General features: G+C 57.1%; 53 protein-coding genes and 2 tRNA genes (1 of these 55 cut by a window edge). 27 read left to right on the top strand and 28 right to left on the bottom strand.

What is annotated here, in order from left to right; translation table 11 throughout:
- Both RUA4292_RS13555 and RUA4292_RS13550 read right to left on the bottom strand, forming a co-directional pair.
- Positions 1-662: the 5' portion of a pyridoxal phosphate-dependent aminotransferase gene (locus RUA4292_RS13555; RefSeq protein ID WP_058278206.1), read on the bottom strand. The gene continues 526 nt to the left of window position 1, outside the view; only the first 662 of its 1,188 coding nucleotides appear in the window; the start codon lies at positions 660-662; the stop codon falls past the left edge of the window.
- A gap of 58 nt (positions 663-720) precedes the next feature.
- The gene (locus RUA4292_RS13550) at positions 721-1,065 is read right to left on the bottom strand and encodes an MmcQ/YjbR family DNA-binding protein (protein WP_058278023.1); all 345 of its coding nucleotides are present in this window, start codon (positions 1,063-1,065) and stop codon (positions 721-723) included.
- Positions 1,066-1,280: 215 nt separating this feature from the next.
- Here RUA4292_RS13550 and cysS point away from each other — a divergent pair, with 215 nt between their 5' ends.
- From cysS to RUA4292_RS13530, 3 genes are read left to right on the top strand one after another with little or no spacing between them, the layout of a single operon-like run.
- Positions 1,281-2,678, top strand: coding sequence for a cysteine--tRNA ligase (gene cysS, locus RUA4292_RS13540; RefSeq protein WP_058278021.1), 1,398 nt, complete (start codon positions 1,281-1,283; stop codon positions 2,676-2,678).
- Positions 2,678-4,312 (top strand): citramalate synthase, encoded by a 1,635-nt coding sequence (gene cimA / locus RUA4292_RS13535; protein ID WP_058278205.1) that lies wholly within the window; start codon positions 2,678-2,680, stop codon positions 4,310-4,312. Before cysS ends, cimA begins: the two co-directional genes overlap by 1 nt.
- Positions 4,309-5,091, top strand: a complete 783-nt coding sequence (locus tag RUA4292_RS13530; RefSeq protein ID WP_058278020.1) for a squalene/phytoene synthase family protein — start codon at positions 4,309-4,311, stop codon at positions 5,089-5,091. The genes cimA and RUA4292_RS13530 overlap by 4 nt, the downstream gene beginning before the upstream one ends.
- On the opposite strand, the gene RUA4292_RS13525 is transcribed toward RUA4292_RS13530, so the two are convergent.
- Positions 5,092-5,682 (bottom strand): YceI family protein, encoded by a 591-nt coding sequence (locus RUA4292_RS13525; RefSeq protein ID WP_058278019.1) that lies wholly within the window; start codon positions 5,680-5,682, stop codon positions 5,092-5,094.
- A 91-nt stretch (positions 5,683-5,773) separates the two neighbouring features.
- On the opposite strand from RUA4292_RS13525, the gene RUA4292_RS13520 reads away from it, so the two are divergent.
- Positions 5,774-6,190: a MarR family winged helix-turn-helix transcriptional regulator gene (locus RUA4292_RS13520; protein WP_058278018.1), complete on the top strand. Its 417-nt coding sequence runs from the start codon at positions 5,774-5,776 to the stop codon at positions 6,188-6,190.
- Here the strand turns inward: RUA4292_RS13520 and RUA4292_RS13515 are convergent.
- Positions 6,187-7,404, bottom strand: coding sequence for an MFS transporter (locus RUA4292_RS13515; RefSeq protein ID WP_058278017.1), 1,218 nt, complete (start codon positions 7,402-7,404; stop codon positions 6,187-6,189). The two genes, RUA4292_RS13520 and RUA4292_RS13515, sit on opposite strands and share 4 nt — an antisense overlap.
- A gap of 97 nt (positions 7,405-7,501) precedes the next feature.
- Here RUA4292_RS13515 and RUA4292_RS13510 point away from each other — a divergent pair, with 97 nt between their 5' ends.
- Genes RUA4292_RS13510 through RUA4292_RS13495 form a run of 4 tightly spaced genes read left to right on the top strand, consistent with a single transcriptional unit; the run spans position 7,502 to position 9,598 of the window.
- Entirely contained in the window at positions 7,502-8,134 is a 633-nt protein-coding gene (locus RUA4292_RS13510; RefSeq protein ID WP_058278204.1) for a DNA-3-methyladenine glycosylase family protein, read from the top strand.
- Complete coding sequence (locus RUA4292_RS13505) at positions 8,131-8,796, top strand: alpha/beta hydrolase (RefSeq protein WP_058271726.1); 666 nt, start codon at positions 8,131-8,133, stop codon at positions 8,794-8,796. Before RUA4292_RS13510 ends, RUA4292_RS13505 begins: the two co-directional genes overlap by 4 nt.
- Before the next feature lie 23 nt (positions 8,797-8,819).
- Positions 8,820-9,302 (top strand): GNAT family N-acetyltransferase, encoded by a 483-nt coding sequence (locus RUA4292_RS13500; RefSeq protein WP_233493434.1) that lies wholly within the window; start codon positions 8,820-8,822, stop codon positions 9,300-9,302.
- On the top strand, positions 9,296-9,598 hold the full coding sequence (locus RUA4292_RS13495; protein ID WP_058278015.1) for a putative quinol monooxygenase: 303 nt from the start codon (positions 9,296-9,298) through the stop codon (positions 9,596-9,598). The genes RUA4292_RS13500 and RUA4292_RS13495 overlap by 7 nt, the downstream gene beginning before the upstream one ends.
- A 4-nt stretch (positions 9,599-9,602) precedes the next feature.
- On the opposite strand, the gene RUA4292_RS13490 is transcribed toward RUA4292_RS13495, so the two are convergent.
- Both RUA4292_RS13490 and RUA4292_RS13485 read right to left on the bottom strand, forming a co-directional pair.
- Positions 9,603-10,028 carry a VOC family protein gene (locus RUA4292_RS13490; RefSeq protein WP_058278014.1) on the bottom strand — a complete coding sequence of 142 codons (426 nt, stop codon included), beginning with the start codon at positions 10,026-10,028 and terminating at the stop codon, positions 9,603-9,605.
- Between the two features lie 31 nt (positions 10,029-10,059).
- Positions 10,060-10,665, bottom strand: a complete 606-nt coding sequence (locus RUA4292_RS13485) for an rRNA large subunit pseudouridine synthase E (RefSeq protein ID WP_058278013.1) — start codon at positions 10,663-10,665, stop codon at positions 10,060-10,062.
- Between the two features lie 213 nt (positions 10,666-10,878).
- Between RUA4292_RS13485 and RUA4292_RS13480 the strand changes: the two genes are divergently transcribed.
- Complete coding sequence (locus tag RUA4292_RS13480; RefSeq protein ID WP_058278012.1) at positions 10,879-11,463, top strand: HNH endonuclease; 585 nt, start codon at positions 10,879-10,881, stop codon at positions 11,461-11,463.
- Positions 11,464-11,469: 6 nt separating this feature from the next.
- Here RUA4292_RS13480 and RUA4292_RS13475 read toward each other — a convergent pair whose 3' ends face one another.
- The gene (locus RUA4292_RS13475; protein WP_058278011.1) at positions 11,470-11,934 is read right to left on the bottom strand and encodes a disulfide bond formation protein B; all 465 of its coding nucleotides are present in this window, start codon (positions 11,932-11,934) and stop codon (positions 11,470-11,472) included.
- Positions 11,931-12,509, bottom strand: a complete 579-nt coding sequence (locus RUA4292_RS13470) for a YqaA family protein (protein ID WP_058278010.1) — start codon at positions 12,507-12,509, stop codon at positions 11,931-11,933. Before RUA4292_RS13470 ends, RUA4292_RS13475 begins: the two co-directional genes overlap by 4 nt.
- 146 nt (positions 12,510-12,655) lie before the next feature.
- Here RUA4292_RS13470 and RUA4292_RS13465 point away from each other — a divergent pair.
- Positions 12,656-12,741: transfer RNA gene (locus RUA4292_RS13465), tRNA-Leu, on the top strand.
- A 335-nt stretch (positions 12,742-13,076) separates the two neighbouring features.
- On the opposite strand, the gene RUA4292_RS13460 is transcribed toward RUA4292_RS13465, so the two are convergent.
- Positions 13,077-14,570, bottom strand: coding sequence for a BCCT family transporter (locus RUA4292_RS13460; RefSeq protein WP_233493433.1), 1,494 nt, complete (start codon positions 14,568-14,570; stop codon positions 13,077-13,079).
- A gap of 389 nt (positions 14,571-14,959) precedes the next feature.
- Between RUA4292_RS13460 and RUA4292_RS13455 the strand changes: the two genes are divergently transcribed.
- The 3 genes from RUA4292_RS13455 to RUA4292_RS13445 all read left to right on the top strand — a co-directional run bounded on the left by RUA4292_RS13455 (position 14,960) and on the right by RUA4292_RS13445 (position 19,068).
- Positions 14,960-15,928 (top strand): TAXI family TRAP transporter solute-binding subunit, encoded by a 969-nt coding sequence (locus RUA4292_RS13455; protein WP_058271718.1) that lies wholly within the window; start codon positions 14,960-14,962, stop codon positions 15,926-15,928.
- 102 nt (positions 15,929-16,030) lie between these two features.
- A complete protein-coding gene (locus RUA4292_RS13450) occupies positions 16,031-18,640 on the top strand; it encodes a TRAP transporter permease (RefSeq protein WP_058278009.1) in 2,610 nt (869 codons plus the stop codon).
- Complete coding sequence (locus tag RUA4292_RS13445) at positions 18,637-19,068, top strand: universal stress protein (protein ID WP_058271716.1); 432 nt, start codon at positions 18,637-18,639, stop codon at positions 19,066-19,068. Before RUA4292_RS13450 ends, RUA4292_RS13445 begins: the two co-directional genes overlap by 4 nt.
- Before the next feature lie 14 nt (positions 19,069-19,082).
- Here RUA4292_RS13445 and RUA4292_RS13440 read toward each other — a convergent pair whose 3' ends face one another.
- Genes RUA4292_RS13440 through RUA4292_RS13430 form a run of 3 tightly spaced genes read right to left on the bottom strand, consistent with a single transcriptional unit; the run spans position 19,083 to position 23,171 of the window.
- Positions 19,083-20,123 (bottom strand): lipocalin-like domain-containing protein, encoded by a 1,041-nt coding sequence (locus RUA4292_RS13440; RefSeq protein ID WP_058278008.1) that lies wholly within the window; start codon positions 20,121-20,123, stop codon positions 19,083-19,085.
- On the bottom strand, positions 20,113-22,527 hold the full coding sequence (locus RUA4292_RS13435; protein ID WP_058278007.1) for an FtsX-like permease family protein: 2,415 nt from the start codon (positions 22,525-22,527) through the stop codon (positions 20,113-20,115). Before RUA4292_RS13435 ends, RUA4292_RS13440 begins: the two co-directional genes overlap by 11 nt.
- The gene (locus tag RUA4292_RS13430) at positions 22,524-23,171 is read right to left on the bottom strand and encodes an ABC transporter ATP-binding protein (RefSeq protein WP_058278006.1); all 648 of its coding nucleotides are present in this window, start codon (positions 23,169-23,171) and stop codon (positions 22,524-22,526) included. The genes RUA4292_RS13435 and RUA4292_RS13430 overlap by 4 nt, the downstream gene beginning before the upstream one ends.
- 170 nt (positions 23,172-23,341) lie before the next feature.
- Between RUA4292_RS13430 and RUA4292_RS13425 the strand changes: the two genes are divergently transcribed.
- Positions 23,342-23,776: an ion channel gene (locus RUA4292_RS13425; protein ID WP_058278005.1), complete on the top strand. Its 435-nt coding sequence runs from the start codon at positions 23,342-23,344 to the stop codon at positions 23,774-23,776.
- Here RUA4292_RS13425 and cls read toward each other — a convergent pair.
- The 3 genes from cls to RUA4292_RS13410 all read right to left on the bottom strand — a co-directional run bounded on the left by cls (position 23,773) and on the right by RUA4292_RS13410 (position 27,903).
- On the bottom strand, positions 23,773-25,185 hold the full coding sequence (gene cls, locus RUA4292_RS13420; protein ID WP_058278004.1) for a cardiolipin synthase: 1,413 nt from the start codon (positions 25,183-25,185) through the stop codon (positions 23,773-23,775). The two genes, RUA4292_RS13425 and cls, sit on opposite strands and share 4 nt — an antisense overlap.
- Positions 25,186-25,209: 24 nt before the next feature.
- Positions 25,210-26,199 (bottom strand): HAD family hydrolase, encoded by a 990-nt coding sequence (locus RUA4292_RS13415; protein WP_058278003.1) that lies wholly within the window; start codon positions 26,197-26,199, stop codon positions 25,210-25,212.
- 102 nt (positions 26,200-26,301) lie between these two features.
- Positions 26,302-27,903 carry an arylsulfatase gene (locus RUA4292_RS13410; protein WP_058278002.1) on the bottom strand — a complete coding sequence of 534 codons (1,602 nt, stop codon included), beginning with the start codon at positions 27,901-27,903 and terminating at the stop codon, positions 26,302-26,304.
- Between the two features lie 221 nt (positions 27,904-28,124).
- On the opposite strand from RUA4292_RS13410, the gene RUA4292_RS13405 reads away from it, so the two are divergent.
- Positions 28,125-28,778: a Crp/Fnr family transcriptional regulator gene (locus RUA4292_RS13405; RefSeq protein WP_233493432.1), complete on the top strand. Its 654-nt coding sequence runs from the start codon at positions 28,125-28,127 to the stop codon at positions 28,776-28,778.
- Positions 28,779-28,780: 2 nt separating this feature from the next.
- On the opposite strand, the gene RUA4292_RS13400 is transcribed toward RUA4292_RS13405, so the two are convergent.
- The 8 genes from RUA4292_RS13400 to RUA4292_RS13365 all read right to left on the bottom strand — a co-directional run bounded on the left by RUA4292_RS13400 (position 28,781) and on the right by RUA4292_RS13365 (position 37,208).
- A complete protein-coding gene (locus RUA4292_RS13400; protein ID WP_058278001.1) occupies positions 28,781-30,004 on the bottom strand; it encodes a BatD family protein in 1,224 nt (407 codons plus the stop codon).
- A complete protein-coding gene (locus tag RUA4292_RS13395) occupies positions 30,001-31,506 on the bottom strand; it encodes a VWA domain-containing protein (protein ID WP_058278000.1) in 1,506 nt (501 codons plus the stop codon). Before RUA4292_RS13395 ends, RUA4292_RS13400 begins: the two co-directional genes overlap by 4 nt.
- The gene (locus RUA4292_RS13390; RefSeq protein ID WP_306346064.1) at positions 31,503-32,432 is read right to left on the bottom strand and encodes a VWA domain-containing protein; all 930 of its coding nucleotides are present in this window, start codon (positions 32,430-32,432) and stop codon (positions 31,503-31,505) included. Before RUA4292_RS13390 ends, RUA4292_RS13395 begins: the two co-directional genes overlap by 4 nt.
- Positions 32,433-32,485: 53 nt before the next feature.
- Positions 32,486-32,959: a DUF4381 domain-containing protein gene (locus RUA4292_RS13385; protein ID WP_058277998.1), complete on the bottom strand. Its 474-nt coding sequence runs from the start codon at positions 32,957-32,959 to the stop codon at positions 32,486-32,488.
- Entirely contained in the window at positions 32,956-33,903 is a 948-nt protein-coding gene (locus RUA4292_RS13380) for a DUF58 domain-containing protein (protein ID WP_082637093.1), read from the bottom strand. Before RUA4292_RS13380 ends, RUA4292_RS13385 begins: the two co-directional genes overlap by 4 nt.
- Positions 33,904-33,920: 17 nt before the next feature.
- Positions 33,921-34,898, bottom strand: a complete 978-nt coding sequence (locus tag RUA4292_RS13375; protein ID WP_058277996.1) for an AAA family ATPase — start codon at positions 34,896-34,898, stop codon at positions 33,921-33,923.
- Positions 34,899-35,006: 108 nt separating this feature from the next.
- Positions 35,007-36,119: an acetoin utilization protein AcuC gene (locus RUA4292_RS13370; protein WP_058277995.1), complete on the bottom strand. Its 1,113-nt coding sequence runs from the start codon at positions 36,117-36,119 to the stop codon at positions 35,007-35,009.
- Between the two features lie 3 nt (positions 36,120-36,122).
- Positions 36,123-37,208: an AI-2E family transporter gene (locus tag RUA4292_RS13365; RefSeq protein WP_058271701.1), complete on the bottom strand. Its 1,086-nt coding sequence runs from the start codon at positions 37,206-37,208 to the stop codon at positions 36,123-36,125.
- A 178-nt stretch (positions 37,209-37,386) separates the two neighbouring features.
- Here RUA4292_RS13365 and RUA4292_RS13360 point away from each other — a divergent pair, with 178 nt between their 5' ends.
- The 3 genes from RUA4292_RS13360 (at position 37,387) to RUA4292_RS13350 (ending at position 40,437) form a co-directional block, all read left to right on the top strand.
- Complete coding sequence (locus tag RUA4292_RS13360) at positions 37,387-38,253, top strand: YihY/virulence factor BrkB family protein (RefSeq protein WP_058277994.1); 867 nt, start codon at positions 37,387-37,389, stop codon at positions 38,251-38,253.
- Positions 38,250-40,151, top strand: coding sequence for a multiheme c-type cytochrome (locus RUA4292_RS13355; protein ID WP_058277993.1), 1,902 nt, complete (start codon positions 38,250-38,252; stop codon positions 40,149-40,151). Before RUA4292_RS13360 ends, RUA4292_RS13355 begins: the two co-directional genes overlap by 4 nt.
- A 97-nt stretch (positions 40,152-40,248) precedes the next feature.
- A complete protein-coding gene (locus RUA4292_RS13350; protein ID WP_058277992.1) occupies positions 40,249-40,437 on the top strand; it encodes a hypothetical protein in 189 nt (62 codons plus the stop codon).
- Position 40,438: 1 nt separating this feature from the next.
- On the opposite strand, the gene RUA4292_RS13345 is transcribed toward RUA4292_RS13350, so the two are convergent.
- Both RUA4292_RS13345 and RUA4292_RS13340 read right to left on the bottom strand, forming a co-directional pair.
- The gene (locus tag RUA4292_RS13345) at positions 40,439-41,155 is read right to left on the bottom strand and encodes an RlmE family RNA methyltransferase (protein WP_058271698.1); all 717 of its coding nucleotides are present in this window, start codon (positions 41,153-41,155) and stop codon (positions 40,439-40,441) included.
- Positions 41,155-42,267 (bottom strand): Ppx/GppA phosphatase family protein, encoded by a 1,113-nt coding sequence (locus RUA4292_RS13340; RefSeq protein ID WP_058277991.1) that lies wholly within the window; start codon positions 42,265-42,267, stop codon positions 41,155-41,157. Before RUA4292_RS13340 ends, RUA4292_RS13345 begins: the two co-directional genes overlap by 1 nt.
- 241 nt (positions 42,268-42,508) lie before the next feature.
- Between RUA4292_RS13340 and RUA4292_RS13335 the strand changes: the two genes are divergently transcribed.
- The 6 genes from RUA4292_RS13335 (at position 42,509) to RUA4292_RS25480 (ending at position 46,879) form a co-directional block, all read left to right on the top strand.
- Entirely contained in the window at positions 42,509-42,805 is a 297-nt protein-coding gene (locus RUA4292_RS13335; RefSeq protein WP_058271696.1) for a virulence factor, read from the top strand.
- 26 nt (positions 42,806-42,831) lie between these two features.
- The gene (locus RUA4292_RS13330) at positions 42,832-43,758 is read left to right on the top strand and encodes a methylenetetrahydrofolate reductase (protein ID WP_058277990.1); all 927 of its coding nucleotides are present in this window, start codon (positions 42,832-42,834) and stop codon (positions 43,756-43,758) included.
- Positions 43,759-43,767: 9 nt separating this feature from the next.
- Positions 43,768-44,829 (top strand): methyltetrahydrofolate cobalamin methyltransferase, encoded by a 1,062-nt coding sequence (locus RUA4292_RS13325; protein WP_058277989.1) that lies wholly within the window; start codon positions 43,768-43,770, stop codon positions 44,827-44,829.
- A 387-nt stretch (positions 44,830-45,216) separates the two neighbouring features.
- Positions 45,217-45,290: transfer RNA gene (locus RUA4292_RS13320), tRNA-Gly, on the top strand.
- Between the two features lie 241 nt (positions 45,291-45,531).
- Positions 45,532-46,494 carry a DUF6492 family protein gene (locus tag RUA4292_RS13315; protein ID WP_145974952.1) on the top strand — a complete coding sequence of 321 codons (963 nt, stop codon included), beginning with the start codon at positions 45,532-45,534 and terminating at the stop codon, positions 46,492-46,494.
- A gap of 256 nt (positions 46,495-46,750) precedes the next feature.
- Positions 46,751-46,879 carry a hypothetical protein gene (locus RUA4292_RS25480; protein ID WP_267885454.1) on the top strand — a complete coding sequence of 43 codons (129 nt, stop codon included), beginning with the start codon at positions 46,751-46,753 and terminating at the stop codon, positions 46,877-46,879.
- A gap of 248 nt (positions 46,880-47,127) precedes the next feature.
- On the opposite strand, the gene RUA4292_RS13305 is transcribed toward RUA4292_RS25480, so the two are convergent.
- Both RUA4292_RS13305 and RUA4292_RS13300 read right to left on the bottom strand, forming a co-directional pair.
- Positions 47,128-47,985: a class I SAM-dependent methyltransferase gene (locus tag RUA4292_RS13305; RefSeq protein WP_058277986.1), complete on the bottom strand. Its 858-nt coding sequence runs from the start codon at positions 47,983-47,985 to the stop codon at positions 47,128-47,130.
- A gap of 25 nt (positions 47,986-48,010) precedes the next feature.
- Positions 48,011-50,053 (bottom strand): ASKHA domain-containing protein, encoded by a 2,043-nt coding sequence (locus tag RUA4292_RS13300; protein ID WP_058278202.1) that lies wholly within the window; start codon positions 50,051-50,053, stop codon positions 48,011-48,013.
- A 217-nt stretch (positions 50,054-50,270) separates the two neighbouring features.
- Between RUA4292_RS13300 and guaB the strand changes: the two genes are divergently transcribed.
- The 3 genes from guaB (at position 50,271) to RUA4292_RS13285 (ending at position 55,359) form a co-directional block, all read left to right on the top strand.
- Positions 50,271-51,719, top strand: a complete 1,449-nt coding sequence (gene guaB, locus RUA4292_RS13295) for an IMP dehydrogenase (RefSeq protein ID WP_058277985.1) — start codon at positions 50,271-50,273, stop codon at positions 51,717-51,719.
- A gap of 83 nt (positions 51,720-51,802) precedes the next feature.
- Positions 51,803-52,960, top strand: a complete 1,158-nt coding sequence (locus RUA4292_RS13290) for an RsmB/NOP family class I SAM-dependent RNA methyltransferase (RefSeq protein WP_058277984.1) — start codon at positions 51,803-51,805, stop codon at positions 52,958-52,960.
- A 104-nt stretch (positions 52,961-53,064) separates the two neighbouring features.
- Entirely contained in the window at positions 53,065-55,359 is a 2,295-nt protein-coding gene (locus tag RUA4292_RS13285) for an ATP-binding protein (RefSeq protein ID WP_058277983.1), read from the top strand.
- Here RUA4292_RS13285 and RUA4292_RS13280 read toward each other — a convergent pair whose 3' ends face one another.
- Complete coding sequence (locus RUA4292_RS13280; RefSeq protein ID WP_058277982.1) at positions 55,360-55,953, bottom strand: sulfotransferase family 2 domain-containing protein; 594 nt, start codon at positions 55,951-55,953, stop codon at positions 55,360-55,362.
- Positions 55,954-56,116 lie beyond the last annotated feature (163 nt).

Here is a 56,116-nt window from a genome sequence, read left to right as displayed (position 1 = left end):
AGGGTACGTGGTGAGATATGCTCACCTTCCCAGACCTGCGTGTCATAAACCTCATCCGAGATCAGCCACAGGTTGCGGGCACGGCAAACATCTGCGATACCGTACAGCGTCTCGCGGGAATATACGACACCAGTGGGGTTGTTCGGGCTGTTGATCAACAGCGAAACCGCACCATCTGCCGCCGCATCGATCTGCTGCGCGCGCGGCTGGAATGCATCCTCGGCGGTGGTCTGGATCGCCCGGGCTGTCACACCGGCGCCCCGGATCGTGCCGGGGTAAGTCGCGTAGTAGGGATCGAGATACAGACCGACATCACCGGGATCGCACACCGCCACGTGTGCAGCGAACAAGGCAGATTGGCCGCCCGGGGTGATCAGCACGTTGTTGCGCGAGGTCTTCTGACCAGTGCGGGCCTGAATGCGCGCCGCAACGGTATCGCGCAGCAAATCCGACCCGGGCACCACAGCGTAGCCGGTGTTTCCCTGACGTGCCGATAGATCCATGGCATCCAGAATGGTCGGATGTGTGCGAATGTCATGCTCACCAATGGTGAGTTCAGTAATGACGTGCCCTTCGCTAATCATTCGGCGCGCACGGTAAAATACATCCCACCCATCACTGCCACCTCCGGTCAGATGAGTGATACGCTGCGACAGTTTCATGGCACGCTCCGATCTTGTCTTCAGCGCAGAATGGGCCAGAGGCATTGGAAAATGTCAATCAGCTTCGTGGGGGCAAAGTGGACTGCACTTTTTTCGTCAGGGAAGACCGCACCAGATCGTAGGATGTGGCCAGCCGATGACGCATCTCATCCTCGTCACAGCCAAACGGCAGGCGGATCCAGCTGCGATGAAAATAGGGCGCTTTGGTACCGACGCCTGCTTCGATCAGCATCTGAGCTGTCGCGATATCAGGCGTTTTGACGGACACGCCATCGTTGGCGGTGCCGATGCAGGCAAACATCTTGCCGCCAACCTTCCAGGCATCATGGCCTCCGCCCCAAGGGTCGGAAAGGTCAGCGCCTGGAAACGTGCGGCGGATGGAATTGACAAATTCTCGGCTCATGGTCGCAAGGGTGCGTCACCTTGAGATTGAACTCAAGTCTTGGCTGAACGCGTTGTCCATGCTAGGGGAAGGAAATGAACCGTATGACCTGCATCATTATCTGCTGCATTACCTGCTGATTTATCAAGCGGGCCGGTTTCTTTCGTTTTCATCCCTGAGACAAGTTGCTAAGCCCGCGCCAAGCGCAAGCATTTGCTGTCTTTAGGAGCCGACCGATGACGACGATCAAACTGCACAACACAGGGACACGGGCGAAAGAAGATTTCGTTCCGATCAGCGCCGATAACGTGCGGATGTATGTCTGCGGACCCACGGTTTATGATCGCGCCCATCTTGGCAATGCGAGGCCCGTGGTGGTGTTTGACGTGCTCTATCGGTTGCTGCGCCATGTCTACGGCGCGGATCACGTGACCTATGTACGCAATTTCACCGACGTGGATGACAAGATCAACGCGACCGCGCTGGCGCGACAGAAAGCGGGCGCTGAGGGCACACTGGAGCAGTTGGTGCAGGAACGATCGGATGAAACCATCGGCTGGTATCTGCATGACATGGGCGCGTTGGGCGCGCTTGAGCCCGACGAGATGCCGCGTGCGACTCAATACATCGCGCAAATGGTTGCAATGATTGAGGATTTGATCGCGAAGGGGCACGCCTACGCAGCCGAAGGGCACGTTCTGTTCGCGGTTGACAGCTGGAAGGAACACTACGGCGCTTTGTCTGGTCGGTCGGTGGATGACATGATCGCCGGTGCCCGGGTTGAGGTTGCGCCATACAAGCGGAACCCGATGGATTTCGTGCTGTGGAAGCCCTCGACCGATGAGTTGCCGGGGTGGGACAGCCCTTGGGGCCGTGGTCGTCCGGGTTGGCACATCGAATGCTCGGCCATGAGCTATGAACTGCTGGGCGAGAGCTTTGATATTCACGGTGGCGGAAACGACCTGATGTTCCCGCACCATGAAAACGAGATCGCGCAGAGCAAATGCGCCCATCCGCACGGTGAGTTCGCGCGGTACTGGTTGCACAATGAGATGTTGCAGGTTGAAGGCAAGAAGATGTCCAAATCACTGGGCAACTTTTTCACGGTGCATGATCTTCTTGAGCAGGGCGTGCCGGGCGAGGTGATCCGGTTTGTCTTCCTGCAGACGCATTATCGCAAGCCGATGGACTGGACTGAGAAAAAGGCCCGTGAGGCTGAGGCGACGCTGCGCAAGTGGCGGGCGCTGACAGCGGGCATCGAGCCCGCCGCCAGCGCTGCACCCGCAGTCGTTTCTGCGCTAAGCGATGACTTGAACACGGCGGGTGCTTTGGCGGAGTTGCACCGTTTGGCGGCGGATGGTGATGCGGCCTCGTTGCTGGCGGGTGCTCAGCTACTTGGTCTGTTGTCGCAAGAAATGGGTGCTTGGGCTGATACGGCTTCGGTGGATCTTTCATCTCATGCAGACAGATTGTCTGATGCGCGGGCGAGTGCAATGCAGAGCAAAGACTTCTCGGAAGTCGATCGCCTAAAGGCAGCTTACCTGGCCGCTGGTCTGGAAGTACGAATGAGCAAGGATGGGGTCGAACTGGTTCCGGGCACAGGGTTCGATGCGGCCAAGCTGGAGGGCGTATGATGACCAAAGAACGCCTCTACCTCTACGACACTACTCTGCGCGATGGGCAGCAGACACAGGGTGTGCAGTTCTCGACCGCTGAGAAGGTGCAGATCGCGCAGGCTCTGGACGAGTTAGGCGTAGACTATATCGAGGGCGGCTGGCCGGGGGCGAACCCGACGGATAGTGCGTTTTTCGATGCAGCTCCCAAAACGTCGGCCTGTTTGACCGCCTTTGGGATGACCAAACGGTCGGGCCGGTCGGCAGAGAATGACGATGTTCTTGCGGCGGTGATGAACGCGGGTACGCGGGCGGTCTGTCTGGTGGGTAAGTCGCACGATTACCACGTGACCCATGCGCTTGGCATCTCATTGGAGGAGAATGTCGAGAACGTGCGCGCTTCGGTTGCGCATATTGTGGCGCAAGGGCGCGAGGCACTGTTTGATGCCGAGCATTTCTTTGATGGCTGCAAGGACAATCCAACCTATGCGATTGAGGTTTGCTGGGCCGCGATGGATGCCGGTGCGCGCTGGGTTGTTCTGTGCGACACCAATGGCGGCGCTTTGCCCGCGGAGGTGTTTCGGATTGTGTCCGAGATGGTCGCGGCGGGCCTGCCGGGGGATCGGCTGGGTATCCATACCCACAACGATACGGAAAACGCGGTGGCCTGTTCATTGGCGGCTGTCGATGCGGGTGCGCGGCAGGTTCAGGGAACTTTGAACGGATTGGGTGAGCGTTGCGGAAATGCGAACCTGACCTCATTGATCCCGACGCTGCTGCTGAAAGAACCTTATGCATCGAGCTTTGACATCGGCGTCAGTTTCGAGGCGCTGGCGGGTCTGACGCGCGTCAGCCGCATGCTGGACGAGATCCTGAACCGGGTGCCCAGCAAACAATCGGCCTATGTCGGGGCGTCGGCTTTTGCGCACAAGGCAGGGCTGCATGCCAGCGCGATCCTCAAGGACCCGACGACCTATGAACATGTGGATCCGGCGTCGGTTGGGAACACACGGATCATTCCGATGTCGAACCAGGCGGGGCAGTCGAACCTGCGCCAGCGTTTGATCGAGGCCGGTTTGTCGGTCGAATCCGGTGACCCGGCCTTGGGCCGTATCCTCGAGCGGATCAAGCTGCGTGAGGCAGAAGGTTATTCCTACGACACTGCGCAGGCCAGCTTTGAGTTGCTGGCGCGGGACGAACTGGGTCAACTGCCTGAATTCTTTGAGGTAAAGCGGTACAAGGTCACCGTTGAACGGCGCAAGAACAAGTACAACAAGATGGTCAGCTTGTCCGAGGCCGTTGTTGTGGTGAAGGTCGACGGCGAAAAGAAGCTGTCGGTCAGCGAGTCTCTGGATGGGTCCGGCGGTGACCGGGGTCCGGTGAATGCGCTGGCCAAGGCGCTGGCCAAGGATTTGGGGCAGTATTCGCGGATTCTGGATGATATGCACCTGGTCGACTTCAAGGTGCGTATCACGCAGGGCGGCACCGAGGCGGTGACCCGCGTCATCATCGACAGCGAAGACGGGCAGGGGCGGCGGTGGTCCACGGTCGGAGTCAGCGCGAACATAGTCGATGCCTCGTTCGAGGCGTTGCTGGACGCGATCCAATGGAAACTGGTGCGTGATTGTGGCCCACAGTCGGCAGTCGCCGAGTGAGTGCTCCATTTGACGATGACGTCAAGGCCTGTGCCGCGCTGTTGCATCGGGTGGATCCCGACCGGTTCATGGCGGCCATGGCGGCCCCGGTTTCCGCACGTGCGGTGTTGTTTCCGATCTATGCGCTGAACATCGAAGTCGCCCGGGCACCTTGGGTCACGCAAGAACCGATGATTGCCGAGATGCGCTTGCAATGGTGGCGTGATGCGTTGCAAGAAATTGCCGAAGGTCCGACTGTTCGCCGGCATGAGATCGTCACGCCGCTGTCGCGTGTCTTGTCCCCTCATCTTGCGTCGATGATGGATGAATATGTGGCCGTAAGGCGTTGGGATATCTATCGCGACCCGTTCGAGGGCGAAGATCATTTCGACGCATACATAAACCACAGCGCGGGCACGCTCACGGTGGTAGCGGCACAAGCGCTGGGGTCGGCGGATGAGGAAGTCGTGCGGGACTTTGGCTATGCCGTTGGGGTCGCGAATTGGTTGCGCGCCATCCCGGACCTTGAAGCGCGCGGGCGAATTCCGCTGCTGGATGGCACGCCTGCGGGTGTTCAGCGTCTGGCCGAAAAAGCGTACGGGCGGTTGAAACGGGCCCGTACTCAGCGACACTCGGTTTCGGCAAAAGCTGCTGCCGCGTTGCATGCCGGTTGGCAAACTGAATTGGTTCTAAAGCAGGTCATTGCGCGCCCGGACAGGGTCGCTGCCGGATCACTCGGTCCGGGTGAAATCCGCCGCCGCCTGTCATTGATGGTGCAGGCGGCGACGAGGCGCTGGTAATTACTCCCAGCCGCCGGCGCGCATTTCGGCCGAGATTTTCAGCTGAACCAAGTCCGACGTTCCCGGGGCAAACATCCCGACGCCATACTCGCTGCGCAAAAGCTGGCCAGCGGCTTCGACGCCAATCCAGTCACCTTTGTAATAATCGAAAAATCCGGCCAGGGGATGTTCACCCATGAAGGTCAGGTCGATCTCAAGCGTTGCGGGCTTGGTCTGATCCTTGATTGTCAAATCTCCGATCATTTGCAGGATGCTTGCACCGGTTTGCACTGCCGAGGTCGAGACGAATTTGATACTTGGGTACGCCTCGACCTCGAAGAAATCACCGCTTTTGAGGTGATCGTTGAGCGGCCCCCAACCGGTTTCAACACTTGAGGCGTCGATTGTGATATCCGCGCTGGTTGCGGTGACATTTTCGGGGTCAAACTCGACGGTGCCGGATACGATGGTCCATTCGCCGGATTGTTCGGTCAGTCCCGCGTGGTTGTAGTAGAAACGGATTTCGGTGTGACTTTGATCAAAGTGATAGGTTTCGGCAAGGACTGGTGTGGCCAGTGCCAAGACGAGGGCAGATGCGGTAAACAGCTTCATGACATTTCTCTGATTTGCAGGGTTGATAATTAACATGTAAATGCATCTAAAATGATGAGCAAAGGAAAACCACAATCCTCGCGGAGGCGTGATGAACGGATTTGAAGAACGAGAGGCGGCTTGGATCGCACTGAACCAGACACGCACCCGGATCTTTTCCCGGGCTGAGCGCGCGCTGGTGGCAGCCGGATATCCACGACTGCACTGGTATGATGTTCTGTGGGAGTTAGAGAGATCGCCGGACGGTCTGCGCCCCAAACAACTAGAGCAGCAATTTCTGTTTGATCAGTCCAGCTTTTCTCGTCAGGTTGCACGGATGGCGGAAGACGGGTTGCTGACACGCCATGCTGCAGCTGGGGACGGGCGGGGGAAGGTTCTTCGCATTACAGACGAAGGCCGCACCCTGAGGCGGCAGATGTGGGATATCTACCGCATGCACATTGATGAGGGGATCGCCGAGGCACAGAAATTAGGTGCCTTTGCACCGATACTGAACCTTAACGATTAGGCCGTTCGGGGCCGCATCGTCAGCCACAAAAGCGCGCCGCCCGCCAAAGTCAGAAGGGGGATCATCGCGACGTTCACCGCGGTCCAACCTTCGATGGGAGAGCCGCCGGAACAGTTCATTAGCCCGCCGGAAGCCAGCGAGGCAAACGTGACGCCACCAAACACCAGCAGGTCGTTCAACCCCTGCATTCGTCCGCGCTCGCTGACGTCGTGCGATTCAGCCAACATGGTGGTTGCGCCGATAAAACCAAAGTTCCAGCCAATGCCCAGCAGGATCAGCGCGACAAAGAAATTACCCAGTTCAACGCCCTGCAAAGCTACCACTCCGGCCGCAGCTAGTATGAGAAGACCCAGTGCCACAATCCGTTCGACCCCAAAGCGGGCAATCAATTGTCCGGTGAAAAAGCTGGGAATGTACATCGCCAACACGTGGCTGGTGACGACATCCGCCGCGTCATTGGCGCTGAACCCGCAGCCCACGACGGCCAGCGGTGTCGACGTCATCACAAGGTTCATCAGCGCGTAGGACACCATGGCGCAGATGATTGCAACCGCAATACGCGGCGTCTTCAGCAGCTCGATCCGGGACCGGCCTTTGGGGGCATCTGCCGCAGGTTTGGGCGGGGTCGGAATGTCGAGAAAAAAGAACAGGGCCGAGCCAATGACGTTCACCGCGATGACAGCGATATACGTGCCGAGAAAAGGGATGACATACGCGGTCGAGGTCAGTTTGACGATCTGAGGCCCGATGATTGCCGCTGCCAGACCGCCCGCCATGACGTAGGAAATCGCCTTGGGACGGAAATCGTCCGATGCGGTGTCAGCGGCGGCAAAGCGATAGAAACCGTGCGCGCTCATGTAGATGCCGGTCAGCAGGCTGCCAGCAAGAAACACTGGGAATGACCCCAGAAACAAGCCATATGCGCCGACAAGCCCGCCGCAAGCCCCTGCCGTTGCCCCCACCAGAAATCCAGCACGGCGACCCCACCGTTGCATAATGGCCGAGATCGGCGTCGCCGCCAGCATTGAGCCGAGGACGATCAATGATATGGGCAGAGTCGCCAGGCAGGGATTGGTTGCCAATGATTGGCCGGCCAGCCCACCGACGATAAAGATCATCGGCATCTGTGCGCCAAGCAAGGCCTGCGCGGCCACCAGAACGGCGACATTCCGTTTGGCCTGACTGTTGTCGGAGGGGGTGGCGGTCATAGTCATGAGCACATGCGTAATGTCGAAAACGATTGTGCACAAGCGGGTTGCATCTGCGGCAAAGCAGCCTAACGTGCAGTCGATCATCGAGGCCGGAGAACACATGTCCGTTGGACGGATAATAGAAACACCCGACTGTGTGGAAGAAGGCGCGACGTGGCTGGCCGAAAGCTGCCCGCGCATGGCCTATGCGATGGAACAGACCGGTCCGTTGCCCTTGCGCCGTCGCCCGGACGGTTTTGCGCAACTGCTTAGCGCCATAGTTAGTCAGCAGGTGAGTGTGGCTTCGGCCAATGCGATCTGGAACCGGTTGAAGGATGCGAAACTGACCGGCCCGCGCAAAATCATGTGGGCTGCCGACGATGATCTGCGTGCAGTTGGGTTGAGCCGGCAAAAAATCCGCTACGCCCGCGCTTTGGCTGAGGCGCGCATTGACTACAAAGCCTTGCGGGACGTTTCAAACGATAACGTGGTGGCGATCCTGACCGAGGTGTCGGGTATTGGCGTCTGGACCGCCGAGATCTACACCATGTTTTCGCTCGGCCGCGCTGACGTGATCGCGCCGGGCGATCTGGCGCTGCAAGAGGCTGCGCGCATTCTCTATGATTTGCCCGATCGGCCGACCGACAAACAGTTGCGCCAGATGGCCGAAGCCTGGTCGCCCTGGCGGTCGGTTGCGGCGCGGGTTTTGTGGGCCTATTACCGGGTGGCAAAAGAACGAGAAGGGATCAGATGACACGGGTTTTGAATGCGCTCCGAAAAGAGCCGGTTTCGGGCGATACACGCTCGGTCGTGGTGTTCGTGCACGGCTATGGCGCCAACGGGGCCGATTTGCTGGGGTTGGCCGATCCGCTGGGGGAACATCTGCCCGACACGTTGTTTGTGTCACCCGATGCGCCGGAACAGATCCCCGGAATGCCCAACGGATATCAGTGGTTTCCGATCCCGTGGATTGACGGGTCGTCCGAAGAAGAAGCACGCCGTGGCATGGAAATGGCCGCCGACGATTTCAACGCTTTCCTTGATGCCCTGATGGTGGATGAAGATGTGCTGCCCGAGCAAGTGGTCCTGTTTGGGTTCTCGCAAGGTACGATGATGAGCCTGTACGTCGCGCCGCGCCGCGAAGACCCGGTGGCTGGGATTGTTGCGTTCTCTGGCCGGTTGTTGGAACCGGACCTGCTGCCCGACGAAACCGTCAGCCGAATGCCGATCCTTTTGGTGCATGGTGATGCCGACGACGTGGTTCCACCACAATCGTTGCCCGAAGCTGCCGAAGCACTGCAGGCTGCAGATTTCAAAGAAGTATATGCGCATGTCATGAAAGGCACCGGCCACGGGATTGCCCCGGACGGTCTTAGCGTCGCGCTGGCCTTTATGCGCGACAAGCTGAGCCTGTAGCGATGATCGCGGTCCGTCCCATGATGCCTGAGGACGTGGCAGTTTCCTGCCAAATACTCAACGAAATCATAGACATCGGCGGGACGACCGCGTTTGAAACACCGTTTTCTGAGGCGCTGTTTGCCCAAGTCTACCTGAATGGCGCAGACAAAATCTGTTGCCACGTTGCCCTTGATGAACAGGGCGAGGTGGCCGGGTTTCAATGGCTTGGCACGAATGAGAACCTGCCGGAAGATTGCGCGGATATAGCGACTTTCACCCGGCGAGAGCCGGTGTTGAAAGGGGCAGGGCGGGCGTTGTTCTCTGAAACCGCGACCTATGCCGCGGCCCTTGGGTTCAGCGCGCTCAACGCGACGATCCGGGCCGACAACCGGCAGGGGCTTAGCTATTACGACAAGATGGGTTTCCGCGACTACTCGGTCACTTATGCTGTTTCTCTGCAAGACGGAACGCCAGTCGACAGGATTTCGAAACGGTTTGAATTGAAGAAGGAAACGACATGCTGATAGTCACCGGAACCGTTGAAGTGTCGCTAGATAGTGTCGACAAAGCCATTGAGGCCGCACAGAAAATGGTCGCCGAGACCGTAAAAGAGTCCGGCTGCCCGATCTATGAATTCAGCCAGATACTCGGGCAATCCAACAAGTTCCGCGTGTATGAAGAATGGCAGGATCAGGCCGCGCTCGAGGCGCATTTCGCAGCCCCGCATATGGCCCAGTTTCAGGCTATTCTGGGCGAAGTGGGCGTTATCTCGAGTGACATCTACCGGATTGTCGGGGGAGAAAAGAAACCGCTGCGCTAAGCGATCAGTTCCACAGGTGACCTTCAGCGAATTCCACCGAGTCTCCGGCGGGGTCCCGAACATACAGCGACCGTGCCCCGCTTGGCCAATCGAACTCGGCGTCTATGGGGATGTTCCACTCCAGCAGATGCTTGCGCATTTCGTCGATCTCTGTCCGCGATAAAGTCATGCAGACGTGACCGGGCCCGCGTGCGCCATGCGGCGGGACGGGCAGGTTCGGATTTTCCGGCGGTTTTGCCGTCTCATCAGCGTTGAACAGCAACAACACCGATCCGCCGACGCGGAAGAACGCATGCCGGTTCGCGACGCGTTGAATACACTCTAACGCCAGTATTTCACCATAGAATCGTTCAGCCGAGTCCAGATCGCCAACATAAAGCGCGGCCTCAAGGATCCCCTCTGGGGATGGTGTGCTTCGGGTGACCTTCATGCCTTAACCCTATCACAAAAGGACGTTTTTGTCACCTGCGCGGTCGGCGGTCCCGTTTGCGCTTCGGAGCGGAATCCAATACAGCAGCTGTCAGGCTGTCCCATTGACCGGGCGCCAACCCCTCTAGCGTATAGTCCCCGATCCGGGCGCGGATCAGGCGCAGGGTGGGATGACCGACCGCTGCCGTCATGCGTCGAACCTGCCGGTTGCGGCCTTCGCGCAAGGTCAGCTCAATCCAGCTGTCCGGTACTGTTTGGCGTACGCGGATAGGTGGGTTTCGTGGCCATAGATCTTCGGGCTCATCCATCAACCGTGCCTTGGCCGGGCGCGTCGGTCCGTCCTTCAGATCAATCCCGTCGCGCAGAGCCTTCAGGGCAGCAGCATCGGGTGAACCTTCCACCTGAACCCAATAGGTCTTGGGCATCTTGTGCTTGGGGTCCGATATTTGCGCCTGCAGCCGGCCGTTGTCAGTCAGCAGCATCAGGCCCTCGCTGTCGCGATCCAGCCGCCCAGCCGGATACACACCGGGCAGGTCGATGAAATCCGACAAAGTGCTGCGCGGCGTCTCTGCATTTGCGCGGTCAGTAAACTGCGGCAACACATCGAAGGGTTTGTTGAATCGTATGAACCAGCTCATGACCTCGCCATAGCCTGCCGGACACAGCGAATGCAACCTGTGGATAACTGTCACGTCTTTGTTACGGAGCAGGCATACTCAATACCCGAGATGTTGTGGAAACTCAGGGCTTGTCAGAGTTTTAACACGATATATAGTTAAGTTAAGGCCGGGGCGGGTGTTCCCCGCTCTGGTGTCAATAACGGGCAGAGCAGAGCGAGGAGCGATTCCGATATGGACGGAGAATTCAGGACCGAATTTGTCAGGGAACCGGGTGCCCTAAAGCACCATCCGGCATTGGTTTTGAACGCCGACTATCGCCCCTTGTCCTATTACCCCTTATCCCTGTGGCCCTGGCAAGAAGCGATCAAGGCGGCCTGGCTGGACAGGGTGGACATCGTGGCCGAATACGACGAGGTCGTCCGAAGCCCAAGTACCGAGATCCGAATACCGTCGGTCGTTGTCCTGAAAGACTATGTAAAACCCAGAAAGCGCGTGGCCTTCACGCGCTTTAATTTATTTTTAAGGGACGAGTTCCGCTGCCAGTATTGTGGAAGCCGGGACAACCTGACCTTTGACCATGTTGTTCCGCGGGCTGCCGGGGGTGTGACCAGTTGGCAGAACGTTGTGGCGGCGTGCAGCCCCTGCAACCTGAGGAAGGGATCGAAGTCGCTGCGGCAGGCGGGCATGTCGCTGCGCAAGCCGCCGCGTCAGCCAGATGCCGAGGCACTGCGAAACATCGGACGCAAGTTCCCCCCGAACCACCTGCATGACAGCTGGATCGACTTTCTGTATTGGGATGCCGAACTGGACGCGTAGTAACGCTTATTTCGCACGGAACGCGGCCAGCCAGACCAAAACCAGACCAGCAGATAGCAGAGCGTTCCAGCCAGCCATCGACAGGCCGAACATCTCCCACGGGATATCATCACAGCGCACAAGTGGCGCGGACATGATCTGATCCATCAGTTCCTCAGCGGACAACCCGCCAATATCACCTGACGTGCAGCTGGTTGGACCTTCCCACCATTTCTGCTCGACACCTGCGTGGTACATGCCAATCCCGGCAGTCACCATCGCAGCAACTGCACCCAAAAGGGGCAGGGGGCGGATGCCCGGAAAGGCGAAGGCCAACACGCCAATCAGAACGGCCGCGCCGTGGGGATAGCGTTGCCAGATGCACATTTTGCAAGGGGCCATACCGCCCAGGTGTTGAAACGCCCATGCGCCTAACAACAGTGCGGCGGAACCGCCTGCCGCAATCAGGATCAACAGTTTTTTGCGTGTCATAGGAACTTCACCGCTAAAAACCCACCGAACAGCAGGATGACAAACAGAGTGAACATAAGCCCCAGACGCTTTTCGATGAAGTTGCGAATGGGTTCACCAAAACCCCAAAGCAGCCCGGCAACAACAAAGAACCTGAGCGCGCGGGCCAAAATCGACGTGGCGATGAATGTGCCCAGCGGCATGCCCGTCCAGCCGGACATGATGGTGATGACCTTGTACGGGAAAGGGGTAATCCCTGCGCCCAACACGGCCCAGAATCCGAAGTCATTGAACTTGGTGTTGAACTCTTCCATGGCATGCGCCTTGCCCATGGATTCGAGGATGGGTTGGCCGATGCTTTCATAGAAGAACGCGCCAATAGCATATCCCAGCATGCCCCCCAGCACCGACGCCACCAGGGCAACTGTCGCGATCAGCCAGGCGCGTGACGGGCGCGCAAGAATCATGGGAATCATCAGAACGTCCGGGGGAATCGGAAAGAACGAGCTTTCGACAAATGCCACAATGGCCAGAGCCCAAAGCGCGTGCGGGTGTTCGGCCAGACGAATGGTCCAGTCATAGAGCGATCGCAACATCAGATGCTAAAATCCCGTTCTCTTGTTGCGTCAGCCAAACCATGCGCCTGATGGGGCGTCAACCGTGCCTGAAGAAAACAAACTGAATATCGGTTGTTTTTTGCCTCTGGACCTTCCCGAATATGAAGGCTAATCCAGTGTTCGTGGCCCAAGTGGCGGAATGGTAGACGCAGGGGATTCAAAATCCCCCGGTAGTGATACCGTGCCGGTTCGAGTCCGGCCTTGGGTACCAAAGTAAAAACAGAGGGTTAGGGGAACCTGCTCTCTGTTTTTTCTTTTCTGACGTTTCGAATGCTCATGTTGCCACTTTTGGCCGGTGTATCGAAAATGTCGGGGTTATGACGGTCCTTGGAAAGCTTGGCGACAATCTGAGTTCCGGATTGTGCGCGCAGTTTCATCGGGCAAGTTTTCTAGCAAACTCAAAAAAAAGCGAACAGACTTGGGCTGTTCAAGCCGAATCCATTCCCAGTTTCTGCGTTCACTTACTGCGTCGCAGGATCAGCCACGCCAGAAACCCAACATAGGCGAAAACGCTTAGGTTCAGTGCGGTGTCGATCAGTTGGCCACTCATGATTGGTCCTCCTGCGCCAGACGTTTGAACAGACAGACAACAAGAATTGGCACGATAAACACGAAGGCGATGGCTGACAGCGCTATGATGGACCTTACAAGAGAGATATCGCCCACCAGAATCATCGCCATCCCTAACGCGCCAAGGATAATGCCCCAAATCGTACGAATTCGGGGGGAGGGGTTGTCGTCGCCTCCGGTCCCTATCATCGCAAGGGTGAATCCGGCGCTTACGACGCTGGTAACCACAAACAGGAACGCGGCCAGGATTGTTGCTATTCTTGTGATGCCGTCCAGCGGGAAGCGCTCAAGCAACGCAAATGTTGTTGCGTCGAGGTTCTCTGCGTTGACGGCTGATAAGGCTCCGTCCTGACGCAAAGCATCGAAAAAACCCAAGCCGCCAAAAACGCCGAACCACAGGATAGAGAACAGTGTAGGGGTGACGACGACTCCGATCAGAAACTCTCGGATCGTGCGTCCGCGGGAAATCCGGGCGATGAAAATGCCCACGAAGGGTGACCAAGCCAGCCACCAGATCATATAGTTCAGCGTCCAGCCGTGGAACCAGTCGACCAACAGGTCGTCGAAGAATTCTGCAGTCGAGAATCCTGCTGGCAGGACACCGAACAGATAGCGTCCGAATCCCGAAACGATGCCATCCATCAGATAAGATGTGGGACCCAGCACCAGAAGATAGACCATCATCCCAACGGCGATCAGCATTGCTGCGTTGGACAGCAGGGCCATTCCGTCTCCCAGATCGCGACGCAACGGTATGATGAATGCAATACAAAGCGCGGCAAAAACGGGCAGCGTCAGCACGCTTGGGGTTTCTATACCCAACAGGCCTGCCAATCCGGTTTGAATCTGAAATACCCCCATTGCCATTGAGCCCGCCAACCCGACGGCAATTGCGACGATCGAGAGCAAGTCGAAAACCCACCCCAGCGCTTTTGTCCATCCTACTTCGCCAAGTGCGTCGGTGACTGGCGCACTCAGTAACAAAGTGCGATTTCGGCGATAGGCAAAATAGGCGATGACCAATCCGACGATTCCGTAAATCGCCCAGGCGTGGAACCCCCAGTTCAAGTAGGTCACGAACATCGCATAACTGGCCGCTTCTGCGTCGCTATTATATTGACGCAGCACTTCGTAGTGGGTCAGCGGCTCGGCTGCGCCATAGAACAGTAGACCGACACCCATTCCTGCGGCGAATAACATCGCGATCCATGCGGTCGTTGAAAACTCTGGTTCGGCTGTGTCAGGGCCAAGGCGGATATCTCCAAATCGTGACAGGGCCAGAAAGAGGACCACAAACAAAAGCCCGCTGACCTCAAGCATGATGAACCAGCCGCGGCTGTTGAATTGCGTCTCAACCGCCGATGCAGCAATGCGACCCAGGCCTTGCGGGTCAGCAATGCCCCAGATTGCGATGGCCGCACTAAGGGCTAGGGCGATCACAAGCATCGGACTGGGTGATTTGCCGTCCACTGTCCAGAACCCTTCCGCGTAAATTCATAAAACATCGGGTCGTTTGGCCAAGCCTAGGTTGCGGAATCCAAACTTTCAAAGTTTTTTTGGATATTTAGCTGGCGCGGTTTCTCATGATCTGGCCCAGTGATGCCGATCTGTGCCAATCGGCCCCTTTAAAGGGGGAAACTTTCGGAAATCTCCTCACATCTGCGGATCGGGGCCTTCATACCCCGCGCAGGGGTTGACAAGCGGAGTGTCTGAATGAAACGTCAAAGGCGTTGGGAGACTTTTAAATTTCAGATGCTTGACCCGTTGCAAGACGGGTTCGCTTGCCGTACCGGCAAGGTCCCTGGATGGGGGCCGCTGAACTGTCTCTCATCCACAATAAGAGTTGGGAGTTCTCAAAAATGAAAAATAGCAGCAAGCTTAGCCTGGGCGCGGTCGTTACCGCAGCTCTTATGGCTCCGGCCGCTTATGCAGAAGAGTTTATCACTATTGGTACCGGCGGTGTGACCGGCGTGTACTATCCGACTGGTGGCGCGATCTGCCGTCTGGTGAACAAAGGCCGTAAAGAGCACGGCGTGCGTTGCTCGGTCGAGTCGACTGGTGGTTCTGTCTACAACATCAACACCATTCGCGAAGGCGAGTTGGAGTTTGGTGTCGCCCAGTCCGACTGGCAGTACCACGCCTATAACGGCAGCTCGAAATTCGAAGAGGCTGGCCCCTTCGAAAACCTGCGCGCCGTCTTCTCGGTACACCCCGAACCATTCACCGTTGTTGCACGTGCCGATTCCGGCATCACCAACTTCGAAGACCTGAAGGGCAAGCGCGTCAACATCGGCAACCCCGGTTCCGGTCAGCGCGGCACGATGGAAGTCCTGCTGGGCGAAATGGGTTGGACCACCGACGATTTCGAGCTGGCGACCGAGCTGAAAGCGGCTGAACAGTCGGCGGCTCTGTGTGACAACCAGATCGACGCTATGGTTTACACCGTCGGTCACCCGTCGGGCTCGATCCAGGAAGCGACTACAGCCTGTGACTCGGTTCTGGTGAACGTCAGCGGCGACGCCGTCAGCAAGCTGGTAGACGACAACTCGTTCTACCGTACCGCAACAATCCCCGGTGGCATGTACCGTGGTTCGGATGGCGACACCTCGACCTTTGGTGTGGGCGCGACGTTCGTGACCTCGGCAGACGTGTCAGATGACGCGGTTTATGCGGTTGTCAGCTCGGTCTTCGAGAACTTCGACGATTTCAAAAAGCTGCACCCTGCATTTGCCAACCTCAAGCCCGAAGAGATGATTGCAGATGGGCTGTCGGCTCCACTGCATCCGGGTGCTGAGAAGTACTATAAAGAAAAAGGCTGGGTTCAGTAAGCCAGACCTAAAGCAGGGTGCCCAACGGGCGCCCTGCGACCCAAACCCGAACTAATCGGGTGGATCAGAAGGCCAAAAATGGCCGCGACGGGGAGACATTTCATGAGTTCCGACACACAATCCAATCGTCCGCTATCCGAAGAAGAGCTACAGGATCTTGTGGCCTCATCCGATGCGGGTGGACGTAATCCGGTCGGTAATGTCGGGATTTTCCTGGCTGTGGTGGCCGCGATCTGGTCGATCTTTCAGGTCGTTCTGGCCTCGCCACTTGCGAACTATGTGCTGCCCGGCAGCGTTGTGAACAACGCGCGGCAGTTTCACCTGGCCTTTGCGTTGTTTCTGGCCTTCGCAGCCTATCCGGCGCTGAAATCAAGCCCGCGCAACTATATCCCGGTTCAGGATTGGATCATGGGGCTGCTGGGCGCGTTTGTCGCGCTGTATGGCTATTTCTTTTACAACAAGATCGTCGATGCAGGCGGTCTTGCGGATGACACCGACAAATGGGTCGCCCTGGTTGGTCTGCTGTTGTTGTTCGAGGCCGCGCGTCGTGCGCTTGGCCCCGCAATGGCGATCATTGCGACGATCTTTCTGGTATATGTGTTTTTCGGATCCTCTGATTGGGTTCCCGAGGTTATTCGCTGGAAAGGCGCAAGCCTGAAAAAGGCCATGAGCCATATGTGGATCACGTCCGAGGGCGTGTTTGGTATCGCGCTTGGGGTTTCGACCAAATTCGTTTTCCTGTTCGTTCTGTTCGGGGCCTTGCTGGATAAGGCCGGGGCAGGGAACTACTTTATCAAGATGGCCTTCGGTGCCTTGGGGCACCTGCGTGGTGGTCCTGCCAAGGCGGCCGTCGTGGGTTCGGCCGCGACCGGCCTGATTTCGGGTTCGTCCATCGCCAACGTTGTGACAACCGGTACATTCACCATACCGCTGATGAAGCGCGTGGGCTTTAGCAGCGAACAAGCTGGATCGGTCGAGGTTGCCTCATCCGTGAACGGACAGATCATGCCGCCGGTGATGGGGGCTGCGGCCTTCTTGATGGTGGAATATGTCGGCATTTCTTATGTCGAGGTGATCACCCACGCCTTCCTGCCTGCCGCGATTTCATACATCGCGCTGGTCTACATCGTGCACCTTGAGGCCGTGAAGCGGAACATGCCCACGCTGGGCGACCGCGACGTAAAGCTGGCGCGCACAGTTGTCGGTATGTTGTCCTTCTTCCTGGTCTTTGCCGGGCTGTGCTACGGTTCTCAATTCCCGGTCGAAGCGGTGACAAACTGGGTGCCGTCATCGGCTGGGCTGGTCCTCAGCCTGATCATCTGTGCCATCTATGTGGCACTGCTGTATCTGGCCGCTCAGGTGCCGGATCTTGAGCCGGACGATCCAAACGCCAAAGAAGTGACCTTGCCGGTCATTGCCGACATCTACAAAGCTGGGCTACACTACCTGTTGCCGATCATCGTGCTGGTCTACTTCCTGATGATCGAGCAGAAGTCACCGGGTCTGTCGGCCTTCTGGGCCACGACGCTGCTGTTCGTGATCCTGCTAACGCAGAAGCCGCTCAAGGCGATATTCCGCGGGCAAAGCAACGTCTACAACACGTTCATTGATGGTGTAGCAGACCTTTGGCAGGGCATGATCGACGGCGCGCGGAACATGATTGGTATCGCGCTGGCAACGGCAACAGCTGGCGTCATCGTGGGCACTGTGACGCTGACTGGTGTCGGACAAGTAATGGCTGACCTGGTTGAGTTCCTGTCAGGTGGCAACCTGATCCTGATGCTGATTATGGTCGGCCTGCTGAGCCTGATCCTGGGCATGGGCCTGCCGACCACCGCAAACTATATTGTGGTCAGTTCGCTGATGGCGGGTGTGGTTGTTGAGCTGGGTGCGCAAAGCGGACTTATCGTGCCGTTGATCGCGGTGCACCTGTTCGTCTTCTACTTTGGGATCATGGCAGACGTGACCCCGCCGGTTGGTTTGGCAAGCTTTGCGGCCGCCGCAGTATCCGGCGGTGACGCTATCAAGACCGGTTTCATCGCGTTCTTTTACAGCCTGCGCACCGTGGCCTTGCCGTTCGTGTTCATCTTCAACACGGACCTGCTGCTGATCGATGTGACGTGGGTCGAGGGGATAACGGTGGCGATATTTGCGACAATCGCCATCCTCGTCTTTACGGCCGGGACAATGGGGTACTTCCTGACCCGCAGCCGGATCTATGAAAGCATCGCACTGATCCTGGTGGCGTTCGCGTTGTTCAGGCCCGACTTCTTCATGAACCGCATTGCTCCACCGTTTACCTCGGTTGAGCCTGCTGCTTTTGTGGAAACCATCGGCGAAACCCCTCCGGGTACCGAGGTGCGCATGGTCATCAATGGGCCGGACTTTGACACGCTTGAGATGACGGACACGACGGTTGTTGTGCCCGTTGGCAGCGAAGAAGGAGGCCAAGCGCGAGTTGACGCGATGGGCTTGCTGCTGCTTGAAGAAGACGGGCTGGTTAAACTGGAAGAGCCGCTGTTCGGAACTCCGGTCGCGGATGATCTGGATATCTTCGACTACTATGGGGATGAGGCGGTTCGCCTGACCTCGGTCAGCTTGCCCGCCAGTCAGCCACCGAAACAGTTGATCTACATTCCGGCAATGCTATTGCTGGGACTGATCGCTTTCCTTCAGCGCGGCCGCGCCGCCAGACAAGAGGTGACCGCATGACAAACGCTGTTCTCTGTGCCGTCGATATCAGCAACGGCGATCTTGATACGCATGTCCTAAAGAAAGCTGCGAAGCTGGCCGATCAGGAAGGTGCTCAACTGGATGTGGTGACGGTCCTGCCGGATTTCGGAGAAAGTTGGGTGTCTGGCTTTTTCGAAAGTGATTTTCACGACAAGGCGCTGGAAGAGGCACATACCAAACTGGCCGAGATGTGTGTGTCTACCCTGGGGGCGGATCGGAATGAAAAGATCCGCCACGTGGTCGCGACGGGTACTGCCTATCAGGAAATCCTGAAAACTGCGGACAGTGCTGGTAGCGATCTGATCGTGATCGGTGCGCACAAACCAGACTTGAAAGACTATCTGCTTGGCCCGAATGCTGCACGGGTCGTGCGGCATTCAGACGTCTCCGTCTACGTGGTGCGCTAAGAAGACCGGGCGGATCAGTACCCGGTCATTTCAAGATACCCCCGTCCGGAATGGCTGCCGCTGATCTGGACGGGACCTTCCCAGTATTCAAGCCGGGTGGCCATCCACGCGTCGGGTGTCAGTGCTGAGACCTCAATGTCGAGATCGCGGGTGGGCAAGGTGACACGCCATTGGACAGGTACATCGCGGCCGGCGACGGGCGCGGTCGTCAGCGGCTCGAACGCTACAGAGCCGTTGGGGATTGCGGTTGTCGTACCATCCGCGGCGATCCACGTGGCCGCGGTGAAATCGCTACGTTCGCCCCGTAGACGAAAGGCCATCATCTTGTCACCATCGTCAAAGCTGAGCGAGAACCAGTCCCAGCCGCTTTGATCTGCGGCCAATGGTTGTGAGGACCATTCACGATCCAACCAGCCTTGTCCGGTGACTGCCACGTCGCCATCTGGCAGCCGCAAAACGCCTTGGACCTCGTAAAACGGCTGGGAATAGTAATAGCTGGCTTGCCCGTCGCCGGACTTCACCGAATATCCGTTCTCGCCATGAAAAACAAACGGCCCGTTGGCTTGGAGCTTTAGGTCATAGCCGAAATCCGCACCGTTCGCAGAAAGGCTGACCGTGTTTGGGTCTGACCCGCGCATGTGCCATTCGTCGATCCACGCCTCGAATGGCGTGGCCGTAACCCCAGCCTGACCGATGCCACCGCGCGACAGGCGCTCCGCGAAATAGTGTTTGTCGGGCGTGGTCACCGCAGAATGGCCCATCCAGATTTGCGGACTTTGCCACCCCTCGACCTCATGCGGTTTCAGTGCCGATCGAAACAGGGTCCACTGGATACCGTAGTCGCGCCCATCTTCACTTTTTAGGTTTGCCGTCAGATACCACCATTCGATCCGGTAATCCGGGTGGGGACCATGATCTTGCGGGAATTGAAACGTGTAATCCGGTTGCGGAACAGTAAACCCTTCGGCAGAACCACCCAGGCCTGCGTATCCTTGCGCGCGGGCAATGCCCGGCACGGCCAAAAGCAAGATGAGCAGCCAGATTCTAACGTTCATTGGCAAACACCTTCAGTAGATCCGCAGGCGGCAGGCGCAGCAAACGGGCGGCGGGCAGGGCCGCTGCGACGGTGGCTGCAAGAAGCGTGAGCCCCAACAGATAGACCCAGTCGACAGGAAACAGGTACATCGGAAGTCTCCAGCCGAATGCTTCGACATTGATGACGGCCAGCAACGCCCAAGCCAGGGCCAACCCCAGCGGCAGCGCCAGAAGCGCTGTCAAAACAGCCAGCAACACACTGCGCAAAACTTCTAGCTTTGCCAGTTCGGAACGTGTCAGCCCGAGCGCCCAGACGGGCGCAATCTGCGGCAGGCGCTGCGTCCACAACGTCAGCAGGCTGGTCAGAATGGCGAACCCTGCAACCCCCAGCGTCAGGATGTTCAAGGCCGAGGTCACAACGAATGTCTTTTCGAACACCTGCATGGATTGCGCCTTCATTGCGGCTTGCTGGACGACTGCTCGGCGGGGCAGGTCGAACTCGTCGCGCAGGGCCTGGGCCAGATCCGTGGCGCGATCAGGCGCGACACGAACGCCAAACCGGCGCGCCTCAGCGCCGGGCGCGATCTGATCAAGTTGCGACATTGAAACGATGGCCTGACCGGTTGGGTTGCCATAGTCCGAATAGACACCTGCGATGGTCAAAGTGTCAGCGGGTGTGATCGCCAGAATATCTCCGGGCCACAGGTTTTCCCGGCGGGCAAGTTGTTCGTTGATCAGCACGGCGGTTCCGTCATGGAACCTGTCCCAAACACGTTCCGAGGAGCTGATCAGCGGCCATTTCTCACGATAAGTCTTATCGTCAATGATGCCATAGAGAAACAAGGGGCCCGACGAATGTGCCAGTTCAACGTTTCGGATCGGCAGGATGGCATCTACCTGCGGGTTCAGCCATTGTGCGATGTCCTGACCCTGCTGATCGGAGGCAGCGGTGACGTAGAGCTCGGATGTCAGGCGCTGGTCCAGCCAGCCGGTAAAGGTCAGCCGAAAGCTGGAAACCATCGTGCCCACGCCGATATTCGCGGCAAGCGCCAGCAACAAGGCCATCAGCGCCAGGGACAGGCCCGGCAGTTGGGCGCGCATGTCCGACCAGACCCATTGGGCTATTGGCCCTTTCGCCGAGCGCTGAAACAGGATCAGAACGCGCGACAGGGCATAAGGCAAAACCAAAGCAGAGCCGACCAGCAACCCGGCGACCATGACGAAACCGGCCACCAACCCTCCGAACAACAACAGGGCCAGAATGCCACCGACAATAGCGACGACACCGGCAAGGGCGACGACCCGGCTACCCGAAGCCGCGCTACGCCAGGCCTGCAAGCCTGCGCTGCTTAGGATCGGCATTCGCGACAGGCGATACAAGGCGTGTCCGCTGGCCAGAAAAGTGCCACCCAAGGCCATCGCCAACCCGGACAGTGCCCATTGTGGTTGCAATGAGATCTGGCCACTGACAGGTGCGCCATAAAGTCCGCGCAAACTTGCGGCCACGTCCGGCAGCAGCGCGCCCGCGAGGAAAAAGCCAAGCACCAAACCGAGTACTCCGCCGACAATCGCCAGCACGGAAAGCTCAGCCATGATCAGCCAAACCAGCCGCCGCATCGAAACGCCCAAAGCGCGCAGGGTCCGGATCATGCCGCGCCGTTGGGCAAAGGCCAGGCCCACGGTTCCGTGCACGATGAACAGTCCCACCGCAAAGGACAGCAGGCCAAAGGCGGAAAGGTTCAGGTGAAAACTGTCGGTCAGTTGTGCGGTATCCAGTTGTTCCTGTGCCGGGACCCGCTCCAGTTCGGGGGCAATAGTCGACAGCGGTGGAATTGAACCGGGCTGATCCGGTAAAATGATCAGGTGCGAAATCTCTCCCGGCTTCTTCAGTAACGTCTCGGCCACACCGATGTCGGTCAGGATCAGATCGGGCGGTAAGGCATCGCTGATCAGGATCGGAGGCAAACCGGTCTGGCCGGCCAATAGCGGCTCTAAAACCGGGGTCGTCAGCAATCGCCCCGGCGAGGTCAACATATCGGCAGGGTCGGGTGGCGTGCCGCTTTGTTCCATCTGCGTGACGGCGGGCAGGGCGGGATAGGCCACCATATCAACGCCAAGGACCCGTAATGCCTGACCCTGAACCCGCAATGGGCCTTCCAGTACCGCAGCAACCTGCCAGCCCGCGCGCCTCAGCTCGACGTAACGCGACAGGGGGATTGGACCGGCGGGGTTGTGCAACTCGTCAAACCGACCTAGCGCCAGTTGATCAGCGGCACGATCATAACTGGCGCGGGCCTCGGCATTGATGGCCTGCACCGCCGACCAAAGACCGGTTGCAAGGGCCAGGCCGATCAGCAGGGTCGCCAGTTGCAGACTGTGCGCCCGCCAATGAGAAGCCAGCGCCTGAATGACGGTCAGCGTCATGCGATAAGCCCGCCAGACAGATGCACACGCCGATCCAAACGGGCCGCAATCTCGTGCGAATGGGTGACCAAAAGCAGCGCGGCCCCGGTATCCGCAACAAGAGCCAACATGAGGTCAAGAACGGTGGCGCTGGCGGTTTCGTCCAGGTTTCCCGTAGGTTCATCCGCCAGTAGCAATTTGGGCCGGGCGGCCATGGCACGACCGATGGCAACGCGCTGTTGTTGTCCGCCCGACAGGTTCTCGGGATATCGATCAAGCAGATCGGAAAGGCCCAGCCGCAGGGCCAGATGGGCGCACCAATCGGGGTCGTGGCACCCGGCCAACCGGGCATGAAACGTCAGGTTTTGACCTGCTGTCAAAGATGGGATCAAGTTAAATTGCTGAAACACCAGCGATAAGGACGTGCGGCGCAGGGCGGCCCGGCCCGGATCATCCAGTTGCGACAGGGCTACGCCGTCCAGTGTGATTTCCCCGCTGTCCACAGTGTCCAATGCGGCAGCGAGGTTCAGCAGGGTGCTTTTACCGCTGCCGCTTTCGCCGGTCAGGGCTAGCGTTTGGCCGCGATCCAGCGACAATGACACGTCGCGCAGGACCGGCCGACCACCGGGATAGGATTTCTGAACCTTGTCAAATGTCACAAGCATGTTCGCCCTCATTTTTACAAGGATTTGCAACAGTTTCGCCAACTGTCCAGCGTTGACGCGCCATAGGTTCCTTTCGCCGCACTATGAACATGGGTGATCGGGTTGTCTCAGCCGGAAGTGCAGGTCATTGTTAGGCCATCCGTCGTCGGTACAATTCAGGATGCGAAAACATGACCTTGTCACAGCAGATCCTTTGGGGCAGCACGTTTCTCGGGCTTTGCTTTCTGGTCGAAATCTTTCTTCTGACTCTGTGCACGCTGGCCATCAACAGGCTGATCGAGCGTTGGGAAGCCAGAGGCGCCATTTTGGCAACGGCCGGTCCAATTGCAACCGCGCTGGCCTTTATCGTCGCGACCCACACCATTCAGGTCTGGATTTGGGCCATCGTCTGGGTTTTCGGCGATGTATTGCCCGACTGGAACACGGCGCTGTATTTCTCGCTGGTCTCATTCACAACGCTTGGCTACGGCGACATCGTCTTGGGCGAAGACCTGCGGATTTTCGGTACTTTTGCTGCAGTTACAGGCCTGTTGGCCTTTGGGTTGTCCACGGCCTATATGGTCGCCCTTATGACCCGGGTGTTTCAGGAAAGGTTCATGGCTTAAAGGATGGGTGAGAATAATCGCGCCAGCGGAGCGCCTAGGCGTATGTGCACTGGTTGCTGTTCCAGATAGCGCGTCAGCTCATAGCTTTTGGCAAAGTCTTTTTGCAGCATCGCATCGACTGCGGCTGTGGTCTGGGGATCAAAGAACAGGGCCATTGCCTCGAAATTTAACCGAAATGATCGATTGTCCAGATTGGTCGTGCCTACTGCGGCCAGTGAGTCATCCACAACGAAGACCTTTTGATGCATGAAGCCGTCTGTGTATCGCAGGACTTGTGCACCACAGGCGCGAACTTCATCAAAATATGCAAAAGCCGCCAGCCACGGCAGGCGGTGATCAATGACATCAGGAACAAGAATGCGCACATCGACACCGCGCAAAGCCGCGTGTTTCAGAGCGGTCATGATATCGATGTCGGGTACGAAATAGGGCGACGCGATCCAGATCCGGTTTCGCGCCTCTGTGATGGCGGCGAAGAACATCATCGACCCGGTTTCTGTTTCATCGCCGGGGCCGGTCGCGACTAGCAATGCGTTGATATCCTGATCCGCCTCGGACCCGGCCCAATCCAACTGGTCGATCAGATCTTCTTCATGCGCCCAATGCCAGTCTTCGATAAAGATCAACTGCAGTTGCCGGACAATGTGGCCGGTCAACCTGACATGGGTGTCGCGCCAATGTCCGAAATGCGGGTCTTGGCCCAGATACTCGACCCCGATGTTGTGACCACCGATGAATCCCGTTTCGCCATCGATAACAACGGTTTTGCGGTGGTTGCGGTAGTTCAACTGGAAACGGAATTTTGGTCCGCGTTGTTCATGTGGATCCGAAACGGCGATGCCGGCCTCGCGCATCTCTTCGATGTAGTCCTTGGGTAGGGCGTAACTGCCGACGGCATCCATCATGAACCGGACACTGACTCGGCGTTTGGCTGCTTCGATCAACTTGTCTTTCAGCTTCTGACCCAGCGCATCGGCCCGAACGATATAGAACTGGATCAGGATGTAAGTCTTGGCAGCATCAATCGCCTCAAAAATCGCATCAAAGGTGGCCTGCCCATCAATCAACAGCTCTGCCCCGTTGCCGCGCGACACGGGCATATGCGCCAGCGCCTCGAACGGTTTGGGATTGATAAGCAATTTGTCGGCATCGGGCGTTGAGTAGTCGGCGAAGGTCTTGATCCCCTGAACCACGCGCTGGCTTTCCTTGCGTGCGATACGGTAACCCCGAAATCTATGGTGTCCCAAAAACAGGTAAAGCGGCACGCCAAACATCGGTGCTGAGATCAGAAAGACCACCCATCCGACCGCGCCCTGAGGTGTCCGCGCGGTTTGGGCCGCGCGCACAGAAAAGAAAACTGCTGTTGTGTAAAGCGCAAAGACGAAGGCGGAAACAAGCAGTGTCCACATAGGGTTATCGGGCTCCGTGGTGGTTCAGTTCGCCCCAGTGTAGATGCGCGACCAGTCTTGCGCCATATCTACAATCACCCAACCCATGTCTGGCCCTTTGTCCAGTCCATCGACCAGTTTGCCGATTGGGCTTTCCCGGTCATAGGCCCATTCACGTTCTGCATCGGTATGGTGAATCAAGACGCCCAACCGTGGCCCATCGCCTGCGGTGGTCCATTCCAACATGGCAAAATCGCCATCCGAATTTCCCCCGGCCAGTATCGGGCGTCTGCCGATCGTGCGCTCGATGTTTATCGGCTTGCCTTCCTTGTCGTCCACGAAAGCGATGCCATCGGCTTTGGTAATGACCGGTCCACCGTCCGCGCTGTCATAAGTGGTGTCCATGTATGTACCCAGAATCTGTTCGGGCGGGATGCCATAGGCGTCTTCGGCGAAGACGCGCATAAAGTGCACCCCACCGCCTGAGACGATGTAGGTCTTGAACCCTTCGTCTCGCAGATACCGCAGTAACTCGACCATCGGCTGATAGGTCATCTGGTCATAGGGCAGTTCGGTTTCCGGGTGCCGGGCGGTTTCCAGCCAGTCGGCGACGATGCTTTGGAATTCGTCGACCGTGACGCCGGAATGAGAGGCATTCAACACCTCGATCAAGGCATCATGGCCACCTTCCGCGACCGTCTTCAGATCGCCTGTCGCAGCGGCCTGCAAAACGGGCGTAGTCAGGATCGAAGGGTCATCCCCGGCCATCTGAGCCAGCCGGTCCATAGCAAAGATCAGTTGAAAATACACAGGCTGTTCGGCCCAAAGCGTGCCGTCATTGTCGAAAACGGCGATCCTTTCTGCTGGCGTCACGTATTCAGGGCGCTGTGGGTCGGTCACGGCAGCGACAAACTCGATGATGCGGTCCCGCGAATCCGATTCCGCCCAAGAGGGCAGCGGGTCCGCTGACGCGGTGAAATTTCCGAAACTGTTCAGAGCGACTGCCACAGCAAGAGCAGAGAGTGTTCGTGTCATGGTTCATTACCTTTGACGCATCTTGCGGCAATAAAAATGCTGCAAACAAATCAAAAAAACCCGCAGTGCCAGATGGGTACTGCGGGTTCTGGTTTTTCGGTTTTACTTCGAGCCGACCTGACTGAAGATCTTGTCCTTGGCATCGCCAATCGTAAAGCTACCGGGCTTCTGCCGCGGTGGGAACTCTTCGAAAGTATCAAGGAACTGGCCTACATATTCAGCCGCTGGCAACAGCAGGTAGACTCGGTCAATGTACCAGTCCCAATAGGTGTTCGAGGTGATATTGGCCCGCTCGTAGGGATCGCGGCGCAGGTTGAACAGCAATGGAATGCGCAGTTCGGTCCAGGGTTCGGCCCAGGCGCGCAGAGTCTGCGGATAGCGGTGCTCGAGGAACACGGCCTTCCAATCGTCATAGCGCAGCGCGGTCAAATCACCATCATCCGAGAAGTAGAAAATCTCGTGCCGTGGGCCTTCTTCGGCCTCACCGGTCAGGTATGGCAGGAAATTGTATCCATCGAGATGCACTTTGTAGTCTCGTCCGCCGCCCACTTCGGCAACGGTGATCCCTTCCAGAAGTTGCTCCTTGATGTCCGGATTTCCGGCGACCGCCAGATAAGTTGGCAACCAATCCATGTGATGCATGATTTCATTGCTGACCGAACCGGCCTCAATGTTACCGGGCCAACGTACCATGGATGGCACGCGCCACCCACCTTCGTAGTTGGTGTTCTTTTCACCCCGGAACGGCGTCATGGCCGCATCTGGCCAAGTGTTCATATGAGGGCCATTGTCGGTGGAATAATGAACGATGGTATTGTCGGCGATCCCCAGTTCATCCAGCAGAGCAAGGAATTGACCGATGTGCATGTCATGCTCGATCATACCCGCTTGGTACTCGTCCATATGCTTGCCGGCAATTTCGTCAGCCTTTGTACGCATTTCGTCTTTGACATGCGTACGGAAATGCATCCGAGTGCCCGACCACCAGACAAACCACGGTACGCCTTCTTCGGTTTTGCGCGTGATGAAGTCGAGCGCGGCGGCAACTGTTTCGTCATCCACGGTTTCCATCCGCTTTTTGGTAAGCGGGCCGGTGTCTTCGATCATGCCATCGGAACTGGATTTGATGACCCCACGCGGACCGAATCGCTCGCGGAATTCAGCGTTTTGGGGATAGTCTTCGTTCTCGGGCTCTTCCTCTGCATTCAAGTGATAGAGATTGCCGAAAAACTCATCGAAACCATGATTGGTCGGAAGCATTTCGTCCCGATCGCCCAGGTGGTTTTTACCAAATTGACCTGTTGCATAGCCGTGAGCTTTCAGCAGACCGGCAATGGTCGGGTCCTCGACCTGCATACCTTCTTTTGCACCCGGCAGACCGACCTTCGACAGGCCCGTACGGAAAACAGACTGGCCCATAATGTAAGATGAACGACCGGCGGTGCAGGATTGTTCACCATAATAGTCGGTAAAGATCATGCCTTCTTTCGCGACACGGTCGATGTTCGGCGTCTGGTATCCCATCAGGCCCATCGTATAGGCCGAGATGTTGGATTGTCCGATGTCGTCGCCCCAGATCACAAGAATATTGGGCTTTTGATCCTGTGCCCAGGCGGGCAGGGCCAGCGCAACCGCGACGGTAGCTACGGCGAATTTGCGCAATGTGCCGCGCCAACTATCTGCAATCAATAGGGGTGGTGACATGGTCTACTCCTGAATTGGCCGGATCTTAATGATCCGTTGATCTAAAAGTAATTGATGGCGGCGATTATCTTTCCCGCCAACAACGTATTGATTCCCGGTAGGAAAAATTCACATTACGTCGAGAATCGAATAGCCTTACCTTAGGCTATGACAATGCTCGGAAACCTATCATATGATGAGATTGATGAATACTAATGTTTGAAAATCCACGTGACCGACAGATGCTGCTTGCCTCAGGGTGGTTCGGGGCGCGAGGCGCAAGCTTTCAATCGGATTTACTTGCATGCGGGGTCGCAAAATCCTTCGATGAGGGTGAGGCGCTGTATAACTACGGAGATCCCGCCAACGGGGTCTTTGCGGTTCTAGAGGGTTCCGTTCAAATCACTGCACCTGCGGATGATGGACAGGACTTCGTTGTCCACAGACAGGGTGGCGGGTTCTGGATCGGTGATCTTGCGTTGTTAGCCGAGTCCAACCGACTGGTAAGTGTTGTTGCGACACAGAAAACGCGAGCATTGTTTTTTCCGTCTCGGCGGCTGGACCGACTTGTTCGTGACAACCCCGAATATGTTCGTGATTTCTATGCGTTATCGCATGAGAACATGCAAACTGCGCTGCGCATCATGGCAAATCTGGCAGTGACTGGGGCGGAAAAACGGTTGGTTCTGCGCCTTTTGCATCTGGATGAAGGGGCCTCAAAATCCGATGGGTGGATCGTCGTGTCACAGGATGAACTGGCCGAAATGGTGGCAGTGTCGTTGCCTACGCTACACCGTAAATTGCACAACTTGGTAGAGCTGGGATTGATCGAGCTTGGGTATGGCCGCGTACGGCTTAAGGATAGGCGCAAGTTGATCGCCGCCTGCCAGTGCTGACCCTACGGGTTAAGCGGCGGTAGCGGGTTCTGAGCGCGGTGTTCAGCTTGTTTCATAACCTTGAGTTCGGACAATGCCGCAGCCCAAGCCTCCGGTATTGAGCCGGTGCGGGATGAGTATCTTGCGGCCCCAATCCTAGCCAGTTGCTCTTCCAGGCCAATTGCTTTTTCGGGGGTATCGCTGCGCAGTTTCCACAACTCCAAGGCAGAATAAGACATTGAGATATCATTAGCTTGCAAGGCTTCCCTCAATGCATCCAGCGCAAAGTCCGGAGATATTCGATATTTGTCGCGCCGCGCCTGTTTCCAACTTGTGACACGCGGACCAAGGAACCGTACAAATGCCCAAAGAACCAGTGTCAAACCGGCTGCCATGGCTAGCAACCTGAAAATCGTATCCGCATCCTGCGGCCGCCACTTCGGTGGAGCAAGCGTTAGATCAACCGCGTCGATATCAATTTTCTCAACCTGATTGGTGTCCAGATTGTACCACCGGATCGTGATAGGCTGCAGTTGGGTCTGGCCACCTTGTTGCGCAAGATAGACGATCTCATCAACGCGCTGGCCAGACAGAACACCCCGGTCTTCGCTTTCGGTAAATCGCGGCTCTTTCGGATAGGCGCTCAGAAGCGGGTCCTGTATACCGGGGATCAATTCCGGCACCAGAAGGGGAGTCGTGCCGACAATTTTGGCAGTCAGGCTTCGAGTGATGGCACCCCCGTTTTCCATTTCGGTTGATCCGTCGATCTGCTGGTCGACCGTGAAACCCGTGGCCAGGATCAGCGGGTCCAGATCGCGAGCGCCCTCTGGTACAACGGCGTTCAAGGTCATTTCGGGCAAAGGAACATTGACCGTCGTTGGAGCATTCGTTTCTGGATCGGCAAAGGTCACCACAACCTCTTGCTCGCCGAATTCAATCGGCCCAGCCTGAAGCGGATACAGACGGTAGCTGCGTTGAACACCGGACCAGGTCTCGCCATCCACAGTTTCGCTGATTGGGCCGGAAGCACGCTCAGGCAGGCGAACAAGAAGGTTTTCTTGTTCGAGGGACGGAAACACCGGCGGGGACGGCATGAATGTGGGGACAAGTACCTTTATCCGTACGATTGCCGGTTGCCCGACAGTAACCGGATCGGTCGGTGCCTCGGCTGTGACCTGCGGTTGAACACCTGTCTGCGCCCCCAGTTGTACCGGGAGAAACAGCATGAGGAATATGAGGTATCTCATTGCTGCTGCTCCTGATTTTCCAACAAAAAGCGATTTCGCAGAAAGTCCTGCATATCTGTGTCGATCGTGCTGATCCATTGATCGGCAGACATAGCCTGCGCACCTTCGGTCGGGGCCTGAATGGTCGTGTCCTCGCCGCGCCCGGCTTCATTGTCAAAGACTGTGTCATCGGCCCCGATGCCCGCTTCTTCGCCTGTGTCTGACTGCTCTCGGGTTGTTTCAACGAAGTCGAGGATCGCTTTGGAAACGTCCAAGTTGTGTTGCGCTTCGAGCCAATTTGGCCGACGCTCCAAAGCCGTTTCAAATGCTGCTATGGCCGGCCTGTACTCGCGGTTTCGAATGCGCGCCATGCCTTCGGAAAAGGCCGCCTCGGGCGTGTCCAGTTCGGTAAAGACTGCCGCGGCTTCGGGGTACTGACCTGCTTTCAGCTGCGCATAGCCCTTGTGATATGGGTCTCCAAACAGCTCTGCCGCCTGAGCGTAGCGTTTCTTGTTCATCGCAATCTGCCCCTGTTGATCCGGGGTCAGGAACCAATCTCGCCAACCATCGGCTTTTGCGGATCCTGACGGAGCCGCAAAAATCACAGACAGCAACAACAAACGGATCACCCAACCGCGCCGGAACCAAAGCAACGACAAAAACGCGGCGGGCCAAGCCAACATCCACCCTCTGTCCTGCCAGTCCAATCGATCATCGTCGTCCAGCGCCGCAGTGTAAGCCGATTGAATTTGACGCTCTAAGCGATTGATATCACGTTCATCGTTAGAGAATGGAACAACCGTCGCGGTCCTCAGGTCGTTTAACTGAGCGATGTTTTGACCGTTCGGCAGCATTGTCAGAAAAAACACGGGCACTGTTGTGTTCTCAAAAGCAGAGAGTTGAGACGGGTCCAGATCGTCCAGAACAAACAAAACTGCGCCGGGTGTATCACTGTCGTTCAGGATCGTTTCGGCAAGGGGCAGTGCGTCTGCGGCTGCATCCCCTTGTTTTGGCATGACTGCTGGCGCGAGGCCCTCCAAAAGCGGGCGCAGGATGTTGGCATCCTCGGTCAGGGGCGCAACGCGGTGTGGGGTTCCGGCGTAGGCAATCAAAGCGGTCTGCGCTCCGACACGCGCATTGATCAGATCTGTCACTTTGAACTTGGCCCGGTCCAGCCGGGATGGTGGCAGGTCCGGTTCCTCCATACTGTCCGTGACCTTCAGTGCTATTACCAGCGGGGCCGTGTCCGCAACCAAAGGGTTCGGGGCCCGTGACCATGTCGGTCCGGCCGCGGCTAAGGTGACAAGGATTGCTGCGATCATCGCGACGTCTATCGGGTACACACGCTTCCCGTTTTCTGCCCCCAGGGTCAGGGCGGCGGCAAGGTGCGGCGCGATGCCGGTTATGGATTGGGAGTGCGAATTGGGTTTGGGCCGCTTCACCCACCAGAGTATCGCAATAGGGATGAGGAACAGCAGCCAAGAGGCTCGCAAAAAATGGAAATCTGCCAACGCGCCGCTCATGCTGCACCTCGGCGCCGCTGGATGACAAGTTGGCCAGCCATGGAGATGAGCATGGTCAGTAATGCCAACGCAAGCGGGTAATGGGCAAGGCTTTCACGTGGTCTGTAGCTTTGCGTTTCCACGACCCGGGGGTTGAGTTCGTCAATGCGTGCGTATGTGTCAGCCAATGCTTCTTCGTCATCTGCAAAGAAGTATTCACCGCCCGTACGGTCTGCGATGTCCTTTAAGGCATCCAGATCCACCCGGTCCTCGCTCGAGGCGTCAGGATCACCAACGCCGATTGTGTAGATGACGACGCCTTTCTCGGCCGCGATTGCTGCGGCGTTTACCGGCGTCATGCGGCTGGACGTATCCGCCCCGTCGCTTAGAACGATCAGCAAGCGCTGGTCGACCTCGCTGGAGTCAAAGGTGCGTATGCCCAGACCAATTGCATCCCCCAGCGCAGTATTGGGACCGGCAATGCCAACTTGAGTTTGGTCCAGGAACCCATTCAAACTGTTCAGATCTTCGGTGAAAGGGGCTTGAACAAAGGCCCGAGTACCAAAGATGATCAAAGCCATCCGGTCGCCTTGGCGTTCGGCAATAAATTGACGCAGCACATCCTTAACTGCGGCCAGCCGTTGTTTTGGAGCGCCATCCGTTGTTGTGAAGTCCCGCTGGTCCATTGACCCTGAAATGTCCAAGGCAAGCACCACGTCGCGCGCTGACTTTTCGATAACCAATGGTTCACCAAGTTTTTCGGGGCGGGCCATGGCTGCTAACAAAAGAAGCCAGATTAATGCGATTGTGGCGTCCTGAAACCGTGCTCGGCGGGGAATGACGGATCCTGACTTGGGTTCAACTCCAGCGGCCTGTGCGACATGGCGAAAGAATGGGATGCGGATCGAGCTGCTTTTTTCGCGATACGGTGGGGCAAGCCGATACACTAAAAATGGCAACGGGAGTAGGAGGAAAACCCAAGGCGCGGCAAAGGAGAACATCAGGCTGTCCTTTCCCGCTTGTGTGATCTAATCCAATTTCGCGCGAGGATTTCCAGATCAGGATCGGCTTTTGCATCTCTGTATGGTGCTTCCACAAGTTGGCGGCCAGCGCCATCAGTAAAGGTAACATTATCAGAGGTTTGGTTTAGAAAGTTGGTCCATTCTTTTCCATGCAATGCAGCGACTTTCCGACGTGGATACGCGACCAGAGCCGTGCGGCGGAGTATCTCGGCTATCTTTGCGGCGTCATTGTCTGACGCGGCCAATTCGACCAACGCTTCACGCCGGTATGCATTCAACTGTCGGTGGCGAAGAAAGGCGTAAACGCCAAGGATGATAAGGCCAGCAAGGATTAAGGCCAAAACGCCCCATCCCCAGGTCTGCGGTATCATGGAAATAGGCTCGGGCACCGGGGCAGGTTCCAGCATGTCCAGCAGGTCAACCAGTGATTTGCCTTCGACATCGACACTCATCTTGGGCCTCCGGGATGACCAAATAGCTTGAGCAACTGGTCGAGCGTCGGTTCCGCCGTGGTCAGCGGTACTACGGGAAATCCATAGCGGCGCGACCACGATTGCAGCTGGACAAGGCGATCTTCCAGCGCTGTTCTTATTCGGTGCGACAAATCGGGGTCCGAGCTGTCGAGTTCAATCTGGCGGTCGCCATCGGACACCGTAAGCCGAAGGTTCGGGGCAAGTTCACGCGAACTGGGATCAGAAATATTGAACAATATCAAATCATTCAAGGCAGAAAGTCTGCTAAGTAGTTTCTCTGATACCTCATTCAGCCCATTGAAATCGGAAAAGACGCACACCAAAGTATTGGTATGCGCGATCCGCGCGGCCTGCTTCAGCACGTCATTCAACGCCACGGTTGGCTCATCCCGCAACGTTGCGCGAAGGTTTGAATTCAGCGCGCCCACGGATGACAGGAACCGCGTCAGGGCAGCGGGTCGGCGTTGGGGTCGGTGTTCGGCCACATCGGAATCGCCAAAGACGATCCCGCCGACCCGGTCGCCTTGCCCCAGCACCCGGTGTGCAGCGATCGCCGCGGCTTCAGCCGCGATGACCGATTTCATGTAGACTTGTGTGCCGAAAAACATCGAAACGCGCTGGTCCACAAGCAAAAGGGCGGGGCGGTCGCGTTCCTCGGTATAGACCCTAACATGGGGTTCTCCGGTGCGCGCGGTCACTTTCCAGTCGATGGTACGGATGTCATCCCCGGGCAAGTAGTTTCGCAGTTCTTCAAAATTCAGACCGCGCCCGCGCAAGCGTGAGGCATGCCGGCCGTTTAGGATCGAACGGGCAGGTTGGCGGGGCAGCAGGCTGATCGCGCGGGACTTTGGACCCAGCTTTAAAAGGTGGTCCGCATCAACGTGTATGCGTGGGTCGACGGGATATGCGGCGGTCTGGGACACGCGGCGTTCCTTTGGTTTCAGGGCAGCGCAACAAGCTGCAGGATTTCCGAAATCACATCATCCGCAGATTTAGCGCTGCCTTGTGCCTCGAAGCTCAGGGTGATGCGGTGGCGGAATACATCATGGGCGATGGCGCGAATATCGGCCGGGTCGACATAATCGCGCTGGTTCATCCAGGCATGCGCGCGACCGCATTTGTCCAAGGCAAGCGAGGCGCGCGGGCTGGCACCGATGTCGATCCAACCGGCCAGTTCTTCATTGAGCGCGCCGGGCGTTCGCGTGGCCTGCACCAGATCGGCCATGTAGCGGTCCATTGCGTCGGATACGTGGATCTGACCGATTTCAGAACGCGCGTCGAATACGGCGTCCTGCGGGATTGTCGGCGGCGCTTCATTGGTTGCGCCTTTACCCGCCGCGATTTCTTCGCCCCGAACCAGACGGATCACCTCAACCTCATCCTCAACCGGGAGGTAAGTGATCTGAACATGCATCAGGAACCGGTCCATTTGCGCTTCGGGCAAGGGATAGGTGCCTTCCTGTTCGATCGGGTTCTGGGTCGCCATCACAATAAACAGCGGTTCCATTTTATGCGTGGTTCCCGAGACGGTTACTTGCCGTTCTTCCATCGCTTCAAGCAACGCAGCCTGAACTTTGGCGGGAGCGCGGTTGATCTCGTCCGCGAGAACGATATTGGCGAAGATAGGTCCTGGTTCGAACCGGAATGTGCCACCGTCATCGGTCTGCTGAAACACCTCGGTCCCCGTGACGTCCGATGGCAGCAGATCCGGAGTGAACTGAATCCGGCTGAAACGTGCATCCAGGTTACGTGCCATTGCCTTGACCGCGCGGGTCTTGGCCAAACCTGGAAGCCCTTCGATCAGCAGGTTTCCGTTGGCCAACATCCCGATCAGCAGGCGGTCGATCACGTCAGTCTGTCCGATAATGGATTGTCTCATTCGGGCTTTGAGATCATTTATCTGATTAAGTGCATTCATTTGGCGGGTCCAATCGGCGTCAATTTTCCAAACTGACTTTGTGATTTTATGCGGTAATTAGAAAATGTGTCGTAACAGCGGTATGTTAGCAGCCTTTATTTCGCCAATCTACTGTGAAATCCGCCCAGTCAGACGGCGCAAACCTTCCTTTAATTCTGGTCGGATAGGTCCGTGATTTGGGGTGTCGCGCAACGTTCGAAGCCAATGAATCGGAGGGTTTCGGCCAGCTGCCCGGTTCCAGGTCAATGCGTCGAGGATGGCTTGCGCGTCCGCCTCCAGCATTTCGGGGATGTCGAAGTCGTTCAAGGTGGCCCAAACACCAGTCCACAAGCGGCCAACTGACCACGGGTTATAACCGCCTCCGCCCAGGACCAGAACGCGGGGCGCAAGACCTTTCAGTGCGGCGACGGCCTTCCAGTGAGAGTTGTTGGACAGCGCCAGGCGCGACAGCGGGTCCTCGGCAACCGCATCGGCGCCGCATTGCAGGACAAGGGCTTGCGGTTTGAAGGCCTCAGCCGCGGGCAGGATCAGCTGGTCGAGAATGGCGCCAAATTCATCATCGTTTAGGTTTCTGGACACCGGAAGGTTAAACGCCGCGCCGCCTGCATCATCATCAAGCCTGCCGGTGAAGGGCCACCGTCGGGCTTCATGAATGGAAATCATCCGAACCGTGTCCGAACCCTGAAAGGCGGCCTCGACCCCGTCGCAGTGATGGGCGTCGATATCGACGTAGACAATCCGGTCCAGGCCCATTCGCAACAGGGTCAGGATCGCCAAAACCGGGTCGTTCAGATAACAAAACCCATTGGCACGGTCGGGCAGGCCGTGATGTGTTCCGCCCGCAGGGTTGTAAACGATGCCGCCATCGCGGATCAGTTCAGCGCCCAGCATTGATCCTCCAGCCGCAGTGGCGGGGCGTCTGTACATCTCTGGGAATACCGGGTTGGACAGCGTGCCCAGCGCATAGGCCGAGCGTACATCATCCGAGACGCTTTGAGCACTTTCCGCGGCCTGCAGCGCATCTATGTAGTCCGGCGTGTGAAAGCGGTGCAGCGCGCCGGGTTTTGCGCGGGGGCTGACCCTGTAATTTTCCGAATTGATCCAGCCCAGCGCGCGGCACAGGTCCATGACGGTGGAGACGCGCGGGATAGCCAGCGGGTGTTTTGAACCATAGGTCGAATGGCGATAGATCTCGGACCCTATGAAGATCGGGTTTTGCACAGATTATTGGGTCCGTGCGGGTGCGTTGTCATCACCAAGGCGGCCATCAAGAGACATCAGAATAGCCACTGGCCTAAGGGCAGGAATGTGGCTGAAGATGATCAGAATGCAGACAGTCAAAGGAACACTCAGGAATGCACCGATCAGCCCCCAAACGGTTGTCCAGAACGTTAGCGCGAGGATCACCAGAAACGTAGACATGTTCAGCGACCGGCCCAGCAAGGCAGGGTCAACAAAATTGCCGATCAGAAACTGGATGGTGCCGCAACCGAACACGATGATCAGGAAAGGCCCGATCGTTTCATATTGAACGAGGGCAATCATGGCCGGAAAGATTACGGCGATGATCGAACCGATAGACGGGATGAAGTTCAGCGCAAAAGTCAGCACGGCCCAAGTTTCGGCGTATTCAAGCCCAAGCGCCTTGAAGACCGAGTAACTGATGCCTGCCGTGACCAGGCTGATGAAGGTTTTTACCCCGACATAGCGCTGCAAGCTGTCGGTGATCGCATCCAGAATTGTGGTGAATTCGGCCCCGGTTTCGGGATTGCCCGCAGCCAGTTGTATCTTTTTGCGAAAAGCAAGACGTTCGGCCATCAGGAAGGCCACGTACAGGCTGATCAGGAAAAACTGGTTCAGTAGCGATGTTGCACTGCTGAGCAACACACGCGCGACATAGGACATGTCGATACTGACCAGATTGTCGCGAATGAAAGTGGTGACGTCATTGCCAACCAGCCCTGTGACCCGGTTCACGGCGCCGTCGAACTGGGTTTCATACGTGCTGATGGATCGGGCGAACTGCGTCGCCTGGCTGCCGAGGATGTACATGATCACGAACAAGCCAGCCAAAACAACTGTGACTGCGGCGATGTTGGCCAGCCAGACGGGCACCCGCGCCATCGAGATTACCCGGTCGCTCAGCGCGATAATCAAAACATTGATTAACAAAGCCATGGTCAGCGGGATCAAGAATGCTGAGCCCGCGTAAAGTCCCAGCACAATCAATGTGGCAACAATTGTCGTGTCCCGGACAACCGATAGCCTCAGTCGCGGGCCGCCCGTGTTCTGATCAGGTTCCAAAGTCATCGCTTAGCCCGCCTGTGATGCCGCGTGGCACGTTACAACGATTGATGGTCGCTCTGGAAACTGATCCTGCACGGCTGAGCGAGATTCTGCAATGTGCCCAAACATTTGGGCGAGATAATTTACGTCCTGAAGGGATTTGCCATTTCAGAGCAAAGCCGAGGCGGGTTAGGCTGAGCGCATGAATGCACGTGTGATTCCCTCAAGTAGCCGGCCCGTTCAGGCGCTGTGGCTGGCCGTAGTGCGGTTCAACAACAAAAATGGGTTCGTGATGAGCAGTCACGTCGCTATGTCCCTGATGCTGGCTTTGTTTCCGTTTGTGTTGTTCACAGTGGCTTTGGCGGGGTCGTTGTCTCAGGGTTATGTCACCGATGAACTGATAGAGCTTGTGTTTGGGGCGTGGCCCAAAGATGTCGCGGGGCCAATCGTTGCCGAATTGCGGGCCGTCCTGCAGGAATCCGGTTCGGGCGTCATAACGCTGGGTGGTCTATTGGCGATTTTCTTCGCCTCGAACGGCGTGATGGCGGTGCGGGCGGCCATGAACCAAGCTTATCACGATAGCGACGTTTGGCCGTTCTGGAAAACCCGGTTGCTGTGCTTGGGGTTGGTGATCGTTGGTGGTGTTGCCATTCTGGCCATTGCCGCGGTCGAAGTTGTTTTGCCCGCCTACACCCAATTGGTAAGCGAGAAGACCGATGTGAACGTCTCGGACTGGTTGTCGGTGGACAGGTTGCGCTGGACCTTCACGGTGGCGGTTCCGGCGGGCACTGTCCTTTTGGCGCATCTGATCCTGCCAACGCGGCGGCACAAGCTGATGCAAATTCTGCCGGGCGTTGTTCTGACGTTGGCCTTGTGGGCGGCCGGCGGGTGGGGGTTCTCGATCTACATCGCGCAATTCGCCAGCTACAGCGCCACTTATGCAGGTTTGGCTGGCGTCATGGCAGCGCTGATCTTTTTGTACCTGTGCGCGGCAATTCTGATCCTTGGCGCCGAATACAACGGCGCTTTGATGGATCTGGAAGACAATCTGGATCGGGGTTCTCAGTGAAATTTCTGGCGTTGTGTGTCGGGCTGTTTGTTCCTGTGGCCGCCTTTGGCCAGGCTCCGGCCTATGTCGGGTCGGATCAATGTGCCGATTGCCACAAGGACGAGGTGGCGGCATGGTCCAATTCCCACCACGCGCTGGCCTGGACCGAGGTTAAAGACGGGGCTGTAGTTGCCGATTTTGACGGAACGCGGTTCGACCATGACGGAATGTCGGTGGAATTCACCGACACCGAAGGCGCGCTGAGCGCAAAAGTCACGGAAAAAGACGGTGTGAGCACCGAATACGGCGTATATTCCGTCGTCGGCATTGAGCCGTTGCAGCAATACTTGTTCGAAACAGAACCCGGCCGGTTACAGAGCTTTGATGTTGTTTGGGATACCGAAAACAAGCAGTGGTTTCACCTCTATCCCGATCAGGGCTTACCCCCTGACGACGGGTTGCACTGGACCGGACCCTACAAGAACTGGAACGCGCGGTGTGCGGAATGTCACGCGACCGGTTTTGAGAAACAGTACAACGCTGAAACCAGAACATACGACTCGGTACAGGCCGAGATCGGGGTCGGGTGCGAAAGCTGCCATGGCCCGGGTTCTGCGCATATCGATTGGGTTGGGGGGCAAAGCCTGCCGCAGGGTCTGGGCGACACCGGGTTCCTGATGGATTGGGGTAAAGGCCAGACCGAGGCCGAGATTCAGCAATGCGCCGGGTGTCATTCCCGTCGTGAGGCGCATGGAGATGGCAACCCACTGCCCGGAACGCCCTATCATGACGCGTATAATCTGGCGGTTTTGCGTCCGGGTTTGTACCATCCGGACGGTCAGATTTTGGATGAAGTCTATGTATACGGCTCATTCCTGCAATCCAAGATGTATGACCGCGGCGTGGGTTGCATGGATTGTCACGAGCCGCATAGCGCGAGTCTGAGGTCAGATGGAAACGGGGTGTGTACGCAGTGTCACTCGCCTGCCGCGAATCCCAAGTTTCCAACCCTGGCTGCCAAAGAGTACGACGTGCCGGAACATCACAATCACCCAGAGAATAGCGAGGGTGCGCAGTGCAAGTCCTGCCATATGATCGAGCGCGTCTATATGGGTGTCGACGGCAGGCGCGATCACAGTTTCCGTGTACCGCGTCCCGATTTGGGGCTTGGGCAAGACGCCTGCACCGATTGCCATTCGGATCAGGATCAGGCATGGGCGGCCCAGCAAATCGAAGGCTGGTTCCCGGACAGCGCGCATCGAAAGCCGCATTTCGGGACGGCCTTTCAGGCGGAAACGTTGGGTCGCGCGGATGGGCCGGAGGAACTTCTGGACATTTCAACCGACCCTAATCAACCCGGCATCGTGCGCGCCACAGCGGCCTATCTACTACAACCTTATGGATCTGCCGACGTGGCGGCCAGAACGGCAGAGTTATTGGCGGACGAAGACGCTCTGGTTCGCGCAACGGCGGCGCCGCTGCAGCGTCAGGCCAGCTTGCCCGATCAAATCCAAAGGCTTGAGCCGCTGCTGTCCGACCCGTTGCGAAACGTCCGCATTTCGGCGGCAAAAGAGTTTCTGAACATTCCGCCGCAGGCTCTGACTGCGGAACAACAGCAATTGTCGGGGCAGGGCATGTCCGAGTGGCAGTCGGCGATTTCCAACCGTCTGGATTTTCCTGAAACGCATCTTGTGCTTGGCGGTATGGCCCTGACGTTCCGCAATGCGCCAGCGGCTGAGCGGGCGTTTCAAGAGGTCGTAGCGCTGGACCCGCAACGCGCCGAAGCATGGCCAATGCTGGTGCAACTGGCGCAGATCAATCGTGGACCTCAGGCCGCACGTGATGTTCTGGAGCAGGGATTAGAGATCATCCCAGAAGACCCGAACCTTTTGCAGTTGAAGCAACAACTGGGCCGCTGAAACGGCACGGCTTAGCCCGGTTTCCGTCATTTTCCCGGCAAATTTCATAGTTACCGATCAAGCTGAGGCAAGAATTGCCCCAGCTTAAAGGTGACATATGTTTCTCAAACCGGTCCACACGTCCAAGCTGAAAAAGCCACTGGCTTTGTCGCAACGGATCGAAGAATTGCGGGCCCGACCACCGGAATACATCAATCACGGCGAAGCGTTGTTGATACAAGGTATTGCCGCCGCTTCACTGCGCGAACAGGTGCTGACCGAGGATCGGATTTCTCTAGACGATTAAGTCAGCCGCGAAACCCGGTTGCGACCACGAACTTCTCGGAACTGTCCGAGCGCGACGCGGGTGGTTTCACATTCGCAACCTTGTCGAATTTCTGCTTCAGCAGCTTTTGCAGATCGCCTTCGGCGCCACCGGCCAGAACCTTCGCAACGAAGGTGCCGCCTTCTTCCAGAACGTCAAAGGCGAAGTAAGCCGCCGTTTCGCACAGAGCCATGATGCGCATGTGGTCGGTTTGCTTGTGCCCAGATGACGACGCGGCCATGTCCGACATCACCACGTCAGCCTTGCCACCCAGCCACTCTTTGACTTTGTCGTCGGCATCGTCTTCCATGAAGTCCAGCACATGTGCCTCGGCACCTGCGACCGGTTCGACCTCTTGCAGGTCGACACCCAGAACTGTGCCTATCCGTTTGCCGGAACGTTCACCCAGCGCATTCACTCGTTTGACCGCGACTTGCAACCATCCACCCGGCGCACAGCCCAGGTCGACGACCCGTGCACCCGGCACGAGGAACCGGTACTTTTCGTCCAGCTCCAATATCTTAAACGCTGCGCGCCCACGGTACCCTTCGACCTGCGCACGTTTCACATAGGGGTCGTTCAGCTGCCGCTCGAGCCAACGGGTCGAGCTGAGCTTGCGCCCGCGTGCAGTCTTTACCTTGACCTTCAGGTCACGCTGCCCGCGCCCCGAGTTGTTTTTGCCACTTGGTGTCTTCGCCATCAGAACGGTCCGTCTTCCAGTACGCCGTCCGCGCTCATCTGCGCATAAAGCAGGCCTTCGCGCAGCCCCCGGTCCGCCACGGAAAGGCGGTCGGTGGGCCAGCATCTTAACAGCGCCTGCAAAATGGCCGAGCCGGACATGATCAGCGCCTGCCGGTCATCCCCAATCCGGGGATCACGTCGGCGACCCTGAGGGCCGAGTTCTAGATACCCTCGTATGACTTTGTCAATCTGATCACTGGTCATGCGCAAACCATCGACCTTGGTCCGGTCGTAGCGCTTGAGCCCAAGGTGAGAAGCCGCAACGGTTGTAACCGTGCCACTGGTACCGACGATCTGGAACCCAAGGCGGGCTTGCTCGTCCTTGTAAGGCGCGAAATCGGCGAGGTTTTCTTCGAAAAACCAACTCATCAGGGCAAAGCGAGCGGAATCATCTTCGACGTCGTTAAACTGGTCGCGCAGGGTTGCAACACCCAGGGGTACGCTGATCCAGTCGACGACTTTTGCCGCAGGGAATGGGCTGTCAGCCGTGTGAAACCCATGGTGCAGCCGCATGATCGCGGCCGGACGGTCCCGGCGCGGTACGGATGAGATGTCGATCCACACCAGTTCGGTCGACCCACCGCCGATATCCACGACCAGCAACTGCTCGGTCTTGGTGGATACCAGCGGTGCACAAGAGATCACGGCCAAGCGCGCCTCTTCCTCAGGCTGGATGATCTCGAGCGTCAGTCCGGTTTCGCGTTTGACCTGCCGGATGAATTCGCGTGAGTTTTTGGCACGCCTGCACGCCTCGGTCGCGACCAGACGCATGCGCCTGACCTTGTTGCGTTTCAGCTTTTGCTGACAGATGCGAAGCGCCTGAATGGTGCGCGCCATCGAAGACCGAGACAGACGTCCGGTCCGTTCCAAACCCGCGCCCAATTGCACGGATTTGGAAAAGCTGTCGACCACATGGAAGCCGCTGCCCTTGGGCTGGGCTATCAACATGCGGCAACTATTGGTTCCCAAATCCAGCGCCGCATATAACGCATCTGGATCGGGTCTTGCCGGCGCGGGGCTTTCGACCGCCTTCGGGAACGCGCCCGCACCTTTGGGACGCTTGGGCGCCATATTAAACGCCCTCCGATTTTCGAGTTACCCCGACCATAGGTCGGGCGTGTGCGTCGTGCAAGACGCTCATTAAAGTGATGAGAATTTTGATATGCGCGTTTGGTTCAGTCTTCGTTACAACCCCGGTATCCCATCGCGGGCAAAAACGTCGCTGGAAATGCTCCGTGTGTCGAAAATCGACCGACTTGCCCCCACATAGACGTTTAGAACCGGTCCATCTGGTTAGGAGGAATCAAACGCAATGCCTGACGTCACCATTGTTTACTGGCGCGATATTCCCGCCCAAGTCATCGTCGGTAAAGGCCGTCGTGGCGCAAAACGGCAATTAGAGGAACGGTTCGAACAAGCCATCGACCGCGCGGCCATGAAGGTGAACGCCAAGGACAGCGATGCCTATCTGGCCGAATGGCGCAAGGCGGCCCCCTTTGCAGTCGACGGCGACCCGTCCGAGATTGCCGAGGCCGAAGCCACGCGTTTGGAAACGGAATACGATCAGGACCGCATCAAAGCCCTGATCGCCAATGACGGTTGGGCATGAGCCCGAGACATCTATGGGAGGCCGCAATGGCTTTGCTGAACTTCAAGAAACGTGATGCGGTCGAAAACGGCCCTGTAAACCCGACCGTCGAAGCCTTTTTGCAAGGCTATTCGATCGAGGTGATGCCGCGCACCGCCGAAAAGGTCGAAGATTTCCGCGCGTTGCTGCCCGAAGGCACACGCGTTTACATCGCCCATATCGAAGGCACTCCGATCGAGGATATGGTCAAGACCGCCAAACGGATTTCTGACGAAGGCTATCCAGTGATGCCGCACTTTCCGGCGCGGATCATCAAGGATCCCGCCACGCTGGAAAACTGGATTTCCATGTATCAGGGCGAAGCGGGCGTTGATCAGGCATTGCTGCTGGCCGGTGGTGTTGCCAACCCACACGGCGATTTCGACAGCTCGATGCAGTTGCTGGAAAGTGGTTTGTTCGACAAGGCGGGCTTCAAGCGCTTGCACGTAGCGGGTCACCCCGAGGGCAACAAGGATATCGACCCCGACGGCTCGACGAAGAATGTCGACGACGCACTGCGCTGGAAGCAGAAATTCAGCGAGACCACGGATGCCGAAATGGCGCTGGCAACACAGTTTGCGTTTGAAGCCAAACCGATCATCGAATGGGCCGACAGTTTGAAAGAAGCTGGTATCGATATTCCAGTCCATATTGGTATCGCCGGTCCGGCCAAGCTGCAGACGCTGATTAAGTTTGCCATCGCCTGCGGTGTTGGCCCGTCGCTGAAGGTCCTGCAAAAGCGTGCGATGGACGTGTCCAAGCTGCTGCTGCCTTATGAGCCGACCGATGTGATCACCGAGCTGGCCAACCACAAAGCGGCCAACCCGGATTTCAACATCACCAATGTACACTTCTTCCCGCTTGGCGGCATCAAGACCAACGCCAACTGGGCCATCAATAACGGCGGCGCTTCGGCAAAGCCTGTAAACTCCTAAGGAACGGACATGACGCGTACAGTCGTAGAATCAAAAACAAAAACTGCCGTTCTGGGCTTTGACGAACCGTTTTGCGTGATCGGTGAGCGGATCAATCCGACGGGCCGTAAGAAACTGGCGGCCGAGCTGGAAGCCGGCGATTTCTCGACTGTCGAGAAAGACGCGCTGGCGCAGGTTGCTGCAGGCGCAACCGTTCTGGATATCAACGCAGGCGTTGTCTACAACTCGAACCCCAACCCGAACGAGACCGAACCGCCACTGATGCGCAAGATCGTCGAGCTGGTGCAGGGTCTGGTTGACGTACCGCTATGTGTCGACTCGTCTGTTCCCGGCGCTCTGGAAGCTGGTCTTGAAGCTGCTGAGGGCCGTCCGTTGCTGAACTCGGTCACCGGCGAAGAAGATCGTCTGGAACTGGTTCTGCCGCTGGTCAAAAAATACAACGTGCCGGTTGTTGCGATCTCGAACGATGACACCGGTATCTCCGAAGATCCCGATGTGCGCTTCGAAGTGGCCAAGAAGATTGTTGAGCGGGCCGCCGATTTCGGTATCCCGGCGCATGATATCGTCGTTGACCCGCTGGTGATGCCCATCGGCGCGATGGCAACCGCTGGTCAGCAGGTCTTTGCGCTGGTCCGTCGCCTGCGCGAAGAACTGGGCGTAAACACCACTTGTGGTGCTTCGAACGTGTCCTTTGGTCTGCCAAACCGCCACGGCATCAACAATGCGTTTCTGCCGATGGCAATGGGCGCAGGTATGACGTCGGCAATCATGAACCCGGTGGCGCTGCCTGTGGGTCCCAAAAAGCTGGCCGAGAAAAAGGCCGAGGTCGAAGCCAAGGGGATCATTCTGCCTGCGGACATGGATGACGAAACCTTCTGTCAGCTGTTCGGTCTGGGCTCGACCAAGCCGCGCGCCGGTAAGGAAATGGAAGCCATCCGTGCCGCCAACCTGCTGACCAATAATGACCCGCATGGTGGCGAGTGGATTCGGTTCAACAAATCCCCGGAAGAGGCCGGCGCAGCGGGCGCTGTCGGTGGCCGTCGTGGTGGCGGGCGTCGTCGTCGCGCCTGATCCAATCACTTGTTCCAGTGAACAAAGGCCGGACCATGTGTCCGGCCTTTTTTCGTATTGGTGCTGATCGCCGCCGGAACCTGACAAGATCGCTAGATTAGTGGCGATATCGCGATACCTGTCACGTACGAAGATGAGTCAACATCGTCGCCCAACACAGGCAGACTCTGACTTAAGCAAGCGTTTGGAAAAAAAGAATACTTCGTGGAGCTGGTCGATCTGCAAGCGCAACTGGTGTTGAGGCAGAAGGAATTTCTTTTTCACGGAACCAGGTGCGTTGCCCTGTTCGAAGGCTGTAGTGCGTCTGGACGGAAAAAGGCGGCGCCGCTTTTTCGATGATGGGTTCTTGAAGTCGATAAGCCTCTGGTGATATCGGTGAAAAACGCGGCGGGTATGATGTAATGGTAGCCTGTCAGCTTCCCAAGCTGAACGCGCGGGTTCGATTCCCGCTACCCGCTCCAATTTTTTCCCTATAGAAACAACTTGCAGTGGAATCGTGTGTTTCAAATCAGCGAATGAGGCAGCCAGATTTGTAGCGGCAATCCGGCGCATGCCTTTCGGTGATAATGGTGGTATCGATGCCTTCACTTTCGTTTCGCTGTGGACCGACATTCAGTTTTCATAGTGTTGGCAATTGAATGCGCCTGTTTCGCAACCAATTATGCACATCAAAGCACGTCGCAAGTATCTGAAGGCCCTGACATGATTACATTTGTTACCGTGGTTCATCACAGGGATTTAGCATTGTTAGCGTTGCAAGCAAAATCTATGGCTCAGTTTGTCGACCGAGAAACCACTTCCAAAATTATAGTTGTAGTCAACGATCAACAAGAACATCATATGAGGTCTGGTTTAGAAGAGATGCTTCCAAACTACGGTCCGCTCTCGGGAATCGTTACTTTTCTTAGTGGCGACGATCTGTTTATGAAAAGTTGGGCAGGATTTTCTGGGTTGAAGTCCCGGTATATCAACCGTTTGCAAGTTCATAGACACAGAGGTTGGCGAGGAAACAACGGTTATCGAATTCAGCAAGCGATAAAGTTGGCGGCGGGAAGGGTATCCCCAACCGAGCAAATTGTGATCCTTGACGCAAAGAACTTGTTTGTCAGCCCTTTAACGAACAGGGATTTTTTTAGCTTTGGAAACAGACCTTTAACCTCCTTCCAGCCCATAGTGGAGGGGATCCATGAAAATTGGTTGGTTGAGAGCCTAAATGTGCTCTCTATGAACAAAAGAACCTCTGATATTCCCGAAACGACTAAATTCGTTACTCCGTTTCCAGTCACCAAAGAAATACTAAGTGCTGTATGTCGAGATGTAGAAGCAAAAAATGGAGCTTTGGAGGTGTTGTTCGCTTCCAGAAAGAGGCCATCGGAGTTTATGCTAATTAACGCGTGGGCGATTGATAACTTTGGGAGTCCAAGAAGCGTTTTCGGCGAAGAAAAACGCCGACACGTAGGGTATTGGCCTGATGGCGGGAAGGTCGGATTTTCAGAAATGATGAGTGCCATTGATGACCCAAACACTCTTACTATCGCCGTACACTACAAGGCGCTGAAACTGCTTTCAAACAGAGAACTTGATAGGCTTGCTCTTGCTCTGGAAAAGAAAAATTTTGGCTCACAGGCCGAAATTCTTTCGTTGTTGAATGATGTTAAGAGTTAAACTGCGCCAAAGGTCAGCTGTTCATCTCCTGCCTACTGATGAGATTATTTCTATCGACATCAAGTAGTTGAAGGACGCGAGCACGGTACCCGTTGGATCGACGCTGGCTTGAAGACAGCAGTGGACCCCAACGTTATGTTTAAGTTCGCGGGCAAGCCGGATCGGCCCATTGTCGACGTCGTGGAGGCGTATCTTGGTTCCATCGAGCAGGCGGAATTCGCAACCTGCGAGTATGTGCCGAGGTCGGAGGTGATCCATGACCGAAAATGTCGTCTATCGTCCGGGCTGTAAGCCACAGAACGAGTCGCAAGAAGCTGTCATCGTGCATCTGGTCATCCAGACCCCGCAGCCACGCCAAAATGCCCTGCTGATGCTGACAGTTTAATTTTGGCTGGTTTCAGCCCAGGGCACGGCTGCTTTGATGATGTTCGGTTCAACATAGTTCAGAAAATCTTGAACAAGTTTTAAACCAATCTTCACCAGCGCAAATGATATTTGGCATATCGCCATGTATCAAATCAGCTCCCTATGCTGAACGCGCGGGTTCGATTCCCGCTACCCGCTCCAGAACTCGATTTGTCATCGGAAAAGCTTAGAAATCAGCGCTTTGAGCGTGGTTGCGTCTGTGGCTATTTACTCCGGGCGACGCGCCTGAAATAGGTTGATATCAGCCGGGATGTGCACCGCACCATTTTTGGCAAAGGGGTGAAACGCTTCGGCGACGGCGTGTTGGATCGCAGTCACGTCATCGGGTTTACCGTCGAAATGGGTAATAACACGGGCGGCGGGGCCAACGCGGGTGCACAGGGCGGCGCAATCCAGCAAAGAGCCTTGAAAGTCCAACGTCAGATCAACAGAATCGGCGCGAATATTGCTTAGACCTGCCTTTTCCAGCAACCCGGTAACACGCTCACGATCATGAAACGCCAAGGGGCCCGGTGCATTCCGGTCGACTTTGGGCGGCGTGTCCAGCCGTTCGGTGGCTGCTATATGGGGTACTCGGAACCATGGGTTACCGGGTAATGGTCCCCAGGCGGCAAAGGTCATCGTGCCGCCGGGCCTTAGCGCGCGGGTCATGTTGGCAAAGGCGGCAACCGTATCCTCAAAGAACATGACCCCAAATCGCGAGATCATGGCGTCTCGGTCCGCTGCTTCAAAGGCGTAGGTCTGGGCGTCGGCGAACTGGAAGGTGATGTTTTGCGACCCGGCATCGGATGCCCGTGCCGATGCGCGGTCCAGAAATGGCTGCGAGACATCTGCAGCCAGAATGTGGCCATCTGGCCCGACGGCATGTGCGGCGGCGATCGCGCTTGCACCCGTTCCGCAGCCGATATCCAGAACACGCATGTCGGGCTTCAATTCGGCGCGTTCCAGCACCAGATCAAGGACCGGCGCCATCAGTTGATCCAGCTGGTCCTCATAGGTCAGCCATTTGGCACCGGACGGGGATTTCCCCCAATATTCAGCCTGTTCCTCGTTTGCGATCTGCATGTCGCCTCCCTTGTGTCAGGGGTGACTATGACCGCCTGCGCCGTCTGCGACCAGAGCCTTCTTCTCCGCCACCGGCATTGAAGGAGGGCGAGGGCAGAGTGACCACCTGCGCCAATTCCGGGAACGGATCCGTCTTGTGCGGGATGGCATTTGCGGCGACGAAATGGTCCTGAAATTTCGGCTCGATGGCCGTTTCGACCTTGGTGATCTCGCGCACCACACGCTCAATCTCGGACCGGGCACCAATGTTGCACAAGGCAATCCGCGCGCCGGTGCCAGCCGCGTTGCCCGCGCTTGAGACCTTGTCCAAAGGCGCATCGGGGATCATACCCAGAACCATCGCGTGCTTGGTTGAGATATGCGCGCCGAACGCCCCGGCCAGCACAACGCGATCCACCGTGTCGACGTTCATTTCATCCATCAGCAGGCGCGCACCGGCATAGAGCGCGGATTTGGCCAGTTGGATGGCGCGGATATCGCCCTGCGTGACCGTTATGCGCGGACCGCCCTCGGCGCTGGCGTCGTGGATCAGATAGGCGTGGGTGCGACCTTCGGGTACACAACGGGGCGTGCCGGTCTGGTCTGCAGACCCGATCAGGCCGCTTTCGTCCAGCAATCCGGCGATGCGCATTTCGGCGACCGCTTCGATAATGCCCGAGCCGCAGATGCCGGTAATACCGCTTGTGGCAATCTCCTGATCAAAGCCTTCCTCGTCGGACCATTTTTCGGAGCCGATCACGCGAAAGCGCGGTTCCTTGGTGACAGGTTCGATTTCGATACGCTCAATAGCGCCGGGCGCGGCACGCTGGCCGGAACTAATCTGCGCGCCTTCGAATGCCGGACCTGTGGGCGAAGAACAGGCCAGAACGCGGCTGGTATTGCCCAGCAGGATTTCGGCGTTGGTGCCCACATCCACGATCAGCACAAGGTCTTCGGACTTTCCCGGTTCCTCTGACAGTGCCACCGCGGCGCAGTCAGCACCGACATGGCCCGCGATGCAGGGCAGGATATAGACCTGCGCGCGCGGGTTCATATTTGTCAGGTCCATTTCTCGCGCGGGCAGGGACATGCTTTCCGAGGTCGCCAAAGCAAAGGGGGCCTGACCCAACTCAACCGGGTCCAGGCCCAGCAGCAGGTGGTGCATCACAGGGTTACACACGAACACCGTTTCCACGATCAGGTCAGAACTAATCCCGGCTTCCTCTGAGATTGAGGTGGTCAGATCGTTGATCGCCTCTCGTACGGCTTTGGTCATCTCTTGATCACCGCCGGGGTTCATCATCGAGTACGACACACGGCTCATAAGGTCTTCGCCAAAGCGGATCTGCGGGTTCATCAGGCCCGAGGACGCTTTGACCTCGCCGGTCTCCAGATCGGTCAGGTGCGCCGCAATTGTGGTCGAGCCGAGGTCGATGGCCAGACCATAAAGCCCATGTTCATGCAATCCGGGCCAGATTTCGACCACGCGCGCCGCTTCATCCTTGTGGCCTTTGTGGAGGGCAACGGTGACCTCCCATTTGCCCTTGCGCAGGGCGGGCTGCAGCTTGGACATCAGCGAAAGATCGGCGGTGATGGCGCCAATGTTCCACTGCTCGCGCAGCGCGCGTTCCAGCCGTTCTAGATCGCCTGTTGGCGAATGCATGTCGGGCTCTTCCACCACCACGAAATACAGCCGGGTTGCCGGGTCCATCGTAATGGCCCGCGCGGTGGCGGCCTTGCGAACAACCTGACGGTGGACCTGGCTTTCGGGTGGGACATCGATCACGATGTCGCCCTGAACTGTCGCCTGACAGCCCAGACGACGACCCGATTTCAAGCCGCGTTTGTCATCATAACGCTGTTCGACCGCGTTCCATTCGCTCAGCGCGTTCTCTGATGCGGTTACACCGTGTTTGGGAAACTCGCCATAGCTGGGCGTGATCTGACATTTCGAACATATCCCACGGCCTCCGCAGACCGAATCCAGATCCACACCCAACTGCCGCGCAGCGGTCAGAACCGGGGTACCCACGGGGAAGTGCCCGCGTTTGCCTGACGGAGTAAAGACAACAAGGGGGTCGGTGGTCATTTTTGGCCTGCCTTTTGTATTCGCACGTATGCCCGGCAAGATATGGGTTTGTGCGCAAAGGGAAAGGCCATTCAGCGGCACGTTTTGAACGTCTTGCGTCGTTTTTTGCCGCGGTATCGGCCAGCGAAGGGAAACTAGTTTAGGTCAGGGGCTTTTCCTTAGGTTAATTCCATGTAATAGGGTCACCGCCAAACGGGCTTTTGCATGGGGTTAACAGATGCAGATTCGTGAGGCACTTACCTTTGACGATGTTTTATTGGTTCCGGCGTCCTCGTCGGTGCTGCCGGCGACGGCGGATACGGCCACGCGTGTGACGCGTGAAATCACGATGAACATCCCGCTGCTCAGCTCGGCTATGGACACGGTGACCGAGGCGCGCATGGCCATCGCAATGGCGCAGGCAGGCGGTATCGGCGTTGTTCACAAGAACCTGACGGTCGAAGAGCAAGCCCGAGAGATTCGGCGCGTGAAGCGATTTGAGTCGGGTATCGTATACAACCCGGTCACACTGAGCGTGAACCAAACGCTGGCGGACGCGAAGGCGTTGGTGCAGCGCTATAACTTTACTGGCTTTCCGGTCGTCGATGAAAGCGGGCGCGTCGTGGGTATCCTGACCAATCGCGACATGCGCTTTGCGACCTCGGACGAGACGCCGGTTCACGTGATGATGACATCGGACAATTTGGCGATGCTGCAGGAACCTGCAGATCTGGAAGAGGCCAAGAGCCTTATGAAAGCCCGCCGGATCGAAAAACTGCTGGTGGTCGATGGTGAGGGCAAGCTGACAGGCCTGCTGACCCTGAAAGATACCGAGCAAGCCGTGCTGAACCCGACCGCCTGTAAGGACCGGCTGGGACGCCTGCGGGTCGCTGCGGCGACTTCTGTTGGTGATTCTGGTTTCGAACGGTCCGAGCAGTTGGTGGATTCGGGCGTTGATATCATCGTGGTCGACACTGCTCATGGGCATTCGCAGGGCGTTCTGGACGCGGTGCGGCGGGTCAAGAAACTCTCGAACGAGGTCCAGATCATTGCGGGCAATGTAGCGACGAGCGAGGCCACCAAGGCGCTTATCGATGTCGGTGCGGATGCAATCAAGGTTGGCATCGGGCCGGGCTCCATCTGCACAACCCGGATGGTTGCAGGCGTCGGCGTACCCCAATTGACAGCGATCATGGACTGCGCGACGGCTGCCGGAGATGTTCCGGTAATCGCAGATGGCGGCATCAAATTCTCGGGCGATTTCGCTAAGGCCATTGCCGCAGGCGCGTCCTGTGCAATGGTTGGCTCGATGATCGCGGGAACGGATGAAAGCCCGGGTGAAGTGATCCTGTACCAGGGCCGTTCGTTCAAATCTTATCGCGGAATGGGCAGCCTTGGCGCCATGGCACGCGGGTCGGCGGATCGCTATTTCCAGAAAGACGCAGCCAGCGACAAGCTGGTTCCCGAAGGGATCGAAGGGCAGGTGCCCTACAAGGGGTCGGCCAGTGCGGTGGTTCACCAGCTGGTTGGCGGCCTGCGCGCAGCGATGGGCTATACCGGCTGTGCCACGGTCGAAGAAATGCGCAAGAACTGTAACTTCGTCAAAATCACCGGCGCTGGCCTGAAAGAAAGCCATGTGCATGACGTTCAGATCACGCGTGAAAGCCCTAACTACCGGGTAATGTGACGCAACAGAGTTTGCAGCACGGCGCCCCAACGCGGGCGCCGTTTTGCGTTTTTTGGGTTTAGCAGAGAAATCGGAAATATCTTATGACCCCAGCAGCGCGCGTTCAGGCTTCGATTGAAATCTTGGATAACATCCTTGCCGGCGCACCGGTTGAAAAGGCTTTGACAGGATGGGCGCGCCGCAGCCGGTTTGCGGGCTCGAAAGACCGGGCCGCCGTGCGCGATCACGTGTTCGAAGCGCTGCGTTGCAAACGGTCCTTCTCGGCCTTGGGCGGGGCAGAAACCGGGCGCGGGTTGATGATCGGTTCGATCCGGTCAACCGGCGGTGATCCAGAGACGCTGTTTACAGGCGAACGATATACGCCAGAGCCGTTAACCGCCGCCGATGCGCCGCGCGCGTTCAGCTCGGGTGCCGAGCGGTTCGACATCCCCGAGTGGCTCTGGCCGCGTTTTCAAACCTCGCTCGGGGATCAAGCAAAAGCGGCGGCACAAGTATTGCAAACCCGTGCACCTGTTCATTTGCGGGCTAACCTTGCCAAAACCGATCGTGCTGGTGCGATTGCTGCTTTGAGTGCTTACGGAATTTGCGCGAAAGACCATTCGGCGTGTGAAACCGCCCTAGAGGTCACTGAAGGGGCCCGAAAAATTGCGCAAAGCCGCGCCTATTCCGAAGGTGTGGTTGAATTGCAGGACGCAGCCAGCCAGGCCGTCGTTGCAGCGCTCGATCTCCAGCCAGGTCTGCGTGTTCTGGATTATTGCGCAGGCGGTGGCGGCAAGTCTCTGGCTCTGGCTGCCCATTCGGGTGTCGAGGTCTTTGCGCATGATGTGAACGCAGGGCGCATGCGCGATCTGCCGATGCGGACCAAACGGGCCGGTGTGCGTGTTACCTGCCTGCAGCCGGAAGATGTAGCCCGTCAGGCTCCGTTCGATATTGTTCTCACGGATGCGCCATGCTCGGGCAGCGGCTCGTGGCGGCGTGCCCCGGCAGGTAAATGGGCACTGTCCGAAGAGGGGTTGCACGCGCTAAATGTACTTCAGTCCGACATCCTGAATTCCGCCGCTCAACTGGTTGGACCGGGTGGAATTCTAGTCTATGCGACTTGCTCCATGTTGGATGATGAAAACGGCAATATTGTCGACGGATTTCTTAAACTGAATCCCGACTGGACCGAAACGATGCGAAAGTCGTGGCTTGTGACACAAGGTGCAGACGGGTTCTTTATGTCGCACTTGACGCGGTAGTGCGCCATTGAATAACAACCTTAGGTAGAAGTTTCCGCTGTCCTTAAGGGGGCGTTAACCAAATTCGGGCTGAGTGTGACAAAGCCTTTTGACCTGAGTTGTTAATGTCCGATACTGCAGAGATCTTTTCTGAGCCGACCTCAAGAAAAACACCGGCCTTCTCGCGCCTTGTGCCACTTGTTGTTTTGGGCGCATTGCTAAGTTTAACACCGTTGACAGAAGTTTTGCCGACCGCCTGGAATATGGGTCTTGTTGTTGCTGGTGTGTCGCTACTGGCCGCCGGCCTACTGGTTGTTTTTCGGGGATTCACGGCCGACCGAACGGCGCGTAATTCGGCAGAAGTGATGGCCGTCTTCACCGAACAGGACTTGTGTCCGACAGTGATCGCCAACGCAAATGGCGATATTCTGAGTGCGAACACACGTGCAAAGGCGCAGTTAAACGCTTTTCCAGGTGCGCGATTGCAGCATTCCCTGAAATCCAGATTCGCAAATCCCGCAGCGATCCTGCTGCGCTTGCAATCCATCGCGGAAATCCACGAACGCGCCCGCGAAGATATCGTGACTGTTGGCTCGACAATCCCGATCTCGGTGTTCAGCGTGGGGCAGGATGTGTTCTGCTGGCGGTTCCTTCTGGATGAAGACGGGCAATGGGATGACGCCCCTGTTCCGGTGCTGACAGAGGGTCGGAACGGGACAATTCTGCGGGTGAATGGAATGGCAGAGGCCATTCTGGGTCACAGGCCCGACGATATGGGTAGGATATTTCCCAAAGACATCCCGCATCCGGGTGAAATCTCGCTTGCTGAAACCTTGGACGGGCAGGTGCCCGTGACCGTGTCCGAGCTGTCCCGCTCGGGCACTGTGCGCGATCTGCTATTGTTGCCGATGAAATCTGCGCGCCCATCTGAGGGCGATGCCCCATTCGCTGAATTGCCCGTGCCGGTGATGTGTTTGTCCCCTGAAGGCGAAATTTTGGATGCGAACCGGATGGCGATTAAGCTGATCGGAGAGATCCAGCCGGGCAAGTCGAACGTGGCCGAAATTATGCACGGGCTTGGCTATCCCATTCTGGATTGGTTGACCCGGATCGCGACCGAAGAGAATGCCGTTCCCCGGTCGGAATTTCTGCGTCTGTCACGACAGGACAAAGAGGTTTTCGTGCAGGTCACGCTGAACCGAGTGACCTGCAAGGGACAGATTTGCCTGATCGCTGTCGTGAATGATGCGACCGAGTTGAAGACACTGGAAGCTCAGTTCGTGCAGGGGCAAAAGATGCAGGCCGTCGGCCAATTGGCGGGAGGCGTGGCGCATGATTTTAACAATCTTCTGACCGCGATTTCGGGGCATTGCGATCTATTGCTGCTGCGGCACGATCAAAATGATCCGAACTATGGTGACCTGGTTCAGATCAACCAGAACGCCAACCGGGCCGCGGCGTTGGTCAGTCAACTTCTGGCCTTCTCGCGCAAGCAAACCCTGCAGCCGGAGGTTTTGGACCTCCGGGATACGATCTCTGATCTGATCCATCTTTTGAATCGCTTGGTCGGCGAAAAGGTTCGCTTGACGTTAAGCCATGATCCCGTGCTGAAGCCTGTGTGCGCAGACAAAAGGCAGCTCGAACAGGTCTTTATGAACCTGGTTGTGAACGCACGGGACGCGATGCCCGAAGGTGGCGAGGTACGTATCGAGACCGAGGTTGTGTCTCTGACCGAACCGCTCCGGCGGGACCGTGCAACAGTACAACCCGGCGAATACGTCACCGTTAAAATGATCGACAGTGGCACCGGTATCCCAGCGGACAAGCTTCAAAAAGTGTTCGAGCCATTCTATACGACCAAGCGCACCGGTGAGGGGACCGGTCTTGGATTGTCGACGGTCTTCGGCATCGTCAAGCAGACCGGAGGGTTCATCTTTGTCGATAGCATTCAGGGCAAGGGAACCGAATTTACCGTGTATCTGCCGGTTTCAACCGCACCGCAGAAAATCGATCAGGATATCGACAGCCTTCCGGAAAACCCAACGTCACGGCAGGGTGAAGGCGTAGTTCTGCTGGTCGAGGATGAGGCCCCGGTTCGGGCCTTTGCCACACGTGCATTGCGATTGAAGGGCTACACCGTGCTCGAATCCGGGTCCGCCGAAGAGGCGCTGCACCTGCTGGAGGATGGGTCGGTGCATGTGGATGCCTTCGTAACAGACGTAGTCATGCCTGGCATGGACGGGCCAACCTGGGTGCGCAAAGCGATGGAGACCCGACCGAATGTGCGGGTGATCTTTATGTCTGGCTATACCGAAGGCGCCTTTGGCGACTCAGGCACCGAGATTGCGAATTCCACCTTTTTGCCCAAGCCGTTCTCTTTGACGCAGTTGACCGAGGCTGTGTTTAATCAACTGAACTGACTAACGCGCCGCGTCGTGGCAGGAAAACTCCTCGGCGTGGTGGTTGCGGAACTTCTTTTCCGTTTCCGGCGACAAGAATAGGTCGCGTTTTGGTGAGACATTCTCGCGCTGCAGGGTGACTTCCATGTTCAACCGGTCCTGAATAAACCTCAGTATCTTATCTTGATTTTCGTACTTAAAAACATGCGTCGCACCGAAACCGTTGTTTCGGGTGCGGAAAAACTGGCTCTGACTGCCGACATCTGCGAATTCCGGGCGGGGGTTTTGCATGTAACCCTGAACAAAATCATCAAAGCTCAGGTCGCGGGTTGAATGCGGGTGCCCAATGCGGTCGTCCCGGCTGCGGTATTTGTACCAACTGCCGAGCCAGTCGATAGGTTCGCGCACGACGGCCATGATTTCCATTTCGGTGTCATACATTTTGCGAAAAATGTTTTGAAAAAACCTGTCATAACGGCGAACAGGCGCATGTTTCAATTCGGGCGGGCCGGTGACGACAAAGTCGGCCCGCGCGCTCAGGGCAGTGTGATAGGCTGTGCTGCCTGTTTTTGGAACTGCCAGAAACGCAAGGCGTTCCTTATAGAAAACAAGCATTTATTCGCCCTTCGCCGCCTAATTTAGTAGTCGCAGATTGGCGTAAACGACTCTTTAACACAATTGCCGAACAGTAAGTATTGTAAGTTTTAGTTGAAATGTTCTCTTTTTGGTCCCATAAGGAACAAGAGGCGAACAAAGCAGTGATTGCCGCCCGATCATG

The organism is Ruegeria atlantica (genome assembly GCF_001458195.1).
Classification (GTDB): domain Bacteria; phylum Pseudomonadota; class Alphaproteobacteria; order Rhodobacterales; family Rhodobacteraceae; genus Ruegeria; species Ruegeria atlantica.
The sequence above is the reverse complement of the archived record's forward strand: the minus strand, read 5'-3'. Positions and strand labels throughout refer to the sequence as shown.

What these genes read in the sequence shown, in the direction of transcription:
- RUA4292_RS13365 (WP_058271701.1), bottom strand. Translation starts at nt 37,208, where the DNA reads ATGACTTTGGAACCTGATCAGAACACGGGCGGCCCGCGACTGAGGCTA.
- RUA4292_RS13475 (WP_058278011.1), bottom strand. Translation starts at nt 11,934, where the DNA reads ATGACACGCAAAAAACTGTTGATCCTGATTGCGGCAGGCGGTTCCGCC.
- RUA4292_RS13525 (WP_058278019.1), bottom strand. Translation starts at nt 5,682, where the DNA reads ATGAAGCTGTTTACCGCATCTGCCCTCGTCTTGGCACTGGCCACACCA.
- RUA4292_RS13285 (WP_058277983.1), top strand. Translation starts at nt 53,065, where the DNA reads ATGTCCGATACTGCAGAGATCTTTTCTGAGCCGACCTCAAGAAAAACA.
- RUA4292_RS13315 (WP_145974952.1), top strand. Translation starts at nt 45,532, where the DNA reads ATGATTACATTTGTTACCGTGGTTCATCACAGGGATTTAGCATTGTTA.
- RUA4292_RS13505 (WP_058271726.1), top strand. Translation starts at nt 8,131, where the DNA reads ATGACACGGGTTTTGAATGCGCTCCGAAAAGAGCCGGTTTCGGGCGAT.
- RUA4292_RS13500 (WP_233493434.1), top strand. Translation starts at nt 8,820, where the DNA reads ATGCCTGAGGACGTGGCAGTTTCCTGCCAAATACTCAACGAAATCATA.
- RUA4292_RS13330 (WP_058277990.1), top strand. Translation starts at nt 42,832, where the DNA reads ATGGCTTTGCTGAACTTCAAGAAACGTGATGCGGTCGAAAACGGCCCT.
- RUA4292_RS13340 (WP_058277991.1), bottom strand. Translation starts at nt 42,267, where the DNA reads ATGGCGCCCAAGCGTCCCAAAGGTGCGGGCGCGTTCCCGAAGGCGGTC.
- RUA4292_RS13405 (WP_233493432.1), top strand. Translation starts at nt 28,125, where the DNA reads ATGCTGCTTGCCTCAGGGTGGTTCGGGGCGCGAGGCGCAAGCTTTCAA.
- RUA4292_RS13495 (WP_058278015.1), top strand. Translation starts at nt 9,296, where the DNA reads ATGCTGATAGTCACCGGAACCGTTGAAGTGTCGCTAGATAGTGTCGAC.
- RUA4292_RS13450 (WP_058278009.1), top strand. Translation starts at nt 16,031, where the DNA reads ATGAGTTCCGACACACAATCCAATCGTCCGCTATCCGAAGAAGAGCTA.
- RUA4292_RS13410 (WP_058278002.1), bottom strand. Translation starts at nt 27,903, where the DNA reads ATGTCACCACCCCTATTGATTGCAGATAGTTGGCGCGGCACATTGCGC.
- cysS (WP_058278021.1), top strand. Translation starts at nt 1,281, where the DNA reads ATGACGACGATCAAACTGCACAACACAGGGACACGGGCGAAAGAAGAT.
- cimA (WP_058278205.1), top strand. Translation starts at nt 2,678, where the DNA reads ATGACCAAAGAACGCCTCTACCTCTACGACACTACTCTGCGCGATGGG.
- RUA4292_RS13435 (WP_058278007.1), bottom strand. Translation starts at nt 22,527, where the DNA reads ATGACGCTGACCGTCATTCAGGCGCTGGCTTCTCATTGGCGGGCGCAC.
- RUA4292_RS13425 (WP_058278005.1), top strand. Translation starts at nt 23,342, where the DNA reads ATGACCTTGTCACAGCAGATCCTTTGGGGCAGCACGTTTCTCGGGCTT.
- RUA4292_RS13520 (WP_058278018.1), top strand. Translation starts at nt 5,774, where the DNA reads ATGAACGGATTTGAAGAACGAGAGGCGGCTTGGATCGCACTGAACCAG.
- RUA4292_RS13430 (WP_058278006.1), bottom strand. Translation starts at nt 23,171, where the DNA reads ATGCTTGTGACATTTGACAAGGTTCAGAAATCCTATCCCGGTGGTCGG.
- RUA4292_RS13445 (WP_058271716.1), top strand. Translation starts at nt 18,637, where the DNA reads ATGACAAACGCTGTTCTCTGTGCCGTCGATATCAGCAACGGCGATCTT.
- cls (WP_058278004.1), bottom strand. Translation starts at nt 25,185, where the DNA reads ATGTGGACACTGCTTGTTTCCGCCTTCGTCTTTGCGCTTTACACAACA.
- RUA4292_RS13335 (WP_058271696.1), top strand. Translation starts at nt 42,509, where the DNA reads ATGCCTGACGTCACCATTGTTTACTGGCGCGATATTCCCGCCCAAGTC.
- RUA4292_RS13510 (WP_058278204.1), top strand. Translation starts at nt 7,502, where the DNA reads ATGTCCGTTGGACGGATAATAGAAACACCCGACTGTGTGGAAGAAGGC.
- RUA4292_RS13440 (WP_058278008.1), bottom strand. Translation starts at nt 20,123, where the DNA reads ATGAACGTTAGAATCTGGCTGCTCATCTTGCTTTTGGCCGTGCCGGGC.
- RUA4292_RS13395 (WP_058278000.1), bottom strand. Translation starts at nt 31,506, where the DNA reads ATGAGCGGCGCGTTGGCAGATTTCCATTTTTTGCGAGCCTCTTGGCTG.
- RUA4292_RS13375 (WP_058277996.1), bottom strand. Translation starts at nt 34,898, where the DNA reads ATGAATGCACTTAATCAGATAAATGATCTCAAAGCCCGAATGAGACAA.
- RUA4292_RS13515 (WP_058278017.1), bottom strand. Translation starts at nt 7,404, where the DNA reads ATGACTATGACCGCCACCCCCTCCGACAACAGTCAGGCCAAACGGAAT.
- RUA4292_RS13415 (WP_058278003.1), bottom strand. Translation starts at nt 26,199, where the DNA reads ATGACACGAACACTCTCTGCTCTTGCTGTGGCAGTCGCTCTGAACAGT.
- RUA4292_RS13280 (WP_058277982.1), bottom strand. Translation starts at nt 55,953, where the DNA reads ATGCTTGTTTTCTATAAGGAACGCCTTGCGTTTCTGGCAGTTCCAAAA.
- RUA4292_RS13480 (WP_058278012.1), top strand. Translation starts at nt 10,879, where the DNA reads ATGGACGGAGAATTCAGGACCGAATTTGTCAGGGAACCGGGTGCCCTA.
- RUA4292_RS13470 (WP_058278010.1), bottom strand. Translation starts at nt 12,509, where the DNA reads ATGTTGCGATCGCTCTATGACTGGACCATTCGTCTGGCCGAACACCCG.
- RUA4292_RS13400 (WP_058278001.1), bottom strand. Translation starts at nt 30,004, where the DNA reads ATGAGATACCTCATATTCCTCATGCTGTTTCTCCCGGTACAACTGGGG.
- RUA4292_RS13490 (WP_058278014.1), bottom strand. Translation starts at nt 10,028, where the DNA reads ATGAAGGTCACCCGAAGCACACCATCCCCAGAGGGGATCCTTGAGGCC.
- RUA4292_RS13485 (WP_058278013.1), bottom strand. Translation starts at nt 10,665, where the DNA reads ATGAGCTGGTTCATACGATTCAACAAACCCTTCGATGTGTTGCCGCAG.
- RUA4292_RS13325 (WP_058277989.1), top strand. Translation starts at nt 43,768, where the DNA reads ATGACGCGTACAGTCGTAGAATCAAAAACAAAAACTGCCGTTCTGGGC.
- RUA4292_RS25480 (WP_267885454.1), top strand. Translation starts at nt 46,751, where the DNA reads ATGACCGAAAATGTCGTCTATCGTCCGGGCTGTAAGCCACAGAACGAG.
- RUA4292_RS13455 (WP_058271718.1), top strand. Translation starts at nt 14,960, where the DNA reads ATGAAAAATAGCAGCAAGCTTAGCCTGGGCGCGGTCGTTACCGCAGCT.
- RUA4292_RS13550 (WP_058278023.1), bottom strand. Translation starts at nt 1,065, where the DNA reads ATGAGCCGAGAATTTGTCAATTCCATCCGCCGCACGTTTCCAGGCGCT.
- RUA4292_RS13305 (WP_058277986.1), bottom strand. Translation starts at nt 47,985, where the DNA reads ATGCAGATCGCAAACGAGGAACAGGCTGAATATTGGGGGAAATCCCCG.
- RUA4292_RS13385 (WP_058277998.1), bottom strand. Translation starts at nt 32,959, where the DNA reads ATGAGTGTCGATGTCGAAGGCAAATCACTGGTTGACCTGCTGGACATG.
- guaB (WP_058277985.1), top strand. Translation starts at nt 50,271, where the DNA reads ATGCAGATTCGTGAGGCACTTACCTTTGACGATGTTTTATTGGTTCCG.
- RUA4292_RS13350 (WP_058277992.1), top strand. Translation starts at nt 40,249, where the DNA reads ATGTTTCTCAAACCGGTCCACACGTCCAAGCTGAAAAAGCCACTGGCT.
- RUA4292_RS13360 (WP_058277994.1), top strand. Translation starts at nt 37,387, where the DNA reads ATGAATGCACGTGTGATTCCCTCAAGTAGCCGGCCCGTTCAGGCGCTG.
- RUA4292_RS13345 (WP_058271698.1), bottom strand. Translation starts at nt 41,155, where the DNA reads ATGGCGAAGACACCAAGTGGCAAAAACAACTCGGGGCGCGGGCAGCGT.
- RUA4292_RS13300 (WP_058278202.1), bottom strand. Translation starts at nt 50,053, where the DNA reads ATGACCACCGACCCCCTTGTTGTCTTTACTCCGTCAGGCAAACGCGGG.
- RUA4292_RS13290 (WP_058277984.1), top strand. Translation starts at nt 51,803, where the DNA reads ATGACCCCAGCAGCGCGCGTTCAGGCTTCGATTGAAATCTTGGATAAC.